At 69.0% G+C, this 57,237-nt stretch carries 49 protein-coding genes and 2 tRNA genes (2 of these 51 cut by a window edge); 16 read left to right on the top strand and 35 right to left on the bottom strand.

Features of this window, described 5'->3' with window-relative positions; genetic code table 11:
* The 3 genes from OV208_RS37225 to OV208_RS37215 all read right to left on the bottom strand — a co-directional run.
* Nucleotides 1–5,088 carry the 5' portion of a DNA repair ATPase gene (locus OV208_RS37225; protein ID WP_267578708.1) on the bottom strand. 453 nt of this gene lie to the left of the window's left edge, so only the first 5,088 of its 5,541 coding nucleotides appear in the window; the start codon lies at nt 5,086–5,088; the stop codon falls past the left edge of the window.
* A gap of 58 nt (nt 5,089–5,146) precedes the next feature.
* The gene (locus OV208_RS37220) at nt 5,147–7,306 is read right to left on the bottom strand and encodes a flotillin family protein (protein WP_267578707.1); all 2,160 of its coding nucleotides are present in this window, start codon (nt 7,304–7,306) and stop codon (nt 5,147–5,149) included.
* A gap of 115 nt (nt 7,307–7,421) precedes the next feature.
* Nucleotides 7,422–8,267 (bottom strand): hypothetical protein, encoded by an 846-nt coding sequence (locus tag OV208_RS37215; protein ID WP_267578706.1) that lies wholly within the window; start codon nt 8,265–8,267, stop codon nt 7,422–7,424.
* A gap of 206 nt (nt 8,268–8,473) precedes the next feature.
* On the opposite strand from OV208_RS37215, the gene OV208_RS37210 reads away from it, so the two are divergent.
* From OV208_RS37210 to OV208_RS37195, 4 genes are all read left to right on the top strand, one after another.
* The gene (locus OV208_RS37210) at nt 8,474–8,959 is read left to right on the top strand and encodes a hypothetical protein (protein WP_267578705.1); all 486 of its coding nucleotides are present in this window, start codon (nt 8,474–8,476) and stop codon (nt 8,957–8,959) included.
* A gap of 98 nt (nt 8,960–9,057) precedes the next feature.
* Nucleotides 9,058–9,792: a 2OG-Fe(II) oxygenase gene (locus OV208_RS37205; RefSeq protein WP_267578704.1), complete on the top strand. Its 735-nt coding sequence runs from the start codon at nt 9,058–9,060 to the stop codon at nt 9,790–9,792.
* A 122-nt stretch (nt 9,793–9,914) separates the two neighbouring features.
* The gene (locus OV208_RS37200) at nt 9,915–10,115 is read left to right on the top strand and encodes a hypothetical protein (RefSeq protein ID WP_267578703.1); all 201 of its coding nucleotides are present in this window, start codon (nt 9,915–9,917) and stop codon (nt 10,113–10,115) included.
* Between the two features lie 36 nt (nt 10,116–10,151).
* Nucleotides 10,152–11,219, top strand: coding sequence for a patatin-like phospholipase family protein (locus OV208_RS37195; RefSeq protein WP_267578702.1), 1,068 nt, complete (start codon nt 10,152–10,154; stop codon nt 11,217–11,219).
* Nucleotides 11,220–11,223: 4 nt separating this feature from the next.
* Here the strand turns inward: OV208_RS37195 and OV208_RS37190 are convergent, their stop codons facing one another.
* The 6 genes from OV208_RS37190 to murJ form a co-directional block, all read right to left on the bottom strand.
* On the bottom strand, nt 11,224–12,438 hold the full coding sequence (locus OV208_RS37190; protein ID WP_267578701.1) for an esterase/lipase family protein: 1,215 nt from the start codon (nt 12,436–12,438) through the stop codon (nt 11,224–11,226).
* Nucleotides 12,439–12,702: 264 nt separating this feature from the next.
* Nucleotides 12,703–12,776, bottom strand: a tRNA-Met gene (locus OV208_RS37185).
* 81 nt (nt 12,777–12,857) lie between these two features.
* Nucleotides 12,858–12,931: transfer RNA gene (locus tag OV208_RS37180), tRNA-Met, on the bottom strand.
* A gap of 102 nt (nt 12,932–13,033) precedes the next feature.
* Complete coding sequence (locus OV208_RS37175; protein WP_267578700.1) at nt 13,034–14,728, bottom strand: S1 RNA-binding domain-containing protein; 1,695 nt, start codon at nt 14,726–14,728, stop codon at nt 13,034–13,036.
* Nucleotides 14,716–14,922: a hypothetical protein gene (locus OV208_RS37170; protein WP_267578699.1), complete on the bottom strand. Its 207-nt coding sequence runs from the start codon at nt 14,920–14,922 to the stop codon at nt 14,716–14,718. Before OV208_RS37170 ends, OV208_RS37175 begins: the two co-directional genes overlap by 13 nt.
* A 354-nt stretch (nt 14,923–15,276) precedes the next feature.
* Complete coding sequence (gene murJ, locus OV208_RS37165) at nt 15,277–16,911, bottom strand: murein biosynthesis integral membrane protein MurJ (protein ID WP_420715086.1); 1,635 nt, start codon at nt 16,909–16,911, stop codon at nt 15,277–15,279.
* Nucleotides 16,912–17,108: 197 nt separating this feature from the next.
* Here murJ and OV208_RS37160 point away from each other — a divergent pair, with 197 nt between their 5' ends.
* From OV208_RS37160 to OV208_RS37140, 5 genes are all read left to right on the top strand, one after another.
* On the top strand, nt 17,109–17,591 hold the full coding sequence (locus OV208_RS37160; protein ID WP_267578697.1) for a ferritin family protein: 483 nt from the start codon (nt 17,109–17,111) through the stop codon (nt 17,589–17,591).
* Nucleotides 17,592–17,648: 57 nt separating this feature from the next.
* A complete protein-coding gene (gene encA / locus OV208_RS37155; RefSeq protein WP_267578696.1) occupies nt 17,649–18,521 on the top strand; it encodes an encapsulin nanocompartment shell protein EncA in 873 nt (290 codons plus the stop codon).
* 20 nt (nt 18,522–18,541) lie between these two features.
* Nucleotides 18,542–19,966 carry a sigma-54-dependent transcriptional regulator gene (locus tag OV208_RS37150; protein WP_267578695.1) on the top strand — a complete coding sequence of 475 codons (1,425 nt, stop codon included), beginning with the start codon at nt 18,542–18,544 and terminating at the stop codon, nt 19,964–19,966.
* Nucleotides 19,967–20,044: 78 nt separating this feature from the next.
* Nucleotides 20,045–21,079, top strand: a complete 1,035-nt coding sequence (locus OV208_RS37145) for a M23 family metallopeptidase (protein ID WP_267578694.1) — start codon at nt 20,045–20,047, stop codon at nt 21,077–21,079.
* Between the two features lie 80 nt (nt 21,080–21,159).
* Nucleotides 21,160–22,437, top strand: coding sequence for a hypothetical protein (locus OV208_RS37140; RefSeq protein WP_267578693.1), 1,278 nt, complete (start codon nt 21,160–21,162; stop codon nt 22,435–22,437).
* A 31-nt stretch (nt 22,438–22,468) separates the two neighbouring features.
* Here the strand turns inward: OV208_RS37140 and rsmI are convergent, their stop codons facing one another.
* From rsmI to OV208_RS37050, 18 genes are all read right to left on the bottom strand, one after another.
* On the bottom strand, nt 22,469–23,302 hold the full coding sequence (gene rsmI, locus OV208_RS37135) for a 16S rRNA (cytidine(1402)-2'-O)-methyltransferase (protein ID WP_324291451.1): 834 nt from the start codon (nt 23,300–23,302) through the stop codon (nt 22,469–22,471).
* An 11-nt stretch (nt 23,303–23,313) separates the two neighbouring features.
* A complete protein-coding gene (locus OV208_RS37130; RefSeq protein WP_267578691.1) occupies nt 23,314–23,679 on the bottom strand; it encodes a YraN family protein in 366 nt (121 codons plus the stop codon).
* A gap of 35 nt (nt 23,680–23,714) precedes the next feature.
* A complete protein-coding gene (locus OV208_RS37125; RefSeq protein ID WP_267578690.1) occupies nt 23,715–25,619 on the bottom strand; it encodes an ATP-binding protein in 1,905 nt (634 codons plus the stop codon).
* 101 nt (nt 25,620–25,720) lie between these two features.
* Nucleotides 25,721–26,125, bottom strand: coding sequence for a 50S ribosomal protein L19 (gene rplS, locus OV208_RS37120; protein ID WP_267578689.1), 405 nt, complete (start codon nt 26,123–26,125; stop codon nt 25,721–25,723).
* A 116-nt stretch (nt 26,126–26,241) separates the two neighbouring features.
* Nucleotides 26,242–26,979: a tRNA (guanosine(37)-N1)-methyltransferase TrmD gene (gene trmD, locus OV208_RS37115; RefSeq protein WP_267578688.1), complete on the bottom strand. Its 738-nt coding sequence runs from the start codon at nt 26,977–26,979 to the stop codon at nt 26,242–26,244.
* Nucleotides 26,976–27,521, bottom strand: coding sequence for a ribosome maturation factor RimM (rimM, locus tag OV208_RS37110; protein WP_267578687.1), 546 nt, complete (start codon nt 27,519–27,521; stop codon nt 26,976–26,978). Before rimM ends, trmD begins: the two co-directional genes overlap by 4 nt.
* The gene (locus OV208_RS37105) at nt 27,518–27,802 is read right to left on the bottom strand and encodes a KH domain-containing protein (protein ID WP_267578686.1); all 285 of its coding nucleotides are present in this window, start codon (nt 27,800–27,802) and stop codon (nt 27,518–27,520) included. The genes rimM and OV208_RS37105 overlap by 4 nt, the downstream gene beginning before the upstream one ends.
* A 23-nt stretch (nt 27,803–27,825) precedes the next feature.
* On the bottom strand, nt 27,826–28,086 hold the full coding sequence (gene rpsP, locus OV208_RS37100) for a 30S ribosomal protein S16 (protein WP_120530934.1): 261 nt from the start codon (nt 28,084–28,086) through the stop codon (nt 27,826–27,828).
* Nucleotides 28,087–28,186: 100 nt separating this feature from the next.
* Nucleotides 28,187–29,317 (bottom strand): 23S rRNA (adenine(2503)-C(2))-methyltransferase RlmN, encoded by a 1,131-nt coding sequence (gene rlmN, locus OV208_RS37095; RefSeq protein WP_267578685.1) that lies wholly within the window; start codon nt 29,315–29,317, stop codon nt 28,187–28,189.
* An 89-nt stretch (nt 29,318–29,406) separates the two neighbouring features.
* Nucleotides 29,407–30,222: a siderophore-interacting protein gene (locus OV208_RS37090; RefSeq protein WP_267578684.1), complete on the bottom strand. Its 816-nt coding sequence runs from the start codon at nt 30,220–30,222 to the stop codon at nt 29,407–29,409.
* Between the two features lie 202 nt (nt 30,223–30,424).
* Nucleotides 30,425–30,850: a nucleoside-diphosphate kinase gene (gene ndk, locus OV208_RS37085; protein ID WP_267578683.1), complete on the bottom strand. Its 426-nt coding sequence runs from the start codon at nt 30,848–30,850 to the stop codon at nt 30,425–30,427.
* Nucleotides 30,851–30,889: 39 nt separating this feature from the next.
* Complete coding sequence (gene sucD, locus OV208_RS37080) at nt 30,890–31,789, bottom strand: succinate--CoA ligase subunit alpha (protein WP_120530930.1); 900 nt, start codon at nt 31,787–31,789, stop codon at nt 30,890–30,892.
* Between the two features lie 32 nt (nt 31,790–31,821).
* Entirely contained in the window at nt 31,822–32,982 is a 1,161-nt protein-coding gene (sucC, locus tag OV208_RS37075) for an ADP-forming succinate--CoA ligase subunit beta (RefSeq protein WP_267578682.1), read from the bottom strand.
* Between the two features lie 328 nt (nt 32,983–33,310).
* Nucleotides 33,311–34,117 (bottom strand): succinate dehydrogenase iron-sulfur subunit, encoded by an 807-nt coding sequence (sdhB, locus tag OV208_RS37070; protein WP_267578681.1) that lies wholly within the window; start codon nt 34,115–34,117, stop codon nt 33,311–33,313.
* 87 nt (nt 34,118–34,204) lie between these two features.
* Complete coding sequence (gene sdhA / locus OV208_RS37065) at nt 34,205–36,082, bottom strand: succinate dehydrogenase flavoprotein subunit (RefSeq protein WP_324291453.1); 1,878 nt, start codon at nt 36,080–36,082, stop codon at nt 34,205–34,207.
* Nucleotides 36,083–36,314: 232 nt separating this feature from the next.
* A complete protein-coding gene (gene mdh, locus OV208_RS37060; protein WP_267578679.1) occupies nt 36,315–37,256 on the bottom strand; it encodes a malate dehydrogenase in 942 nt (313 codons plus the stop codon).
* A 30-nt stretch (nt 37,257–37,286) separates the two neighbouring features.
* Nucleotides 37,287–38,582: an NADP-dependent isocitrate dehydrogenase gene (gene icd / locus OV208_RS37055; RefSeq protein ID WP_267578678.1), complete on the bottom strand. Its 1,296-nt coding sequence runs from the start codon at nt 38,580–38,582 to the stop codon at nt 37,287–37,289.
* A 178-nt stretch (nt 38,583–38,760) separates the two neighbouring features.
* Complete coding sequence (locus tag OV208_RS37050; protein WP_267578677.1) at nt 38,761–39,306, bottom strand: ATP-binding protein; 546 nt, start codon at nt 39,304–39,306, stop codon at nt 38,761–38,763.
* Between the two features lie 425 nt (nt 39,307–39,731).
* Here OV208_RS37050 and OV208_RS37045 point away from each other — a divergent pair, with 425 nt between their 5' ends.
* Together OV208_RS37045 and OV208_RS37040 are read left to right on the top strand one after the other, a co-directional pair.
* The gene (locus OV208_RS37045) at nt 39,732–41,882 is read left to right on the top strand and encodes a hypothetical protein (protein ID WP_267578676.1); all 2,151 of its coding nucleotides are present in this window, start codon (nt 39,732–39,734) and stop codon (nt 41,880–41,882) included.
* 11 nt (nt 41,883–41,893) lie between these two features.
* A complete protein-coding gene (locus tag OV208_RS37040) occupies nt 41,894–42,640 on the top strand; it encodes an iron-containing redox enzyme family protein (protein WP_267578675.1) in 747 nt (248 codons plus the stop codon).
* A gap of 105 nt (nt 42,641–42,745) precedes the next feature.
* Here the strand turns inward: OV208_RS37040 and OV208_RS37035 are convergent, their stop codons facing one another.
* Entirely contained in the window at nt 42,746–44,386 is a 1,641-nt protein-coding gene (locus tag OV208_RS37035) for a bifunctional 3-(3-hydroxy-phenyl)propionate/3-hydroxycinnamic acid hydroxylase (RefSeq protein ID WP_267578674.1), read from the bottom strand.
* Between the two features lie 450 nt (nt 44,387–44,836).
* On the opposite strand from OV208_RS37035, the gene OV208_RS37030 reads away from it, so the two are divergent.
* Together OV208_RS37030 and OV208_RS37025 are read left to right on the top strand one after the other, a co-directional pair.
* Complete coding sequence (locus OV208_RS37030; protein ID WP_120541450.1) at nt 44,837–45,631, top strand: class I SAM-dependent methyltransferase; 795 nt, start codon at nt 44,837–44,839, stop codon at nt 45,629–45,631.
* A 138-nt stretch (nt 45,632–45,769) separates the two neighbouring features.
* A complete protein-coding gene (locus tag OV208_RS37025) occupies nt 45,770–45,970 on the top strand; it encodes a hypothetical protein (RefSeq protein ID WP_267578673.1) in 201 nt (66 codons plus the stop codon).
* 60 nt (nt 45,971–46,030) lie between these two features.
* Here the strand turns inward: OV208_RS37025 and OV208_RS37020 are convergent, their stop codons facing one another.
* The 7 genes from OV208_RS37020 to OV208_RS36990 all read right to left on the bottom strand — a co-directional run bounded on the left by OV208_RS37020 (nt 46,031) and on the right by OV208_RS36990 (nt 55,015).
* Complete coding sequence (locus tag OV208_RS37020; protein ID WP_267578672.1) at nt 46,031–47,269, bottom strand: cytochrome P450; 1,239 nt, start codon at nt 47,267–47,269, stop codon at nt 46,031–46,033.
* 207 nt (nt 47,270–47,476) lie between these two features.
* Nucleotides 47,477–48,928: an o-succinylbenzoate--CoA ligase gene (gene menE, locus OV208_RS37015; protein WP_267578671.1), complete on the bottom strand. Its 1,452-nt coding sequence runs from the start codon at nt 48,926–48,928 to the stop codon at nt 47,477–47,479.
* A gap of 91 nt (nt 48,929–49,019) precedes the next feature.
* Entirely contained in the window at nt 49,020–50,174 is a 1,155-nt protein-coding gene (menC, locus tag OV208_RS37010) for an o-succinylbenzoate synthase (RefSeq protein ID WP_267578670.1), read from the bottom strand.
* 9 nt (nt 50,175–50,183) lie between these two features.
* Nucleotides 50,184–51,104 carry a 1,4-dihydroxy-2-naphthoate polyprenyltransferase gene (locus OV208_RS37005; RefSeq protein WP_267578669.1) on the bottom strand — a complete coding sequence of 307 codons (921 nt, stop codon included), beginning with the start codon at nt 51,102–51,104 and terminating at the stop codon, nt 50,184–50,186.
* Nucleotides 51,101–51,961, bottom strand: coding sequence for a 2-succinyl-6-hydroxy-2,4-cyclohexadiene-1-carboxylate synthase (menH, locus tag OV208_RS37000; protein ID WP_267578668.1), 861 nt, complete (start codon nt 51,959–51,961; stop codon nt 51,101–51,103). Before menH ends, OV208_RS37005 begins: the two co-directional genes overlap by 4 nt.
* The gene (menD, locus tag OV208_RS36995; protein ID WP_267578667.1) at nt 51,952–53,721 is read right to left on the bottom strand and encodes a 2-succinyl-5-enolpyruvyl-6-hydroxy-3-cyclohexene-1-carboxylic-acid synthase; all 1,770 of its coding nucleotides are present in this window, start codon (nt 53,719–53,721) and stop codon (nt 51,952–51,954) included. The genes menH and menD overlap by 10 nt, the downstream gene beginning before the upstream one ends.
* Nucleotides 53,705–55,015: an isochorismate synthase gene (locus tag OV208_RS36990; RefSeq protein ID WP_267578666.1), complete on the bottom strand. Its 1,311-nt coding sequence runs from the start codon at nt 55,013–55,015 to the stop codon at nt 53,705–53,707. The genes menD and OV208_RS36990 overlap by 17 nt, the downstream gene beginning before the upstream one ends.
* A 127-nt stretch (nt 55,016–55,142) precedes the next feature.
* Here OV208_RS36990 and aroF point away from each other — a divergent pair, with 127 nt between their 5' ends.
* The 3 genes in view from aroF to OV208_RS36975 are tightly spaced (each overlapping or abutting the next) and all read left to right on the top strand, a layout consistent with a single transcriptional unit that may run on beyond the window.
* The gene (aroF, locus tag OV208_RS36985) at nt 55,143–56,039 is read left to right on the top strand and encodes a 3-deoxy-7-phosphoheptulonate synthase (RefSeq protein ID WP_267578658.1); all 897 of its coding nucleotides are present in this window, start codon (nt 55,143–55,145) and stop codon (nt 56,037–56,039) included.
* Nucleotides 56,036–56,725 (top strand): bifunctional demethylmenaquinone methyltransferase/2-methoxy-6-polyprenyl-1,4-benzoquinol methylase UbiE, encoded by a 690-nt coding sequence (ubiE, locus tag OV208_RS36980; RefSeq protein ID WP_267578657.1) that lies wholly within the window; start codon nt 56,036–56,038, stop codon nt 56,723–56,725. The genes aroF and ubiE overlap by 4 nt, the downstream gene beginning before the upstream one ends.
* A protein-coding gene (locus OV208_RS36975; protein ID WP_267578656.1) for a shikimate kinase crosses the window boundary here: on the top strand, nt 56,706–57,237 show its 5' portion. 68 nt of this gene lie beyond the right edge of the window; the window shows 532 of its 600 coding nt (coding positions 1–532); it begins with the start codon at nt 56,706–56,708; its stop codon lies beyond the right edge, outside the window. The genes ubiE and OV208_RS36975 overlap by 20 nt, the downstream gene beginning before the upstream one ends.

The raw sequence follows: 57,237 nt of genomic DNA, 5'->3' as shown, positions 1-57,237 counted from the left end.
AGGAAGCGGAGGCGGCTTCGCGGCCCTCTCGCGTCCGACGCGAGCCACCTCCAGCACGGCCTCGCGCAGGGCCTCCAGGTGCGGGGCCACCTCCACCATGGGGTCCACGTCCGGAGCGCTGCCCGCCTGCGCGGCGGCCTGGACCACGGCGTCGCGCACCGCGCCCAACTGCTCCTCGATGGCGCCCAGCTGGCCGGTGACGCGCGCCACGGGGTCATCCTCCTTGCCCCCCATGCGCTTCACGCGGGCGAAGCCCTGCTTGATCTCCTCCCAGCGCTTCGCCTTCTCCGGCGTCAGGCGCCCTCGCATCTCCGCCAGCTTGAGCAGGTTCTGCTCCGCGGCGGTGGTGAGCGTCTGCGATTCGCCCTGGTAGTGGTCGTCGATGCGGCGCTCCAGCTCGTCGTCCGTCATCGCGGAGACGACCTTCTCCGCCATCTTGCCCATGTTGCGGTAGCTGCCCTGCAACTTGAACGGCGGCTCCGTGCGGTAGCGCTCGTCCTGCGCGGCGGAGGCGATGTACTGGAGGTTCACCTTGAGCAGCACCTGCTGCACCCGGAACAGCCGCTGGAGGACGGCGATGATCTCCTGGAGCTCCGCCGCCGCGTAGCCGTGCTTCAGCTCGCCGGAAGGGACGTCCTCCCCCTTCGCCATCCGGATGAGGCGGTGCACGTCCTGCGGGTCGCGCGTGGCCAGCGGCGCCAGCACCGGGTTGGAGGTGAGCGAGTTCTCCAGGTAGCTGAGCGCGAACAGGTCCTCCTTGCCGTCCAGGATGTCGCCCAGGTTGTACGTGTCCGCGCGGTTGGCGAGCATGTCCGGGATGCGGAAGCGCTCACCCGTCTCCGTGTACGGGTTGCCCGCCATCACCACGCAGAACTTCTTGCCGCGCAGGTCGTACGTGCGCGTCTGGCCATTCCAGACACCCTCCACGCGGCGCTGGCCATCGCAGAGGGAGATGAACTTCTGGAGCAGCTCCGGATCCGTGTGCTGGATGTCGTCGAGGTAGAGCATCACGTTGTTGCCCATCTCGAAGGACAGGTTGATGCGCTCCACCTCCTGCCGCGAGGTGGCGTTGGGCGCCTCCGCCGGATCCAACGACTTCACCGAATGGCCCAGCGCGGGACCGTTCACCTTCACGAAGGTGAGGCCCAGGCGGCTGGCCACGTACTCCATCAGCGTCGTCTTGCCGTAGCCGGGCGGCGACATGAGCAGCAGCATGCCCATGCGGTCCGTGCGCTTGCCCTCGCCCGCCGCGCCCAACTGCTTGGCCAGGTTGGCGCCGATGAGCGGCAGGTACACCTCGTCGATGAGCCGGTTGCGCACGAAGCTCGTGAGCACCTTGGGCGTCAGCTCCTCCAGCCGCAGCTTGCGCCGCTCCTTGTCCAGCAGGTCGCGCAGGTACGCGCGGTAGGCCGCATACGCGGGCACGCGCACCTGACGGAACTCGCCCAGCCGGGACAGGAACTCATCCAGGCGCAGCGGCAGCTTGCGGTCCTGCACGCGCGGGTGGCTGCCCAGGAGGCCCGTGGCCTCCGAGGACGTGATGGCGCCCGCCGTCTCGCGGTCCAGCTTGCGCTCGGTGATGAGCACCACCGCCGTCTCCAGCGACACGTAGGCCGCGTCGCCCGCGCCCCCCTCGCGCTTCGCGAGGAACGCGTCCACCCAGGCCCGCGCGATGCGCAGACGCTCCGGCAGGTTCTTCTCCAGGCCGCGCAGGTCCTCGTCGAACGCGGTGCGCGAACCGTGCCGGTCCAGGTGCGCGAGGAAGGCCTCCTGCACCGCCAGCGCCTCGCGGCTGGTGGTGAAGCGGGGGTTCGCCACCGCCAGCTCCTCCACGAGGTAGCGGCCCGCCTGACGTCCTTCCGCGGGCGACGCCGTGAGCCCGTGCCCCTTGAGGAACGCGAGCACCTGTTCGCCCAGCTCATCGCCCAGCGCCACCAGGTCCGACGACGTGTCGAACGCCTGGCGCAGCCGCGCGAGGCTCTGCGCGCGACGGTGGAACACGCCCCGGAGCGTGTCGTCCGTGTCGAACGCCCAGTAGAGCGCGGCCCAGGCGCGGGGCACCGGGGCGAAGCGCAGCAGGCCCGCGCCCTGGTGCAGCGCGAGCAGCTTCTCCAGGAGGCTCACCGCGTCCGCGTCATGCACGCCGCGCTCGTAGCCCTCATCGAAGCGGTCCGCTGAGTACGCCCGGACGCGCTCCAGCAGGTGGCCCTGCGCGCCGGCCTCGTACAGCGCCGCGAGCGTCAGGCCGCCCCTGCCCTCCTCCGCGTCCATCAGCAGGGCCGCTGCCAGGTACTCCGCGCGGTAGACGTCGCGCGTCTCGGAGACGAGGTGCTGCTCCCACAGCTCCCGGTACTTGAGCAGCTCCGGGTCCTCCAGCTTCTGCGTGTAGTCGGAGCCGGTGAGCTGGAGGTACAGCGCGCCGTCGCGCGGCACCAGCGTCAGGTCCAGGGGCTGCGTGTTGACGTGGAAGCGGTAGGGCCCCAGTTTGATCAGCCCCTCGCCGCCCTCGAACAGGTCCTGCCGGTCGCGCAGCGCGCGCAGGGCGTCCTGCTTCGCGGACTTCACCCGCGACATCACCTCGTCCGAGCGCACGCTGTCCTGCAGCGCCAGGAGCTGTTCGGCCAGCTGCCGCAGCTTGAGGATCATCGCGTCGGACGCGAAGTAGGCGTTGAGTTCGTCGTCCGCCTTGAATGCCTTCGCCCGGCGCTGCACACCCTGGAGGATGCGCTCCGCGGCGCTGAAGAGGCCGGAGGCGCGGCGCTGGCGTTCGTCCACCAGCGACTGCTTGCGCGCGCCAAAGGCCTCCAGCAGCTCCTCGCGCTTCTGGGTGATCTGTCCCAGGAACTCGTCGAACTCGCCGAAGCGGCCCTCCAGCTCCTCCAGCATCACCGTGAGCCGCGACAGCGCCTCGTCGCACTTCTCCGGCGCATCCGACTGCGACAGCGCGTTCTCGATGCTCTGGCCCAGCAGCTTGAACTGCGCGCCAAACTCCGCGCGCTTCTCCCGGCTGCTCAGCTCCTTGCGCCGCGCCTGGAGTCCCGCGCGGACGCGGTTCAGGCGGCTGAACAGTTCGGAGATGCCCTCCAGGATGCGGGCGCGCGCCAGCGGGTCGCCCACCTGGAGGCCGCCCACCACCTCGCCCAGCACCTCCAGGCCCTGGCCGGTGCGCTCCACATCCTCCACCAGCGGCGCCAGCTCCGCCGTCGTGGTGACGGGCTCCAGCCGCTCCAGCAGGCCGTCCAGTCGGGTGGCCAGCGGTTGCAGGGCCTCGCCCTTCTGGAGGAAGTCCACGCACGCGGTGCTCACTGCGTCGGACGCGGCCACCACCGCCTGCTCCAGGGCGTCCACGCGCCCCAGGTCCATGTAGCGGATGTCCTTCAGGGTGATGAGGTGCCCGCGGTGCCGGCGCAGCTCCGCCAGCGCCCGCATGAAACCCTCCGCGTCGGTGAGCCCCTCCGGCTGAGACTGGAGCAGGAGCGTGTCCTGCGCCGTCACCGCCTGCGCGAGCGCCTCCTCCGCGCGCTTGCGCATCGCGAGGACCTTCTCGAACTCATCGATGATGAGCTCGGAGGTGCGCCGCAAGAGCTCAATGGGCTCCTGGAGCCCGACCTCCGCGTGGTTCAGCCAGTAGTACGCATCCAGCGCTCGCGTGGCCGCGGACACCAGGTCCTCGTAGGTGCGGCGCGTGGGCTTGTCCGTCTTCGCCACGCGCGGCAGCGTCAGCGCATCGCTGATGCCGCGCACCAATTCCGCGTTGCCTACCTTGCCCAGGTAGCCCGGCGCGGGGGGCAGTTGCGCCGCGTGCTCGTCGGAGACGAACGGCGTCTGCCACACCTGCATGGGGTGCACGCGCGTGGGCTCCTGCGAGGTGGCGCGAAATACCACCAGCCCACCGTCCGCGAAGATGCTCATGCCGTTGGCCAGCAGCGGCGTCTGCACCTCCTTGCGCACCAGGTTGTACGGGAACAGCACGTAGTTGCCCTCGTCCCGGCGGTGGAAGACGTAGAGCACGTCCTCCCCGTTGGGCGAGCGCACCGCGTGGTGGAACTCCATCTGCTCCGACGCGCCGTCGAAGACCTTGTAGTCGCCCGTCTGGAGGTAGTAGCCGCCCGGGAAGACGATGCCCTGGTCCTCCGGCAGCCGCACGCAGGACTGCCCGATGGCGTCGATGCGCACCACGTGCTGGGTGCGCGCGTTGAAGACCAGGTAGCGGTGCGCCTTCTCCCGGAAAGGGAGCACGCGCAGCAGGATGAGGCCGCCCACCTGCGTCCAGGCGAACTCCGCGTCGTCCAGCGACTGATCCGGGTCATCCACCGGCTCGCTGTAGATGCCCAGGCCCGTGGAGGTGTTGTCCTCGACCTTGATGGTGAGGTCGCCCTTCACCGTCTCCACGAAGACCTGATCCAGCACGTTGACGTGCGGGTGCTGGCCCAGCACGTATTGCTCGCGCGTGGCCACCGTCCACTCGAAGTCGTGCGACGCCGGATAGACGTGGTCGCGCTCGCCCTGGTTGTCGACGTAGGTGGCGCGGCCCTCCACGTCCACGTTGAAGCGGAAGACCTTGAGGTCGCGCGCGGACTGGCCCGTCTGGAACACCGCCAGCAGGCGCGAGTCCCGCCGGCGCAACTGCAACAGCTTCGCGTCCTTGTAGTACTTGTACAGCTCTCCGAAGTCCTTCACGAACCGGGGGTCCGCGAGGAAGCCGCCGGCCTCCGTGGGAGGCACGGCGGACAAGTCAAAGCCCTCGGCCGTCTTCTCGAAGCGGTGCAGCGAGAAGACGTCCGAGACGACCGTCTCCTTCTTCAGGCCGATGAAGACGTTGTAGCCGAAGAGGAGGTACTTCCCGACGCTGACGATGTCGCGCGGGACGCAGTTGTTCTCCGTGCGCACCCGCTCGTTGCCAATGACGGTGAGTTCCGTGCCACCGAACAGCGCCTTGCGCCGCCCGTTGAGGTCGTTCGCCTGGGTCGCCAGCGCGTCCGCCTGGGAGTGGAGGCGCGCACGGATGACCTCGTAGCTGCCGCCCTCCAGCGTCGCCTCGCCCCCGGGCACAGGGGTGCCCGGGGTCTTGCCGCTGTCAGTTGCCATGGATGTTCACCGAAAAGGGATGCGGTTCGCGGATGCGCCGGAGGACGACCCCTGCGCCTTAGCCCTGCTTCTCGAGGAGGGCCGAGGCCTCCGTCTGCACGAGCGCCTTGATGCCGGCGGCCGTGGAGGCGGTGGGGCTCAAGGACATCCGGTTGAGCAGCGCGGCGACGGCCAGGTTCTGCGCGTCGTTGCTGAGGCCCGGCTTGGAGAGGATCTCCTTCAGGTCCGCCGGCAGGTCCTTCTCACCGTTGAGGTAGCCGCCGAGCGTCTTCTTCAAGGTCTCGCTGTGGTCCAGCGCGCCGTCCACGGAGCTGCCGAAGGAGATGGCCTTGATGAAGTTCTCGAAGAACTTCCCGTCGCCGCCGACGATCTGGAACTTCGCGTTGCCGAAGGCCTGACCCAGCACCTGGGCCTGCGCCTGGGCAATGTCCTTGCGCACGTTGATGGCCGCCAGCTCCACGTCGCGCTCCTTGTTGAGGCGCAGGCGGTACTCCTCGTGCTCGCGACCCACGCCGTCCAGGGCCTTCATCGCGGTGGCCTTCTCCGACAGGCCCCGCGCCTCGGCCATCAGCTTCTCCTGGATGGCGGAAGCCTCGGCGAGCAGCTTCTCGCGCATGGCGAACGCCTCGGCCTCGCCGCGCTTGTGGATGGCGCCGGCTTCCGCCTCCTGCACGCGGGCGTGGGCCATGCCCTTCTCTTCCAGACCGGAGGCCTCGGCGAGCAGCTTCTCGCGCGTGGCGGAGGCCTGCGCCTGGCCCTGCTTCTGGATGACGGAGGCCTCGGCCTCCTTCACGCGCACCTGCGCCATGCCCAGCTTCTCCGTGGCGACGGCGTCGGCTTCACGCACGCGCACGCTGGCGAGGCCCGCGGCGGCGGACTCGGCCTGGATGCCTTCGGCCAGCCGGATCTTCGCCTTGGCCGACTTGTCCGCGGCCTCCAGGTCCGCCTCGGCCAGGGTCAGCTTCTCCTTGGCGAGGAAGACGGCGATCTTCGCGCTCGCGTCAGCGGCCTGGATGTCCTTGACGGACGCCTCTTCCGCGTGGCCCTGGGCGGCGATGATCAGCGCGTCCTTGTTGCGCTTCGCCTCCGACGTCACGCGCAGGTCCTTGATGTTCTCCTCTTCCTGGGCGACGGTCTTCTCCACCGCGATGCGGGCGCGCACCACGTCGGCGATGGCCTTCTTCTCGCCTTCGAGCGCCTTCTCCTTGGAGATGCGCTGCAGCTCCGTCTCGCGCTCGCGGTTGATGGCTTCCAGGGCGCGGTCCTTCTCCACGCGCTCGGTCTCCACGCCCACCACGCGCTCGCGGTTCTTCTGCGCCACCTGCACCTGGCGCATCTTGTTCTCTTCGTTGATGGCGATCTCTTCTTCCGCCTTGATGCGCGCGAGCTGCGCCTTGGCGAACTCCTCGCTCTTCACGCGGTCGGCCTCGGCCGTCTCACGCGCCTGGATGCTGTCGATCTCCCGGCGCTGCTTGGCGGCGGCCTCTTCGCGCTGACGCTGCAGGGCGAAGATGGCCTCGTCGGCTTCCACGTCGCGCTTCGTCACGGCCATGCGCTCGGACTGGCGCAGCTCGTTGGTGAAGACGTTCTGCTCGGTGGTGAGCTGGGTGATCTTCCGGATGCCCTGGGCGTCCAGGATGTTGTCCTTGTCGAGCATCTCCACCGGGGTCTGCTCGAGGAAGTCGATGGCGCAGTCCTCCAGCATGTAGCCGTTGAGGTCGCGACCGATGGTGCCGACCACCTTGTCCTTGATCTCATCGCGCTTGGTGTAGAGCTCCTCGAAGTCGAAGCTCTTGCCGACCGTCTTGAGGGCTTCGGAGAACTTGGCCTCGAAGAGGTTCTCCAGCGTCTCCTGATCACTGGCGCGCACACAGCCGATGGACTGGGCGACCTTGAGCACGTCCTCGCGGGTCTTGTTCACGCGCACGAAGAAGGTGACCTTGATGTCCGCCCGGATGTTGTCCTGGCAGATGAGGCCTTCCTTGCCACGGCGATCGATTTCGACCGTCTTCAGCGAGATGTCCATCACCTCCGCCCGGTGGACGATGGGGAGGACGACGGCGCCGGTGAACGTCACCGTGGGCTCCGTCTTCATCGTGTTGACGATGAGCACCTTGCCCTGATCCACCTGGCGGTAGAACTTCGCCACGCTGACGAAGATGCCGAAGAGGATGATGATGCCGCCGCCGATGATTGCTGCCAGGCTGATGGGATCCATGGCCTTCCTGTGAAGTCGATTGGGCGGGCCTTGTTCCAAGCACTCGGGGTCCCCCGCGAAAGCCACCCGGTGCCGATTGTCGCGCCCGTCCGGAAGGCCCGGAGGACGCCAATGTTCATCGCTGCGAGCGGGCCCTCGCGACGGCCGCTGCCTTGAGCGGATCGCGAAGCTGCTCCATTTCCTGGGGCAGCAGCCAGTCCACCGGCTCCACCTCGTACACGCCGCGCTCGGCGTCGTAGCCGAGGATCAACGCCGGCTCACCGCGCCGGAGCTGGTTGGGCTTTTCACAGACGACGTTGAGGATGAGGCCCGCGGCCCCGTCGTTGAAGGTCGCGTGGCCGTCGCGCGCCGTCACGCTGCCACTGGAGATGTTGCACACGCGGCCCATGAGAGCCTCGCGGCCCGGGGCTCGCTTGGCGATGAAGATGGGCCGCAGGGGACGCACCGCGAGTCCGGCCACGACCGTACCCACCGCGAAGCAGCCCAGGCCCAGGCCGGTGCTGATGAGCCACGAGGGCAGTATGGAGAGCGCACCGTGCGCCATCTGGCCAGTCAGCAGCGACAGCGACCAGGACAGGAAGACCACCAGGCTCACGGACACCGTGAGGGGGATGCCGCCGAAGCCCAGCGCCGCGAGCAATCCGGTGGCGGCCTCCGCGTCGTGCAGGTGCGAGTGCCCGGCGTGGCCATGCCCCGCGACGGCCTTCGCGCCACCCTCCAGCAGCCCCGAGGTGGCCTTGGCCCCACCCTCGAACGCGCCGCTCACCGCCTTCGCGCCGCCCTCGAACGCGCCACTCACCGCCTTGGCGCCGCTCTCCAGGTCGAAGTGGGCATCGCCGTCCAGCATGTCGATGCCCGCCGCGCCGATGATCACGCAGAGCCAATAAGCCAGCACCACCCCGAGCAGGGCGGTGAAGATCGCGGTCGGAAACGCCACCAGGGCGTCGAGGAAGGTCGTCATGCCTCGGAAAAACGTTGGAGTTTGGAGTCGCAACGGAGTGTAAGCGACTGCACCCCCATCCGAAAATGCCACCTGGGGCTTTTCGACCTGTCTGGTGAGCATGCAGCCAGGAGGCACTCGGGATTGCCGGTCCGCGGCAGGCTGCGCACTACAGGGTGAGCCCGAGCCTCCAGGCGTCCTGGACCTCCGGCCCCTGGATGGTCGCGATGCGCTCCAACCTCGCAGTCTTGGAAACAGAGCGGAACCGTCGTGCCTCCCAAGGCCTGACGCAGTTGGAGCTGCTGCGCCGCGAGGGGCTGCGCCGGTTGGGGACGATGACGCGTGGCTTCCGCTACGTGGACGCGAACGGCCGCGTGGTGTCCCAGAAGGAGCGTGAGCGCATCGAGGCCCGAGAGCACGTGAAGCGTGAAGGCGACACGGGGCTCGTGAAGAAGCACGTCATCAAGAAGAGCATGGTGGCCGCGGTGCGTGAGGCGTCCGAACACCTGGGCAACACGCCCGCCGTGGCTCGGGCGTCGTACATCTACCCGTCGGTGCTCGCGCTCTTCGAGCGCGGCCATGTGGTGGATCGCTACTTCAAGTCCGTGGACGAGCTGGCGGCGCACGCGGGCGGGGGCATGCACTGTTCGGAGAAGGCGCTGCTCCACATGCTGGGACGGTCGAAGGAACTCGTGAAGCAGGGGGCCCTGTAGCGGCGGGGAGCGGGCTCAGAAGCCGGGGCCCGCCCGGAAGGGAGGCGACCCGGAAGTGGCCATTCTCGTGGACCCGCGAAGGCGTTAGCGTTGCGCCCGTGCCCGAGTACGTCACCCACCGCGACGCCCTGCCCCGCGCCGAACTGGAGTCCCTGGGCGACGCCCTGCTGGGCTCACGCTTCGTCGCGCGCAGTCCGCTGATGGGCACCTTCCGCGCGAGCCGGGGCTTCTCGTTCATCTTCACGCAGGCCGGCCGCGCGACGTTGGAAGAGCGCTTCCCGTTCCTGTCCGCGTACCTGCGCTGCATCCTCGATGGCGACAGCGCCCGGGAGCTGGCGCCGCGGAAGCGGTGGCGCTGGTTCGGCTCCCGCACCGCTGGGCTCCGTCCCAATGCCTTCTACCTGAACCTGTTGCTGCTGGACGCGGGGACGCCCGTGGGACGCCACATCGACGCGACGTTGCAGGAGCCCAGTGGCTTGCGGCACGCGACGCCCGCGCACGTGAGCGTGCTCTACCTGCGCGTGCCCCCCGAAGCACGCGGCGGAGCGCTGCGGCTGTTTCGCGACAACGAGCCGCGGGGTGACGTGGCGCCCGAGCCGGGCATGTTGGTCCACTTCCGGGGCGACCTCGCGCACGAGGTGCAACCCTTCACGGGGGGCCCGGAAGGCGCGCTGCGGGCGAGCCTCGTATGTGAGCAGTACACGTTCACGAACAGGGTCCTCGCGCGCATCCCCGAGTTCCGCATCCAGTCCAAGGCGGGCTTCTCTGCCTACCTGTCGGCCCAGCGGGAGCGCGAAGGGGCCTCCCCTTCCGTGGGGACGTTGGAGGAGTAAGGGGGCGCGGCGGGCCCGGAGCCCCGTCCCGGGGGCATCCAAGCATTCAGGCAGGGCTCCGCTTGCGCCCGCCACGTGCCGTAACGACTGTTCCTGTTCACCCCTTGCGAGGGAGCACGGACATGGCTGGAAAGAAGCTGCAGGAGGGCTACGGCGGCACCAGCGAGCAGCGCCAGCGTCACCTCGAGAACGACAACTTTTCCGAACGCGCACCCCGGAGTCCGAAGGAATTGGAAGAGGTCCGCAGCGAACCGGAAGAAGACGGCCACCGGTTGGTGACGCTCAACCCACTGGAGTCGGAGCCGCCTGACGGGAAGCAATAGTCCCCGGGCACGGGCCTGCTAGGTTCCGCGCCCGCGATGAGCCAAAGCCTCACCCTGCTGGCCGGTCCCGACGCCTTGCGCATCCTTCGTGAACGCGGTCTGCGCGCGGAGGATGTGGACATCCTTCCCGGTGCTTCGGGAGGACCGAAGTGGTTGGCGCTGGAGGGCATCGACCAGGTGCTGTTTGGAGAACTCCTCCAGCAGCCGCGCACCCGGCCGCTGCACCTCATTGGCAGCTCCATCGGGAGCTGGCGGCTGGCGTGCCTGGCGCAGAAGAATCCGGTGGCCGCGCTGAAGCGGTTCGCGGACGCCTATCTGGATCAGCGCTATCCACCCAAGCCCCCGCCGTCGCTCGTCAGTCAGACGAGCGCCCAGGTCCTTGAAGCGCTCCTGGGTCCAGACGGCGCGGAGGAGATCCTCACGCACCCGTGGGCCCGGCTCCATGTGGTGACGACACGGTGCAAGGGATTGCTGGCGGTGGAACAGGCAGGGGCGCAGCTCACGGGCTTCGTGCTCGGGGCCCTGGCGAACGCGGTGAGCCGCCGGACGCTCGGGCTCCAGATGCAGCGCGTGTTGTTCCACACCGCTGGGGATACCAGCCCGTTCGCGGGGCTCAAGGACCTGCCGTCCGTGCACTGCGCGCTGACACGAGACAACCTGCGCCCTGCCCTGCTGGCCTCCGGCTCCATCCCCCTGGTGATCGCGGGGGTCCACGACATCCCGGGGGCGCCTCCGGGGACGTACCGGGATGGGGGCGTCGTCGACTACCACCTGGACGTGGACTACGGCGCGGGCGACGGGCTGGTGCTCTACCCGCACTTCTATCCGTACGTGGTGCCCGGCTGGTTCGACAAGTCACTGAAGTGGCGCCGCGCGGGGCCGCTCAACTTCCGTCGTGCGTTGATCATCGCCCCGTCGCCCGCGCACCTGGAGCGACTGCCCGGCAAGCGCATCCCCGACCGCGTCGACTTCACCCGCCTGAAGGACGATGAACGCATCCGCGCATGGAAGCAGGTGCTGACGGAAGGCGAGCGCATGGGCGATGAGCTGCGCGAGCTCATCGCCACCGGTCGCATCGCGGATCACATCCAGCCGCTGGTGTAGGCGCTCAGGACGACAGCCACGTGCGGAGCGTGTCATAGACCTCCGGGTGGTTGAGCAGGTCCAGGTGGTTCGCGCGCAGGATGATCCGCTGATTCGCGTCGGGGAACCGCAGCGTCAGCTCCGGCTGGAGGTGCCGTCCGAGCGCACTGGCCACCGGAACCAGCCCGTCGCCGGGAAGCCGCTCCGCCCAAGCCTGCGCGGAGGTCGCGGCGACCGCGTAGCAGTCCACTCCGTCAGGCAGGGCAAGCTTGCGACGGACATCACCGCCCCATCCGAAGCGCTCCCGCCCCTCCCAGTGTTCGTCCAGCACGTTGCCGAAGCGCAGGTCCGTGACACCCGCCCCCCGGATCCGCCCGAGCCGCGCGAACGGCGCGCTGTAGGGACTGATGCCGAGCAGTACATCGATCCAGCTCCCACCGCGCTCCAGCGGCGAGCCATGGTGCGGGGTGCCAAGACAGATGAGCTTGCGCAGCCGGTGCCGCCAGCCATGCCCCCGCGCTTCCGCGTCAAGGCACGCACTCCGCGACACAAGGCCCCCCATGCTGTGGCCGATGAGCGTCAGCTCCTCCAGCGGCACGGGCCACGCGGCCACGAGCTGCTCCAGCAACTCCGAGAACGCCCGGCCGTTGCGGGAGACGTGCAGCCCGCTGTTGTAGTGGAGGTAGAGCAGCGTGTACCCGAGGTCACGCGCCAGCGCCGCGCCATGGTCGTGCCCGAGCCGGTTCCACTGCAGATCGTTCATCGACGAGCCGTGCACCAACACGAGCACCCGGCTCGCGGCTCCCGGAAGCGCGGCACGCAAGGCGGCGGGCTCCAGGGACAGCGGCTGCCCGTGGATCCGGAACGCCATCGGGATGGCGAGCGGATTGCCCCCCTCGTCGAGCGCATCCCCCAGCACCCCATTCAGCGCGGCGACCACCGCCTCCCGCTGCGGCCCGGGAAGGCTGTCACCCAGCCAGGGAGCAAGCTGCGCAAGGACCGTGTCGAGGCCCGCTCCGACCTGCTGCGTGACGCCCTCAAGCGTCCCGTAGACCAGCCCCGTCAGGGCGCGCACGGGCCGTGCCAGGGGGCTGCCAAGAATCGCGGGGCCACTGGCGATGGTGCAGTGCATCTCCCGCACGATTCCGATCACACCCTGGGTGGCCTGCACCGCGAGCCGGCTGGCACCGCGCAAGGCATCCGCGTTCTTCCACGCACCGCGAAGGGACTGGCTCGTCATGGCTTCACACCCCACGGAATACGGGCCATCAACAACCTACCCGACCGTAACCTACTGATGAGTAGGTCGCACGTCAACGCAAGTCCCGGCGTGCAAGCGCCCACAAGCGGACGCATGGCCGTGCCCACGAAGGTTCGCGGATCCGTGAGGTGAGGGAATCGCGGCCAGGAACCCGAAGGCTCACCGGCAAGCGGGCGCACGCATGAAACCCAGACGCTGAAAACAGAAAGGGCCCCAGTCTTTCGACTGGGGCCCTTTCCAGAGTTGCGGGGGCAGGATTTGAACCTGCGACCTTCGGGTTATGAGCCCGACGAGCTACCAGGCTGCTCCACCCCGCGTCACCGTGCTGCGCTTTTGCTTCTGAGACAGAACACCAGGGGTCTGGTCTTTCATTTCAACCAGACCCCTGGTTTTTCAAGTTGCGGGGGCAGGATTTGAACCTGCGACCTTCGGGTTATGAGCCCGACGAGCTACCAGGCTGCTCCACCCCGCGGCGAGAACGAGAGGGTAAGTACATCCGCCTCTCGCGACCGTCAACTCTATTCTCGGCGCCCCTCCGCATTGTCGCGAGAGAGCGCCGAGAACGAGTGACGCACTACTTGCCCATCTTGCTCAGCAGATCCGCGAAGGTGCCGAAGCCCTTCTTGCCCGAGCCCACCGGCTTCTGCGTCTTCTGCCACGCCTCGACCTCGGCGCGCTCCTCGGCGCGGATGGCGCCAGGGATGGACAGGCGGATCTTCCCGGCGGGATCCATGTCGATGATCGCCACCTTCAGCTCCTGCCCGATGGAGAAGTGCTTGCGCATGTCCGTGCCGCGGTCGGTGCCCGTCTCGCTGGCCGGGATGAGGCCCTTGCCGCCCGGGAACGCGAGGAACACGCCGTAGGGCTCCAGCCGATCCACCTTGCCGGTGACGACGTCGCCCACCTTGGGGCGCGGCGCCGCGGCCTGCGCGGGCTTGGCTTCCGAAGCCGCCTTCGCCGGACGCTCCTCGGGAGGACGCTGCGCCTCCTCCTCGGAGATGCGACGCAGGCCGATGCGCTTGTCGTTGGGGTCGATCTTCTCGATGGACACCCAGATGACTTCGCCTTCCTTCACCGCGTCACGCGGGTGCGCGATGCGACGGTCGCTCAGCGCGGAGATGTGCACGAGGCCATCCACGCCCGGGCGCAGCTCCACGAACGCACCGAACGGCTGCAGCCGGACGACCTTGCCCTGCAGGCGGTCGCCTTCGTGCAGCTCCTCCAGCGCCTTCTTGAACGGATCCTCCTGGCTGGAGCGAAGCGAGAGCGTGATGCGCTCCTTCTGCTTCGCCTTGTCGGAGGAGTTCGGCTGGCCCTCCTCCATGCGGAGGATCTCCACCTCCACGTCGTCGCCCTGCTTCACGACTTCGCTGGGGTGACCCACGCGCGTGTAGGACAGCTCGGAGACGGGGATCATGCCCTCCACGCCGCCCAGGTCCACGAACACGCCGAAGTCGCGCACGCCGGAGACCTTGCCCTTGACCGTCTTGCCCACGGCCAGGCTCTTGCGCGTCTCCGTCGCCAGCTTGCGCTGCTCGTCTTCCAGCAGCGACCGGCGCGACAGCACCACGTTGCGGTCCCGGACCTCGGTGACGCGGAACTGGAGCTTCTCGCCGATGAACTGATCCGGCTTCTCCACGAAGCGGATGTCCAACTGGCTGATCGGGCAGAAGGCGCGCATGTCGCCGATGGCGACTTCCACGCCGCCCTTGTTGACGCTGAGCACCATGCCCTCGACGGGCATGCCGGAGGCACGCGCCTCGGCCAGCATCGCCATGGACGCGTTGCCCTTGGCGAGCGCGCGGCTGAGCAGGATGCCGCGGGCACCCATCTCCACCACGTGCGCGTCCAGACGGTCACCCACGCCGAAGCGCAGGATGCCCTCGTCGTCCTTGAGCTCGCGCAGCTCGATCATCGCCTCGGACTTGCCGGAGCCGTCCAGCGACACGAACGCGGTGTCCGCGCCCAACTGGAAGATGGTGCCGGAGACCTTCTCGCCCAGGCGAACGCCACGGCGGCCAGGAGCGCCACCGTCCTTGACCTGCGCCTCGAACATGTCGGCGAAGGACTCGTTCTCCTGGACCTCCTCGTAGAGGGGGCTGGAGGGCGTCGGAGCCACCGGACGCGGCGTCGGGGTGGGCGTCGGCGTGGCCGCGGAGGCCTGCGCTTCAGCACCCGTCTGCTCCGCCGTCGCGGTCGCGTCGGTGGGCTTGTCACCCTCCAGCGCGCGCGTCTCGATGGAGCCGGAGGCCCGCTTCACGACCACCATGGGGCCGGACGGACGGCGCTCACCGCCGCCACCTCCCCGTCCCGCACCGCCGCCGCCACCACCGCCGGGGCGTCCACCACGAGGTGCACCCGCATCGCCGCCCTGGGGACGAGGCTGCGGCGACTGTGCATCGCGCGCCCCACGCTCCCGTCCCGGACCGCGCTGCTCGTCACGGCCTCCGCCGCCACGGCCACCGCCGCGCTCGTTGCCCTGGCCCCCCGAAGGGATGCCCAGCATCACGTCGCCAAACGTGGCCTTCGGCTTCTTGGGACCGAAACCGCCAGGACCGCCCGAATTACCGCCGCTCTTCTCGTCGCTCACTGCCGAGACCTTCCGTTGACGATTTCGACCCCGGACTCCCGTGAAGTCAGGGCCTTTTGAAAAAGGCGGCGCACATTACACGTGCGCCATGTCGGGAGGAAGCCGCATACCGACTTCCCCCTCACAATCGGCCTCCTATCGCAACCGAAAGGGGCCTGTCCTGCATTCCGTTGGCTTTCCCGGGCATCGCCTGGAGGGCAGCCGTCCCACCGGGCGCCGCGCCGCGTCTAGCGGATGATCTTCAGCCTCCGACCCACCTTGCGGAAGACCGCGCCCGCCTCGGGGACGCCCAGCGCGGCGGACACCGCGAAGTAGACGAGTCCGAAGGGAACCGCCACCGCCACCAGCCCTAAGACGGGGTGCAGGTGCGGCGGCACGAGCACCGTGCCTCCCCACTGCGCGCCCACCCCGGGCATGGGGCCCAGGAGGGAGGTCAGGCCCTGTTTGACGCCCAGCGCCACGAGCCCGCCGACGGCCGCCGCGCCCCACAACCGGCCCAGCAGCCCCCCCGGCAGGCCCACCGGCCCCACGCGCTGCTTCAGCTTGCGGCGCAGGAGCGTGGTCTCCACCCAGGCCACGATGCCGCTCGACAGGGTGAGGAAGGCCGCGCCCAGCTCCCGGGGCAGGCCCAGCCGCTCCGGCAGCCACAGCGCCAGGAAGTACGCCTTCACAGTGCCCAGGCTCACGCGCACCACGGCGTAGCGCAGGGGCGTCTTCGGATCCTTCAACGCGTAGAAGGCGGAGGCGTAGAGGCGGCCCACGGTGGAGGCCACCAGCCCCACCGCCGCGCCCATCAGCAGGTACCAGAGGTAGCGCGAGTCCGCCGCGCCGAAGCGGCCCGTCTGGAGCAGCGCGCCGCTCACGAGGTCGCCCAGGAAGAGCAGCGCCGCCGCGGACGGCACCACCCAGAAGGCGATCCGCCGCGAGCCCGCGTCGATGCGACTTCGCAGCTTCGCGTGCGCGTCCGCCTCCCCTTCCCCCGTGGCGCGCGCCATCTCCGGCAGTTCAGCAGCCGACACCGCCATGCCGAAGAGGCTCACCGGGATGAGGTAGAGGGTCTGCGCGTAGAGGAGCGAGGACAGCGCGCGGCTGGAGATGAGGGATGCGAACGCGGTGTCCACCCACGCGCTGAACTGCACCACGCCGCGCCCCAGCACCACCGGACCGAAGCTCTTCAGCACCTGGCGCACGGAGGCGCTCGCCAGCGACAGCGCCGGACGGAAGCGCCCCAGCAGACGCAGCACCGTGGGCACCTGCACCGCGAACTGGAAGAAACTGCCCGCCACCACGCCGTAGGCCAGCCACTCCGTCAGCGCCTCTTCCGCGACGCGGCCCCCTTGCGTGTACCGGCCGCCCACCGCCAGCAGCGTGGCGATGATGACGACGTTCCACACCACCGGCGCCAGGTACGACAGGAGGAAGCGCCGGTGGCTGTTGAGGATGCCCAGGCACCACGCGCTCAGCACCAGGAAGCCCGTGCCGGGGAACAGGATGCGGACCAGCCGCACCGCCAGGTCGCGATCGCCGCCCTCGAAGCCCGGGGCGATGAGGTCCACGAACAGGGGGGTGGCGAGCATGCCCAGCGCCACCATCACGCAGGTCGCCAGCGCCAGCAGGCCGAACACCGCGCCCGCCACCCGATCCGACTCCTCGGCGTCCTTCTTGCCCAGCAACTGGGCGTACACGGGGATGAAGGAGCCCGACAGCACCCCTTCTCCAAAGAGGTTCTGCAGGAAGTTGGGGATGCGCAGCGCGGCCTTGAAGACGGCGGCGGCATCCGCGTTGCCCAGGTAGTGCGCGAAGACCCGCTCCCGCACGAGCCCCATCAGCCTCGACGCCAGGATGCCAATGCCCACCAGCATCGCGCCCCGCCCTCCCGGACGCTCGGGGGCGGCGGGTGGCGTGACGGCCGGGGAGGCAGGATTCGGAGGCGACGCGGGAGCAGGGGCGGTCACGAAGGGGCGGACTCTATGTCCAGCGTCTTGGGCCATGCAGCAGGAAACCCTTCGACCGCTGTTTCACTTGACGGTGTCCCCACGGGTTGCGAGGGTCCGCCCCAATGGCCGGAAAGTCCGACACCGAGCGGTCCGACGTCGCGCGCATCCGCGCCGTGCTGGCACGCGAACTCGAAACCATCAACGAGTACGAAGCCTTCGCGGAGGACTCCTCCAACCCGGAGGTCCGCGCGTTCTTCCTGCACCTGGCGGCCGAGGAGAAGGAGCACGTCTCCGAGGCCACCCACATGCTCCGGCTGCTCGACAAGGGCCAGGACGCGCACTTCACCAAGCCGTTCATCGCCGGCCACTTCCAGCAGGCCGTGGGAGAGGTCCCCGCTGAAGCGGAGCCCACGCCCGCGATGGTACGGGCGCCACCTGCGCCCGCCGTGGGACGCCTGACGGCCGAGCCGCTCACGTCCCTGCCGCCCCAGCGCCTCATCTATGGCGTTCCCGCGCCACCGCCGTCCGCCAACGGCCATCCCCTCACCGTGGGCACCCTGCGCCGCGGCGGTGGGGGCGGCGGTGGCTCCGGCAGTGGTCGCTGAAGTCCCTTGAACCTTTCGCATTCCCCCTCCTCTCCCGCTCCCGTCACGGAGACACCGATGCCTGACTTCCTTGGACATGCCGAGAACCCACTGCGCGAAGAGGAGTGGGCGCGCCTCAACGAGACGGTGATCCAGGTGGCGCGTCGGTCCCTGGTGGGCCGTCGCATCCTGGACATCTACGGGCCGCTGGGCGCCGGCGTGCAGACGGTGGCCTACGACGAGTTCCAGGGCGTGTCCCCGGGCGCGGTGGACATCGTCGGTGAGCAGGAGACCGCGATGGTCTTCACCGACGTGCGCAAGTTCAAGACGATCCCGATCATCTACAAGGACTTCCTGCTGCACTGGCGGGACATCGAGGCGGCGCGCACGCACAACATGCCGCTGGACGTGTCCGCCGCCGCCGGGGCCGCCGCCCTGTGCGCGCAGCAGGAAGACGAGCTCATCTTCTACGGCGATCAGCGCCTGGGCTACGAAGGCCTGATGACGGCCAACGGCCGCCTCACCGCCACGCTGGGCGACTGGACGGCGCCGGGCGGCGGCTTCCAGACCATCGTGGAGGCCACGCGCAAGCTCAACGAGGCCGGCCACTTCGGGCCCTACGCCGTGGTGCTGTCGCCCCGGCTGTACTCGCAGCTGCACCGCATCTACGAGAAGACGGGCGTGTTGGAGATTGAAACCATCAAGCAGCTCGCCTCCGACGGCGTCTACCAGTCCAACCGCCTGCGCGGCGAGTCGGGTGTGGTGGTCTCCACGGGCCGCGAGAACATGGACCTGGCCGTGGCGATGGACATGGTCGCCGCCTACCTGGGCGCCACCAAGATGAACCACCCCTTCCGCGTGCTGGAATCGCTGCTGCTGCGCATCAAGCACCCGGACGCCATCTGCACGCTCGAAGGCGCCCTCCCCGCTGCCCCCCCGGCGCGCCGATAGCCCTCCCAGCGCGGGTCCCCATGGCGAAGGTCCTGGTCATCGATGACGAGACGAACCTGCGCAAGGTGCTGGCTGCCCTGCTGCGCCGCGACGGGTTCGACGTCACCGTCGCGGAGAACGGGGAGCAGGGCCTCGCCGAGTTCCACAAGAACGGCGCGGACATCGTCGTCACCGATTTGGTGATGCCCAAGCTGGGTGGCATGGAGGTGCTCGCCGCCGTGCGCACCGCCAACCCGGACGTGCCGGTGATCATCATCACCGCGCACGGCACCGTGGACTCCGCGGTGGAGGCCATCAAGGCGGGCGCGTTCGACTACATCACCAAGCCCTTCGACCAGGCGGAGCTGTCCTCCGTCGTGGCCAAGGCCGCGAAGACGAACGAGAGCGCCAAGCGCTCCGTGCGAGCGGATCACAAGGCCCGCTCCGCCATCATCGGCGAGTCGCCGCCGATTCAAGACGTCTACAAGATCATCGACAAGGTCGCGGACACGCCCTCCACGGTGCTGATCACCGGCGAGAGCGGCACGGGCAAGGAGCTCATCGCCACCGCGCTGCACGGGGCCTCCAGCCGCCGCGACAAGCCGTTCATCAAGATCAACTGCGCCGCCATCCCCGCCACGCTCCTGGAGAGCGAGCTGTTCGGCTACGAGAAGGGCGCCTTCACCGGCGCCGTCACGTCCAAGCCGGGCCGCTTCGAGCTGGCCGACGAGGGCACCCTCTTCCTGGACGAGATTGGCGAAATCCCGGTCGAGATGCAGGTGAAGCTGCTGCGCGCGCTCCAGGAGGGCGAGTTCGAGCGCGTGGGCGGCATCAAGACGACGCGCGTGAACGTGCGGCTCGTGGCGGCCACCAACCGCGACCTCCAGGCGGAGATCGAAGCGGGCCGCTTCCGCAAGGACCTGTACTACCGGCTGGCCGTGGTGCCCATCGTGCTGCCCGCCCTGCGCGAGCGTCGCAGCGACATCCCGATGCTCGCCCAGCACTTCGTGGACAAGTACAACCGGCGCCTCAACAAGAAGATCGAAGGCATCGCCGACGACGCGCTGACGCTGCTCCAGGCGTACGCGTGGCCGGGCAACATCCGCGAGTTGGAGAACCTCATCGAACGCGTGCTGCTCTTCGCGGACGGCCCCTCCATCACGGCGAAGGATCTGCCGGAGCCGGTGCGCGGCGGAGCGGGCGTGCAGGCAGGGGCCTCGATGGGCGGCTCGCTGGGCACGCTGGACGTCCCGGTGGGCGAGGTGGGCCTCAAGGACATCGTGCGCATGAAGGCCGCGGAGCTGGAGCGGGACCTCATCGTGAAGAAGCTGGATGAGACGGGCGGCAACGTCACCCGCGCCGCGCGCCTGCTGCAGATCAGCCGCAAGTCGCTCCAGACGAAGATGAAGGAGTTCGGCCTGCGGGACACCACCCCGGACGGGCAGGACGACGGTCCGGACGAGTAGCAGCCCCGGCGCGCCGAAATATCGCCGTTCCGTCGGCGGTTTCGGGCCCGCGTACCTTCTCACCCTCAGGGAGCTTGAATGCGGCCGAATCTTCCCACCCTCGGTGGACCACCGAAGCGCAATCCCTTCGGACCGGTGGTTGCCGTCTCCGTCATCCTCGGCGCGGCCGCGGGTGGCGTGTGGTGGTGGAAACAGCGCATGCCGGACGTCCCCATGGACGGCGCCTCCTCCCAGTCCGCGACGCCCGTTGACGCGGGCTCGCTCGCGCAGGCTCCCGTGGCGCCCCCCGCCGCCACCGACCCGGTGAAGGCCGCGGGCCTGGAGCGCGCGTCCATCCGCATCGAAGGTCCGCTGGAGACGGCGCTGGTCCAGGCCGCCGGCGCGGAGGTGGGCCCCGCCCTGGCGCAGGTGGTGACACGCACGCTGGTGTGGTGGGTGCGCGTACCCGGTGAAATCCTCCGGGGCGACACGCTGGACGTGCTCTACCAGCGCCGGCCGAATGAGGAGCCGCTGGTGTACGCGGTGCGCTTCATCTCAGGCAAGACGGGCCAGACGCACCGTGCCTACCGCTTCCAGCCCGGCGGTGAGACCAACGCCCGCTACTACGTGCCGAACGGCGACGAGTTGGAGCTGCGGATGGAGCACTCGCCCATCGACAGCTACGAGCAGATCACGTCCCTGCTGCGCGACGGCCGGGGCCACAAGGGCGTGGACTTCCGCGCGCCGGTGGGCACCACCGTCCGAGCGCCCTTCGCGGGCGTCGTCAAGCGCAAGAACTGGAACTTCGGCAGCAACGGCAACTGCATCGAGCTGATTGAGTCCGGGGGCAAGGGCCGCCGCGCCCTCTTCCTGCACCTGGCGGAGCTGCCCAAGTCGGTCCAGGCCGGGATGCGGGTGTCGGCGGGTCAGGTCCTGGCGCAGAGCGGCAACACGGGCCACTCCTTCGCCCCCCACCTGCACTACCAGCTGATGCTGGGGGAAAACCGGGTCCTGGACCCCTTCGACCAGCACAAGACCTTCCGGGCGTCCCTCACGGCCACCCAGAAGGGCGCCTTCGAAGGCGAGGTCCAGCGGCTGGACGGACTGCTTGGCACGCCCGTGGCGGGCAAGTAACGCCCACCCATTTCTTGACACTCCTCCGACGGCACGGCTAGCTGGCAGGCTCCTGGGCCGTGGGTCGTCGGAGGTTGTGGATGCGCAGGTTTCGTACCGTCATCGCCGCGCTGACGCTGGGCGTGCCGCTCGCCGCCAGCGCCGCGGACATCACCCGGATCGCCTCGTCATTCGAGGATGACGATCCGTTCGATCTCTTCCTCGACGTCGGGTTCGAGCGCACGCAGACGCGCGCGAAGATCCTCCGCGAGCAGCTCTCCCCCGAGGGCGGTCTCCAGGAGGTCAACGAGCTCTGGTACAAGGGCGTGGACGCGCGGCTGAACCTGGCGCTCGCGTTCGGCCTCTGGAAGGACCTGGAGTTCTCCTTCAAGCTGCCCATCGTCTTCCAGCAGAACGAGAGCTGGGAGTTCGTGTCGGGGGTGGGCCAGAGCAACTCCACCATCGTCAACAGCTGCTTCAACGCGGACGGCTCGCCGTACTCGTCGGAAGGCTGCGTGGGTCGGCTCTTCAGCGTCCCGCAGGAGAGCTACCGGGGCGGGCTGGGCAACATCCACTTCGGGCTGGCGTACGCCTTCTTCAACCAGGAGAAGGACAGCACCAAGCCCACGTGGATCGTCGGCATCGACTACGAGGCGCCCACCGCGAAGCAGCGCGACCCGAGCGTGGTCACCAGCGATCCGGACGGGGACCGCGGAAACGTGGGCGACCGCGTCCACAAGTACCAGCTCTACACGTCCTTCTCGCGGCGCATGGGCGCGGCGGACCCGTACTTCAAGGCGTACCACACCATCCCGGTGCGCGGTCCCAAGGCCTACTCCAACTGCGAGCAGCAGGGCGCAAACCCGCCCAACCTGGGCGCCCCGGGCAACTGCTTCACCGGCCCGTGGGATCGCAAGGAGACGGGCATCCAGGCCCCCTCGCAGACGGGCATCCTCTTCGGCGTGGAGCTGGTGCCGTTCGAGAGCGCGGCCAAGGCCCAGAAGTTCACCGTGGACGCGCGGCTGATGGGCAACTACGTGGGCCGCGGCCGGTACTACAACGAGCTGAGCTCCGCGCTGCGCAAGCTGCTCACGTCGGAGGACTACGTGCAGGTAGGTGGCCAGGTCGGTGTCACCGCCCGCGCCGCGCAGGCCTTCACCATCCACGCCTCCGGCAACTTCCTCTACAACACGGACCACCTGCTCACGTCGGAGTCCATCGGTCAGGACGTGGACGGCGACGGCACCGTGAACGTCGACCCGGGTTCGCCGGATCTGAACCCCACGTTCGACTGGCGCTATGACCTGGCGTCCCGCCGCTTCCGGGCCATCCAGAGCACCACGTTCCGCTTCGACCTGGGCGCCAGCTTCGCGTTCTAGAAGCCGTGCCCACTGAGGCAGCGGGTGGTCGCTACCGCTGCTTCAGCCCCAGGCCCATCCGGTACACCTCCTGGCCGGGCCACCCCGCGCGGCGGGCCAGCTCGGTGCTCAAGGGCTTGAGCTTCTCACCGCGCTCCAGGCCGGACTCCAGGGCGCGGCGAACCTCGTCCTCGCTCCAGCGCTGCTCGCCAGTGCGGCCCTCCACCAGGATGACCACCTCGCCCCGGGTCTCCTCGGCGGCGTAGCGGGCCACCAGGGCGGACAGCTGCCCCCGGACGAACTCCTCGTGCAGCTTGGTCAGCTCCCGCGCCACGCACGCGCGGCGGTCGCCCCAGGCCTCCTGGAGGTCCGCCAGCGTCTCTCCCAGACGGCGCGGGGACTCGTAGAGCACGCAGGTGGCGGACAGCGGCGCCACCTCGTCCAGCATGGCGCGGCGCTCCGGCCCCTTGCGCGGAAGGAAGCCCAGGAAGTGGAAGCGGCCCGTGGGCAGTCCCGACGCGCTCAGCGCCGCCACCAGGGCCGTCGCCCCGGGGATCGGTTCCACCTTCAGGCCGCGCTCCAGGGCTTCGGCCACCAGCTTCTCGCCCGGGTCGCTGATGCCGGGGCTGCCGGCGTCGGTGATGAGCGCGCAGTCCTCCCCTGCTTCGATGCGGTCCAGGATGCGCCCGGCGCGCTGCCCTTCCGCGAAGGCGGGCAGGCTCACCAAATCCTTCCCGGTGATGCCGAAGTGATCCAACAGGATGCGTGAGTGCCGGGTGTCCTCGCACGCGAGGAAGCCCGCCGTGCGCAGCGTTTCCAGGGCCCGGGCAGTGACATCCCCCAGGTTCCCGATAGGCGTAGCCACGAGGTAGAGCGTTGCAGCCAAAGGACAGGTCCTCACATGCCGGCGTCGAAGGCGGCGGGGATGTGTTCCACCCGGGCGGTCTCGCCCTGGCCCACGACGGAGATGACGTCGAAGCGCACCATGCGCCCGTCGATGCCGTTCTGAAAGAGATAGTGCAGCGCGGCCTTCACCACCCGACGCTGCTTGGCGAAGGACACCGTGTTCGCCGGGTCTCCCCACACCGCCGAGGAGCGCATCCGCACCTCCACGAAGCAGATGACCTCCTCGCGCTCCGCCACGATGTCCAACTCGCCGTAGCGGCACGTCCAGTTGCGCGCCCTCACCCGGAAGCCTTGCGACTCCAGCAGGCGCACGCCCTCTTCTTCCGCCACGTCCCCCGACTCCCGCCGCGTCCCCATCCCGCTCCCCGCTGCCCCAGCACTTCCGGCAGCGGCTACACGTTAACGGTGCCGTCCGACATCTGGGCGAAGCCGGGGTGGGCGGTGACGTGCAGCACCTGCGTCAGCGTGCCCAGGTGTTTGAGCATGCGCGCCACCAGGGGCAGCTTCGCCTCGTCCATGCCGGTGAGCACGTCGTCCAGCAGGAAGGGCCGCTTCACCCGGGCGCACGTCTTCTCCACCACCGTCATGCGCAGCGCCAGGTAGTAGAGGTCCAGGTCCTTGGGGGGCAGCTCTCCCACCGGGATGCGGCTGTTCTGCGTGAGCGCGAAGGCATTGCCCTCGCGGTCCCACTCCACGCCCTGGTAGCGCCGGTCGGTGAGCGCGGTGAGGTACTGCACGCACCGGTCCTTCAGGAGCGCCTGCACCGACAGCAGGTCCGACGTGAGCACGTCCGCGGCCTGCGCCAGCACCACCGGAGAGGGATCCTCCAGCGGATCCACCGGCGTCGGGGCCTGCCCGGGAGCCGTCGCGACCGGCACGGGCGGCGCCTTGGCCAGGGAGATGGACTCCTTCAGGCGGCCCAGCTCGCGCTCCACCTCGCGCAGGTCGCGCACGTAGGTGCCCTTGGCGGTCAGCTCCGCGTTGAGCTCCTCCTGCTGCGCGCGCATCTCCTGCCCCGAGCGCAGGGCGTCCTGGTACTCGGCGGACAGCTCGAACTCCTCCAACTGCGTCTGCAGTTCGCCCAGGCGGATGCCCAGCAGGTCCTTCTTCTCCAACGCGGGGGCGATCTCGTCGAGCGTCTCCACGTCCAGGGCCTTGATGGCCATGCGCACCGGCGCGTCGTCGATCTCGAACTCGTCGAGGATCTTCTTCTCCCGCACGCCCTTGCGGTTGTCCTTGGTGCCCCGGCGGGTGGCCTTCTGCAGGTCGTCCACGTAGCGCAGCGCCATCAACGCGGCCGTGCCGAAGGCCGGGATGTTGAGCAGCGCCAGGTAGCGCCACATGGGCGCGCCCACGGAGGAGAAGCCTAGGCCCACGCTGAGCGCCAGGAAGAATGCGCCCGAACCCAGGCCGCCCCAGAAGTAGCGGTTCTGGGTGAGCGGCGGCACCTTCAACGCCGCGTCTTCCAGATCCGGATCGCGGTCCGTCTCCAGCCGCGCCATCGCCTCGTCCCGCCGCACCACCGCCTTCGGGTGCCGCTTCACGCGCGTGAGGATGTCCTGCGGCAGGCCCAGCGACTCCGGAGACGGAGCCGCGCGCCAGGCCTTCTCCGCCTCCACGATGGCGTCCTTGAGGCCCTCGCCGCCCCGGAGCTTCGAGTCCGCCTCGAAGATGAGCGACGACAGCTCGTCGACCTTGAACTGGAGCTGATCCACCTCGCGGGAGACGACGATCTCCTTCTCCAGCGCCTTCACCTTCGCCTCGGCGGCCTGGAGATCCTCCGCGGGCCGCACCGCGCTGGCAGTCGCCAGGGACGGCGTGCTGCCGGAGGCCTTCGCGGCGGCCACCTGGGCGGACGCCTTGCGAGGCCGACGCGACGGCAGCATCACCAACTGGAGACAGTACACCTGTTCGAACGTGGTGCGCGGCGGCAGGCCCGCCTGGCCCCGCAGGTACTGGTTGATCTCCGCCGTGTCCGACGACATCAGCTCCGGCTGGCTGGTGGTGGGATTGAGCCGGTGCAGCGAACCGGAACCGCCCAGCTCGCGCAGCACCCGGTACGTCATCCCATCCTGGCCCACGAACGTCAGCGCGGCCTTGCCGGAGCGCCCGCCCGAGCCCACGAAGCTGGAGTCACCGCCCCGGCCATCCGAGAACAGCAGCGACAGCGACAGGCCCGCCAGCGGCAACACGTCCGCCGTCGGCGGCTTGAGGATGAGGTACCCGGTCTTCAACGGGAAACGGCCAGCGGGCGAAAACCCGCGGACGTTTTGGATCGCGACCTCGACGAAGTGCATGGCGTGCGCAGTCTAGCCCGAACGAAAAAAGGAGCGTCCAGTGACGGACGCTCCTTCTCGCACGCGGCCGTGAAGGCCGCGAGAGGGTTTCTCAGGACCTACTAGCCCTGGGCAGCGGCGGCGGCGAGCTTGGCGGCCTTCTTCGCGGCGCGCTCCGGATCCACCAGCACGTCGACGCGAGAGGCCTTGCCCTTCAGGTCGCGGAGGTAGAAGAGGCGCTTGCGGTTCACGTCGCCGCGGGTGAGGACTTCGATCTTCTCGTAGCGGGGGCTGTGGAGGGGGAAGATGCGCTCCACGCCGACGCCGAAGGACATCTTGCGCACGGTGAACGTGGCGCGGTTGGTGCCCTTGGTCTTGCGGATGACCACGCCCTCGAAGGCCTGCACGCGCTCCTTCTCGCCTTCCTTGACCTTCCAGTGGACGCGAACGGAATCACCCGTACGGAACTGGGTGAGGTCCTGGCGCAGGAACTTGTTTTCGACGTGCTGAATGAGGCTGCGGCGCATGACGACTCCAAAAAGCGGAACTTGACGCGTAGGACGCGTGGAAAGAGCGGGCGGTACTAGCAGAGACTGCCGTGTCGGACAAGCCCGCTTCGAAGGGTTCCGCGAGGACGGCAGGGTTACAACTCTTCCTCACCCCTGGCGAGCAGTTTCTGATCCGCCTTGCCGAACTCCAGCCGCGAATACAGATCGGGACGCCTCGCCTGGGTGAGCTTGATGGCCTTCCACCGACGCCAGCGCGCGATCCTGGCGTGATCGCCGGACTGGAGGACGGCGGGCACTTCGACCCCCCGGAAGACGGGCGGCCGGGTGTAGTGCGGGTACTCGAGCAGGCCCTCCTCGAAACTCTCCGCCACCGAGGACGCCTCGTTGCCCAGCACGCCCGGCACCAGCCGCGTCACGGCGTCCACCACCGCCATCGCCGCGATCTCACCGCCCGTGAGGACGAAGTCGCCCAGCGACAGCTCGCCATCCAGGAACGGCATCACCCGTTCGTCCACGCCCTCATACCGGCCGCAGACCAGGATCAGCCCGGCCTCGTGCCGCACCAGCTCGCGCGCGGTGGCCTGGGTGAAGACGGGGCCCCGGGGGCTCATGAGCAGCGCCTTCGCCCCGGGCAGGCGGGCACGCGCGGCCTCGATGGCGGCCACCAGCGGTTCGGGCTTCATCACCATGCCGGCGCCCCCGCCATAAGGCGAGTCGTCGGTGACGTGGTGCTTGCCCACGGCGAAGTCCCGCACGTCGGTGAGCGTGACGGAGAAGAGCCCCTTCTCCTGCGCCTTGCCGAGGATGCTCGCGCCCAGATAGCCGGACAGCATCCCCGGAAACAGCGTGAGGATCTCCACGGGGTAGCTCACCCCGCGTCTCCGTCGTCGCGCCCTTCGACCTCCAGGTATTCAAGAGGACGGATCACGATGCGCCCCGCGGCGATGTCCACCGACGGAACGAACTCGTCCGCGAAGGGCACCACCAGTTCGGGACGGCCCTTCGCACGGATCACCAGGTTGGGAACTTCACCCGTGGCCCAGACCTCTTCCACCGTGCCCAGGGAAGCACCCTGCTCGTCCACGGCGGCGAGCCCCACGAGGTCGCCCTGGAAGAACTCACCCTCCTCGGGCGGCTCCAGGTCCTCGCGGTAGACGAACACCTTCGCGCCCACCAGGGCCTCGGCGGCGACGCGCGTCTCCACGCCCTCGAAGCCCAGCAGGTCTTCCTTGTTCGCACCGCGGAAGGTGTCCACCACCATCTCGCGCTCCTCACCGGAGCGCAGACGCAGGCGGACGCGAGCGACGGTGCCGAGCGACTCCGAGGCAGGGTCGAAGCTGCGGACCGCCACCTCGCCCTTCAGCCCATGCGCCCGGGACACGTATCCCAGCTCCAGACAGGTCGAGGCACTCACCGCGCGACGTCCGGATCAGGCGGCACCAGGGGAGAGCCCGGGGCACGCCGATCGTCGAGAATCTCCAGGCGGACCTTCTGGCCCAGCTTCTGGGCGGCGGCATTGAGCAGCGTCCGGAGGGCGTTCACCGTGCGCCCATCACGACCGATGACCTTGCCGACGTCCTCGGGGGCGACCTTCAGCTCAAAGAGCTGGCCGCCATCCGCCTCGGAGATGCGCAGGGTGACCTGGTCCGGTTGATCGACCAGGGCCTTCGCCAGATACGTGAGCAGCGGCTCCACGTCTTGTCCAGACGGGTGCGAGCTCAGGCGGTGGTCGCCGGGGCCTGCTTCTTCGCCGTCTTGATCAGGTCCGCGACCGTCTCCGAGGGCACCGCGCCGCTCTTGATCCAGTAGGCCAGACGCTCCTCGTTGAACTGCACCTTCGCGGGGCTGTGGTTGGGGTCGTAGGAACCGACCTGCTCCAGGAACTTGCCGTCACGCGGGCTGCGCGAGTCGGTGGCAACCACGTGGTAGTACGGCATCTTCTTGGCGCCCGCGCGGGCAAGACGGAGGACAACGGCCATGGAACGCTCCAGCGAACAGGTGACTTCAACAGTAACAGGCGGAGGGGGGCGCTCTTAGCGCCCCTACATCGGGATTGTCAAGGAAGCTCGGGTGCTTATGTCACGTCGGGGCTTCCGCGGCCGCTTCGCCCCGGTTGGCGAGCTGGCCACAGGCGCCGGCGATGTCCCGGCCCCGGTTCCTGCGGATGTAGGCCGCGACGTGGGCCTCGGAGAGGATGGCGCGGAACTCCTCCGCGCGAGCCTCCCCGGTGGTCTGGAACCCCAGGCCGGGGTTCTCGTTGTACGGGATCAGGTTCACCTTCGCCGGGATGTCCCGCAGCAGCTCCCGGAGCCGGTGCGCGTCCTCGTCGGTGTCGTTGAAGCCCTTGAGCAGCACGTACTCGAAGGTGATGCGCCGGCCCTGGCGCAGCGGGAACTTGCGGCAGGCGTCCAGCAGCGCCGCGATGTTCCACTTGCGGTTGACGGGCATCGTCTTGCTGCGCTGCTCATCCGTGCTCGCGTTGAGCGAGATGGCCAGCTTGACGTCCGTCTCCTGACCGAAGCGTTCGATCATGGGCACCAGGCCCACGGTGGAGACGGTGATGTGACGGTGGCTGAAGTTGGGCCCATCCTGGGACTGGAGGATGGCGAGCGCCGTCTTGAGGTTCTCGAAGTTGTGCAGCGGCTCGCCCATGCCCATGAACACCAGGTTCGTGAGCGGGCGAAGCGTCTCCAGGGATTCGTTGCGCCGCACCTCGCGGTTCACCGCGTGCACCTGGGCGACGATCTCCCCGGCCGTGAGGTTGCGCTTGAGCCCCAGCGTGCCCGTCATGCAGAACGTGCACGCCATCGCGCAGCCCACCTGGGTGGACACGCAGAGCGTCTTGCGGTCCTCCGACGGCATGTAGACGGATTCGATGAAGCGCCCGTCGCGCGTCCTGAAGCGGTACTTGATGGTCCCGTCGACGCTGCGCTGCTCCAGGTCCTTCACCAGCGGGACGATCTCCGCCTGGACCTTGAGCTTCTCGCGCAGGCCCTTGGACAGGTCCGTCATCTCGTCGAACGTCGTGGCCCCTCGCTGGTGCAGCCAGCGGTAGAGCTGGGCCGCGCGGAAGGCGCGCTCGCCCAGTTGCTCGCTCAGGAACAGGGCGAGCTTCTCCTTGGACAAGCTGGCCACGTCGACCAGCTTCGCCGGCGTGGGCGCGGGCAGGGGCTCGGTGACGGGAAGGACTGTGGCGGTGGACTCGGACATCGTTCAGTCAGGCCTAACGGAAGGCAGCAGGGCGTGCTTCCCACAACAAGGCACGGCAAGTCAAAGGAGGGGCACGCCCCCTTCCCTGCCTACCCCTTGGAATCGTGATGCTCGGCGGCGCCGCGCTTCCAGTAGCCCGTCACGCGCATCCAATCCTTGTTGAGACCGCGCTCGCCCACCAGGTGTTCCCGGATGGGCTTGAGCGACGTCGCCTCGCCCGCCACGAACACGAAGCCCTCCCCGGGGGGCTGGGTCCACGCCCGCAGCGCCTCTTCCAGGTGCTTCGTCGTGCCCGCGTCCGCGCTTCCCCGGTGCAGCCAGGTGAGCTTCACGTCCGCCCGGCTGTCGATGCGCTGCTCCTCCGACGCGTCGGACACCTCGATGAAGGCGAACGCGCGAGCCCCGGCCGGCAGCTCTTCCAGGCGGCGGGCGATGGCCGGCAGCGCGCTCTGGTCGCCCGCGAGCAGGTACCAGTCGAAGTCGTCCGCCACGTCATGCGTGCTGCGAGGACCGCCAATGCCCAGGAAGTCACCCGGCTTCGTGTTGGCGGCCCACTGGCACGCTGGCCCTTCGCCGTGCAGCACGAAGTCGATGTCCAGCTCGCCCGCCTTCGGATCAAACCGGCGCGGCGTGTAGTCGCGCGACGCGGGCTTCGCGAGCCCCTCCGGCATCGCGAGGCCATGGGGGCCCACCACCGGCATGTTCGGCTTCTTCACCCCGGGCTCCGCGAAGAAGACCTTCACGTGGTCGTCCGCCCCGGGCGTGGTGAAGCCCTCCAGCTCCGGGCCGCCCAGCGTCACCCGCAGCATCTGCGGCGTCAGCTGCGTCACCCGCAGCACTTCCAGCAGCCGCAACTTGACCGGGAACGGCCCCCGACGATTCACGCGCTCTGATCCACCGCTCATGCGTTCTTCCTTGCCGATAGTGACTTGCATTATCGGTAGCAAGGACCGTCCGGGAGGGCAACCGGATACCGCCCGTTGAGGCGTTGTTCAGGCAAGCGACCAGGCGCGGGAAAAGACGACGGCCCGGGCCTGCGCCTTCGAGGGGCGCGGGCTCCGGGCCGCAAGTCCTGTCCAGCGCGGTGGCTGGATGAAGCGTGGGCGACTAGTACTTCTGGATCTCGGTCTCGCGGAAGAAGTACGCGATCTCGTTCTTCGCGTTCTCCAGGCTGTCCGAGCCGTGGACCGTGTTCGCGTCGATGCTGTCCGCGAAGTCCGCGCGGATGGTGCCCTTCTCGGCCTTCTTCGGATCCGTGGCGCCCATGAGGTCGCGGTTGGCGAGGACGGCGTTCTCGCCCTCCAGCGCCATCACGACCACCGGGCCGGAGATCATGAAGGCGACCAGGTCCTTGAAGAAGCCCCGGGCGCTGTGGACCGCGTAGAAGCCTTCCGCTTCCTTCTGCGACAGCTGCTGCAGACGGATGGCGACGGGCGTCAGGCCCTTCGCCTCGAAACGGGAGATGATCTGCCCGATGACGTGCTTCTTCAGCCCGTCCGGCTTGATGATGGACAGCGTACGCTCGATGGCCATGGAATTTGAGTCCTCGTGTGTGTTCGCGGGGATGACTGCTTAGCGGTTCTTCTTGGGGGCGCCGCGCTTGACGACTTCCTGCAGCGTGGTGCCCAGCTCGGCGGGGCTCGCGGCCATCAGGATGCCCGCGGCCTCCATCGCCTTGATCTTCTCACCGGCCGTGCCCTTGCCGCCGGAGATGATGGCGCCCGCGTGGCCCATGCGCTTGCCCGGGGGCGCGGACTGACCGGCGATGAAACCGGCGATCGGCTTGGTGAACTCACGGGCCACGTACTCCGCGCCCGCCTCTTCGGCGCTGCCGCCGATCTCACCAATCATGATCACCGCGTCCGTCTCCGGATCCGCGTTGAAGAGCTTCAGCACGTCCACGAAGTCGGTGCCGTTGACGGGGTCGCCGCCAATGCCCACCGCCGTGGACTGGCCCAGGCCCAGCTGCGTGAGCTGGTGCACGGCCTCATAGGTCAGCGTACCGGAGCGCGACACCACGCCGATGCGGCCCGGCTTGTGGATGTGGCCCGGCATGATGCCGATCTTGCACTTCGCGCCGGGGGTGATGACACCCGGGCAGTTCGGGCCGATGAGGCGCACCGACTTGCCCTGCAGGTACCGCTTGGCGCGGATCATGTCGTTGACGGGGATGCCCTCGGTGATGGTGATGATGAGGGAGATGCCCGCGTCCGCGGCCTCCATGATGGAGTCGGCGGCGAAGGGCGGCGGCACGAAGATGACGGACGTGTTCGCGCCCGACTGCTTCACGGCGTCGGCCACCGAGTTGAACACGGGGACCTTGCCCTCGAAGTCGGTGCCGCCCTTGCCCGGCGTGACACCGCCCACCAGCTTCGTCCCGTACTCCAACATCTGCTTGGCGTGGAACGAGCCCGCCGAGCCGGTGATGCCCTGGACGAGGACCTTCGTGTTCTCGTTGACGAGGATGCTCATGGCGTTCCTTCAGGAAAAGAGTGCGCGACGAACTACTGGATCGCCGCCACGGCCTTCTCAGCCGCCTGGCGCAGGTTGTCCGCGGGAGTGATGGCGAGCCCGGAGTTGCGGAGGAGGTCCTTGCCCTTCTCCACGTTGGTGCCCTCAAGCCGCACGATGAGCGGGATCTTGAGCTGCACTTCCTTGGCCGCCGCGATGATGCCCTCGGCGATGACGTCGCACTTCATGATGCCGCCGAAGATGTTGACGAGCACCGCCTTGACCTGGGGATCCGCGAGGATGAGCTTGAAGGCCGCCGTCACCTTCTCCTTGTTCGCGCCACCGCCCACGTCCAGGAAGTTGGCCGGAGCACCGCCCACCAGCTTGATGGTGTCCATGGTGGCCATGGCCAGGCCCGCGCCGTTCACCATGCAGCCGATGTTGCCGTCCAGCGCGATGTAGGCCAGGTCGAACTCCTTGGCCTGCGTCTCGCGGGGCTCCTCTTCCGCGACGTCGCGGTACTCCAGCAAGTCCTTGTGCCGGTAGAGCGCGTTCTCGTCGAAGGTGACCTTCGCGTCGAGCGCCACCACGCCGCCATCCTTCAGGATGACCAGCGGGTTGACCTCCACGAGCGCCGCGTCCGTCTCCATGAACATCCGGTAGAGCGCGGAGCAGAACTGCACGAACTTGTTCACCGTGGGGCCCGTCAGGCCCAGCCCGAAGGCCAGCTTGCGGCCCTGGAAGTCCAGGAAGCCCACCGCCGGATCCACCGACTCGCGGAGGATTTTCTCCGGGTGGTGCTCGGCCACTTCTTCAATCTCCACGCCGCCCTCGCGGGACGCCATGAAGGTGATGCGGCTGGAAGCGCGGTCGAGCGTCACGCCCAGGTACAGCTCCTGGCCGATGGCGAGCCCTTCCTCGATGTAGACCTTGTGGACCGTCTGCCCTTCCGGGCCGGTCTGGATGGTCTTGAGCTTCATGCCCAGCATCTGCTTGGCGAGCTCCTTGGCCTCCGCGGGGCTCTTGGCCAGCTTCACGCCGCCGCCCTTGCCGCGGCCGCCCGCGTGGATCTGCGACTTCACCACGACGACCGGCGTGGCCAGCGTCTTCGCCGCGGCCTCCGCTTCGTTGGGGGAGAGCGCGAGGATGCCGCGCGGCGTGGGCACGCCATACTTCCGGAAGAGTTCCTTGCCCTGGTACTCGTGGATCTTCATCGAATCTCCGGGTGGGACGAGGGGAGACGGGGACCGCCCCATCGGGGCTGTCAACGCCGGCCCTCATTGCGCAGAAAGCGACGCTTGGCAAGGCCGTTTGGCCCCCAGCGTCGTCGCGGGACACACGCCCCGTCCCCGACATAACCCCCGGTGTCCGGGTGGATGAGCGGGCCTTCAGCCCTCCTGCCCCACGAGCCCCCGCCGGGTGGAAGGCCTACCCGGCAGGCCCCCTGCCCCGGCCGATGAAACGACCGCGGCCCCGCCCAGCGCCCACGAAGGGGACGCTGACACGGGGCCGCGAGGAGACACGAGAAGCGTGCGGGAGGAACTACCCCGGACCGCTCGACGCCTTCTGCTCCTCTTCCTTGAAGAAGATGTCCTTGATCATCAGCTTGCTGACCTCGCGGTTCATCACCGCGATGGAGGTCGTCAGCGGGATCTCCTTCGGGCAGACCTTCACGCAGTTCTGCGCCTTGCCGCAGTCCTGGATGCCGCCGGGGCCCATGAGGGCGCGCGTGCGCTCCTCCGCGTTGAGCTTGCCCGTGGGGTTCATGTTGAACAGACGGGCCTGGCTGATGGCGGCGGCGCCGATGAAGTCGTTGTCCACCGTCACCTGCGGGCACGCCTCCAGGCAGCTGCCGCAGGTGATGCACGTGGACAGCACGTACATCACGGAGTGGTCCTTCTGCGACTGGCGCGGGCCGGGGCCCAGGTTGTACGTGCCGTCGACGGGGATCCAGCCCTTCACGCGCTTGAGCGACTCGAACATGCGCTCGCGGTCCACGGTGAGGTCGCGCACCACCGGGAACTTCTTCATCGGCTCCAGGGTGATGGGCTGCTCCAGCTTGTCCACCAGCGCGGAGCACGCCATGCGCACCCGGCCGTTGATGTTCATCGCGCAGCTGCCACACACCTCTTCGAGGCAGGCGGCGTCCCAGATGACCGGGGCGACCTTCTTGCCGTCCGAGGTGACGGGGTTGCGCTGGATCTCCATCAGACAGGAGATGACGTTGGCGCCCTTGCGATAGGGGACCTTGAACTCGTCGAAGTGGCCCGGCTGGTTCGGATCATCCTGCCGCCAGATGCGGAAGGAGATGGTCTGGGTGCTGACGGCGCTGGCCTGTGCGGTGTCCATGGTGCTCGAGCCCTTCCCTTCACTGCCAAATCAGGTAGCGGAGTCCCGCGCCATGGTGCGCGCGGGTCCGAAAAACAGTCGCCCCGCCTATGCGTACCAGCGCGGCTCGGGAGCCAGCACCGGCGTCGGCAGGTCCTGGTAGGAGATCTCCGGACCCTGCGAGGCGTAGCTGGCGATCGTCGTCTTCGCCCACTTCTCGTGGCGCTTCTGCCACAGCTCCATCCAGCTCGGATCCTGACGCGGATCCTTCGTCTTGGGCTCCGGCAGGGAGAAGTCCGGCTTGTAGTGGGCGCCGCGGCTCTCGTCGCGCATGAGGGCGCTGGTGGCGATGACCTCGCCCAGCTCCAGCATGTTCCACACCTGGTTGGTGTACGACAGCGCCCGGTTGGCGACCACGCCCGTGTCCAGCACGTTGGCGTGGTTCCAGCGGTCCTTCAGGTCGCGGATGCGCTCCACCGTCTTCTTCAGGCGGTCGTTGTAGCGCACCACGGTGCAGTTCTCCGTCATCACATCGCCCAGCTCCTTGGCGATCTGGTACGGGTTCTCCGCGCCGTTCATGGCCTTGATGGTGGCGAAGCGGTCCACCCAGTAGCTCTTCGCGTCGTTGAAGTACTTCTCCGGGCTCGCCGCCGCGCTGACTTCCTGCGACTTGGCGAAGGCCGCCATCGCCGGGCCGCCGATCATGCCCGAGTAGATGCACGACAGGAGCGAGTTCGCGCCCAGGCGGTTCGCGCCGTGGAAGGCGCCGTCCGCCTCGCCCGCCGCGTACAGGCCTGGGATGCGGGTGGTCTGGTTGACCGGGCTTCCGTCCAGCGGCGTGTTCGTCTTCGAATCCGCCTCGAAGGACACGTGCAGGCCGCCCATCGAGTAGTGCATGCCCGGGAAGATGACCATCGGCGTGTGGCGCGGATCATCTCCGACGAACTTCTCGTAGATCTCCATGACGCCCTTGATCTTCGCATCCAGCGTCTTGGCCGGGATGTGCGTCACGTCCAGGTACACGCCGTCGCGCCCGCCCAGGCCCATGCCCAGGTCGCGGCAGACCATGAAGATCTCGCGCGTCGCGACGTCGCGCGGCACCAGGTTCTTGTACTTGGGGTACTTCTCTTCCAGGAAGTACCAGCGCTCCGACTCCGGGATTTCCTTGGGCGCGCGCACGTCGCCCTTCTTGCGCGGCACCCAGACGCGACCGCCCTCGCCGCGCACTGACTCGCTCATCAGGCGCAGCTTGTCCTCGCCCGGGATGGAGGTCGGGTGCACCTGGATGAACTCGCCGTTGGCGTACAGCGCGCCTTCCATGTACGCGCGGCCCGCGGCGGTGCCGGTGTTGATGATGGAGTTGGTGGAGCGTCCGAAGACGATGCCCGGACCGCCCGTGGCGAGGCACACGGCCTCCGCCGGGAAGGTGCGGATCTCCATGGTGCGCAGGTCCATGGCCACGCTGCCGATGCAGCGGCCATTGCCGTCCTTCACCGTGCCCAGCCACTCCCAGTACTCGTACTTGGTGACCTTGCCTTCGGCCTCGTAGCGGCGCACCTGCTCGTCCAGCGCGTACAAGAGCTGCTGGCCGGTGGTGGCGCCCGCGAACGCGGTGCGGTTGTGCAGGGTGCCGCCGAAGCGGCGGAAGTCGAGCAGCCCTTCCGGCGTGCGGTTGAACGTCACGCCCATGCGGTCCAGCAGGTAGATGATGCCGGGCGCCGCGTAGCACATGCCCTTCACGGAGACCTGCTCCGCGAGGAAGTCGCCGCCGCGCAGCGTGTCCATCACGTGGATGTCCGGGTGGTCACCCTCACCCTTCGTGTTGACCGCGCCGTTGATGCCGCCCTGGGCACAGACGGAGTGCGAGCGTTTGACCGGGACGAGCGAGAGCACGTCCACCTGGTGACCCGCCTCCGCCAGCTTGATCGTCGTCATCAGCCCGGCGAGACCGCCGCCCACCACCGTGAATCGCGCTGCTGCCGCCATCATCGTCTCCTTGACTGCCAGACGCCGGGCCTGCCTGCGGTGGGTCGCGCCAACGCACTTCGCGACACCTCCCCGCGCCCGAGCCATCCAGTGCGAGTCCTACACGCTAGTTAACTTGGAAAAATACCGCCGCAACGACGGTGCGCCGGACGATAAGCCCGGATCATTCACGGCATCAGGCGGCGGCCCGCCGGCAGCATTCCGGCGGGCCCAACCGACCGATGCGCAGAGGCTACAGCTTGACGAGCTCGACCGTCTGCTTCACCGACTCGTAGGACTTCTTCATCTCGGCCTTCTCCGCGTCGTTCAGCTCCACGGTGATGACCTTCTCCACGCCGCCCGCGCCGATCTGCACGGGGACGCCGAAGAAGAAGTCGCTGATGCCGTACTGACCCTTGAGCATGGCCGCGGCCGGCAGGATGCGCTTGCGATCGAACAGGAAGCTCTCCGCCATGGCGATGGAGGAAGCGGCCGGCCCGAAGTAGGCGCTGCCCGTCTTGTACAGGCCCACCAGCTCCGCGCCGCCCTTACGGGTGCGGTCGATGATGGCGTCCAGCTTGTCCTTGGCGATGAGCTGGGTGAGCGGCACGCCGCCCACGGTGCTGTGGCGCACGAGCGGGACCATGTCGTCGCCGTGGCCGCCGAGCACCAGCGCCTCCACGTCACGGATGGAGGAGCCCAGGGCCTCCGCCACGAAGCACTTGAAGCGGCTGGTGTCCAGCACGCCCGCCATGCCCACGACCATGTTGTCCGGCAGGCCGGCGATCTTGTGGAGCGCGTACACCATCGCGTCCAGCGGGTTCGCGACGTTGATCACGAAGGCGCCGGGGGCGTGCTGCTTGATGTTGGCCGCCACGTCCCGCATGATCTTCAGGTTGACGTCGAGCAGGTCCTCGCGCGTCATGCCCGGCTTGCGGGGCACGCCGGCCGTGATGATGATCACGTCCGAGCCCGCCACGTCCTTCCAGTCCGTGGAGCCGGTGACGCGACAATCCAGGCCGTCCACCGCTGACAGCTGGTTGATGTCCAGCGCCTTGCCCTTGACCAGACCTTCGGCCACCGGGATGTCGTAGAGCACGACGTCGCCGAGCTGCTTCTGGACGGCCAGCAGCGCCAGGTTGCCGCCAATCTGACCGCCGCCGATGAGGCCGATCTTCTTCTTCTTGTGAGCCATGGTTTCGCCCTCTTGCTTATCGGGTGGGGACTACATGTGCTTGATGATGGCCTGACCGAACTCCGAGCACTTCACCTCGGTCACGGTGCCCTGCGACTCCAGCTTCATCAGGCGCGCGAAGTCGTACGTCACCGTGCGCGCCGCGATGGCGCGGTCCATGCCCTTGATGATCAGGTCCGCGGCCTCGTGCCAGCCCAGGTGGCGCAGCATCATCTCGCCGGAGAGGATGACCGAACCCGGGTTCACCTTGTCCAGGTCCGCGTACTTGGGGGCCGTGCCGTGCGTGGCCTCGAAGATGGCGTGGCCGCTGACGTAGTTGATGTTGCCGCCCGGCGCGATGCCGATGCCGCCCACCTGCGCCGCGAGCGCGTCCGACAGGTAGTCGCCGTTGAGGTTCAGCGTGGCGATGACGTCGAACTCGTCCGGACGGGTCAGCACCTGCTGCAGGGTGATGTCCGCGATGGAGTCCTTGATCAGGATCTTCCCCGCGCCCACGGCCGCCTTCTGCTCCGCGTTGGCGGCGTCCTCACCCTTGGCGGCCTTGGTGGCCTCCCACTGATCCCAGGTGTAGACCTTGTCACCGAACTCCTTCGCCGCGAGGTCATAGCCCCACTTGCGGAAGGCGCCTTCGGTGTACTTCATGATGTTGCCCTTGTGGACGATCGTCACGCTCTTGCGCTTCAGGTCCACCGCGTACTGGATGGCGGCGCGCACGAGGCGCTCCGTGCCTTCCTGGGACACGGGCTTGATGCCGAAGCCGACGTTCTCCTGGAAGCGGATCTTCTTCGCGTCCTTGGGGAACTCCTGCTGCAGCCAGGCCTGGAACTTCTTGGCGGCTTCCGTGCCGGCCTCGAACTCGATGCCCGCGTAGATGTCTTCCGTGTTCTCACGGAAGATGACCATGTCCACCTTCTCCGGCTGCTTCACCGGGCTGGGCACGCCCTTGAAGTAGCGCACCGGCCGCAGGCAGACGTACAGGTCCAGCATCTGGCGCAGCGCCACGTTCAGCGAACGGATGCCGCCGCCCACCGGCGTCGTCAGCGGGCCCTTGATGCCGACCAGGTACGTGCGGAAGGCTTCAATCGTCTCATCCGGCAGCCAGTTGTTGACCTGCTTGAAGGACTTCTCACCGGCGAGGACCTCCAGCCAGGAGATCTTCTTCTTGCCGCCGTACGCCTTCTCCACCGCCGCATCGAACACGGCCTGCGAGGCCTTCCAGATGTCACGGCCGGTGCCGTCGCCCTCGATGTAGGGGATGATCGGGTTCGACGGCACGTTCAGCTTGCCGTTGTGCAGGGTGATCTTCTCGCCAGAGGGAGGCGCCATGAACGCAAACTCCTGAATAGGACCGGGTATTGAGAGGCGGCGGATACTCTGGAACCCGCCCCCGGTCGTCAAGGAGTTTGGCCGCGCGGCGCCGGGTTTGGACGCACCGGTGGTGCGCCGCGCTTATCGCAGCCAATGGCCGAAAAAAGGCTGGGCCGCTTTTCCCAGGATTCGCAGGCTAGAAGCTGGCGAGGCCGGGCGCTGGGAGCTGGATGCTCACGCTCGTTCCCGTCTCCAGCCGCTCCACCGACAGCTCGCCACCCATCGCGTCCACCAGTTCCCGCGCACGCGCGAGCCTCCGGTGGGTGGTGCCCACGCGCAGCGGGGACAGCACCACCGAGCGCACCTCCCGCTCGGACAGGGCCACACCCGGCATCAGCACCTGGAAGCGCGGGCCCACATCCCCGAAGTCGTCCGGGGGATCCACCACCACCCGCACCGTGCTGGCCTCGGGGGTCGCCGTGTCCGCCGCGTGGGCGATCAACAACAGGAACACCTGCTCCAGGCGGCGCCGGCTGACCCGGGCCATGACCGGATCCTCGGGCAGCTCCAGCGCCACCTCCACGCCATGCAGCCGCCGCGTCGCGCCCAGCAGCCCCAGCGCGTCGCGCGCGGAGGCGGCCACGTCCACCTGGAAGACGTCCGGCAGGTCCACCGACTCCAGCCCCCCCGACACGACCGCCCCGTCCCCCGGTGACCCCTTCGTCTCGAGCGCTGCGCTCATACGCGTCTCCCCACCCTTGACCTGGAACGCCGACCATACCGGCCGCCTCTGACAGGCGTCCATTGCACGGCCGTCCGGCATTGTTCGTTTCTCGGTTTCTGTTTGGGGGCCATTACAGTTATGCGCCATCTTGGCGGTGAAGATGTGCCTCCCGGGTACGTACTACTCCTCGGAAACCCCGTATCTCGCTCTGGGATTTCCCGCGCCCTGCCCTGGTCGATTCTGACCCTGGGTGAGTCATCCAAGGGGACGGAAAAACAGCCCAGGTGCATAAATTCGATTTGACTGTTACGGACGAACTCCCCATGATGCGGTCACAGAATCCAGAGCCGTCAGCGTGTTCACTGAATCAGGGAGGGAGTGTTGTGCTCGCAACATCGCCGACCATGACTGGTGACGCTGCCCGGAGAAGGGGTGTCCTGACGATGGATGGAGGGATTCCGGCGTCCGCGAAGTTCCAGCATGCAATCGAGTTCGGCAGTGGCGACGCGCTGCGCAACGTGATTCCGCTTCCCCCCGCGGAAGCCGCCCTGGACGACTCGGGCTACTCGCTGCACGGCACCGGCCCCACGGCCATCACCTGCGCGCTGGGCAGCCCCGACGCGGTGCTGGGTGAAGTGACCCGGTTGAGCCCGACGGTGGTCTGGGTGGCGCCCCGGGTGCCCCAGGTCGACACGTCCGAGGCGCGGACCTTCCCGGTGTACCTGTCCTTCAGTGGCCTCACCATCGGGCCGCTCAATGGCGCCTTCATCCGCACGGACGCGGACGTGCCGCACGCGCCGGTGGGTCTGCAACTGGTGGGTGTGACGGTGGAGCAGGGCCGGGAGATTCTCGCGTTCCTCGCGGACGCACTGCGCCGGGGCGTGGCGGAGCCTGCCGCGTCCGCGCTGCCCGTGCAGGACACCATCGTGGACCCGGAGCGGATCCGCTCCATCTTCTCCGCCATCTGCGCGTCCGGGAACAAGGGCGTGCTGCGCCGCCAGGGCCGCGTGGTGCGCATGGTGCTGGAGCGCTTCCACGCCGCCACCGGCCAGTTGGAGTGGCGCACCGAGGAGTCCACCCCGGACTGGGGTGACCCGGCGTACGACATCGACGTCATCGGCTACAACTCCGCGTACCGCATGCGCGCGGAGACGGGCCGTGGCGAGGGCGACCGCCTCTTCACCACCCTGCCCGCCCAGTTGTTCCGCATCCGTCACCGCTGGCACCGCCGCGTGCCCGCCCCCGAGGGCATCCGCGCCCGCTTCCACCACCCGCTGTGGCGCGAGCAGGGCCTGCTGCGCCGCGAGGTGTTGGATCTGTCCTTCTCCGGCCTGTGCGTGCGCTGCACGCCGCAGGACCTGATGTTCCCCGGCCTGCTGCCGCCCCTCATCGAGTTGGAGCTGGGCGACGGTCAGATGGTCAGCGTGCGCGGGGAGATCCGCTACGTCAGCGGCGTGCGCGCCGACGGCAGCGTGCTGTGCGGCCTGAGCGTGCTGCCCTATTCGTCCGACGAGGCGCGCTGGGTGCGCTTCGTGTCGCAGACGATGTCCCCGGCCACGCGCACCAGCGAAGGCCTGGTGGATCAGCTCTGGGACCTGTTCAACCGCTCCGGCTTCTTCAGCCTGGGCGGCAGCTCCCCGGAGGAGTTCGAGGAGCTGAAGCTCAACTTCGCTTCGCTCGCCAAGCGCGCCGCGGAAGTGCCGCAGCTGTTCTGCCAGGCAGTGTGGCCGTCCGAGCGCGGCATCGAGGCGACGCTGTCCTTCACCAAGCCGTACCGCCACGCGTGGCTGGGCCACCAGGTGGCGAAGCGGCCGGGCAAGCCGCCTCCGGGGGTGCAGGAGGCGGGGCAGATCATGCGCGACATCTACCTGCGCACCTTCGAGCACCCGCAGAGCGACCCGGACTTCCACTGGGTGATTGCCTACGTGGAGGCCCTCAACCCGTGGATCGCCAAGGCGCACGTGCGCTACGCGGAGCGCCAGATGGAGACCGGCGCGGGCCTGGCCTTCACGCGGAAGATCCAGAAGCTGAAGGCGTTCAGCAACGAGCTGAGCGGCCGCGACCACCGCGAGTTCGAGGTGGGCCCCGCCACCGCCGGTGAGCTGAGCCTGCTGGCCGCGACCATCGCCCGCAAGTTCCCCACCTGCTACGTGGAATCGTTGGATCTGACGCGGGACCGGCTGGACATGACGCCCGTCACGCAGAAGTGGAAGAGCTTCGGCATGGAGCGCGAGCGCTCCATCCTCGTGGCCCGCCGCCATGGCATCCCCTACGCCGCCGTCGTGATGGAGCTGGGTCAGCTGGGCGCGAACCTCTTCCGCCTGCTCGACAACACGCGCATGTTCTCGCTGGTCGAGGACGGGACGCGCGCCTATTCGGCCCTGATGGACGCGGCCCGGCACTGGTACCTGGCGCGCCGCCGCCCCTCCTTCCTCTTCCTGCGCGAGGACGAAGGCGGCAGCTACGTGCAGGAGTGCGGCCTCCATGACGGACCGGATCCGTACATGTGGATCATCTCCTCGAAGCTCGTTCCAGACTTCCTGGAGCACATCAGCGAACTCACCATCGGGCGCCGCGGTGCCCACTCCCGTTGAGGACTGTCCCCATGAGCAAGCCCCTCGTCGATACCCAGTACCTCCCCCACGTCTCCGATGTCCGCCACGTGCTCGCGTCCGGCCCCCACGTGACGACGCTGCTGGACGAGAAGGTGGATCCCGCCCTGCTGGAGGGATTCCTCATCCAGCTGTGTGCCCTGGGCGTGTACATGACGGAGCCCGTGGACGGGTGGATCCGCCGCGCCGGTGAGGCCTGTACGAAGGTCGCGGGCCTGGAAGAGGTCGGCCGGCAGCTCATCTCCCACGCCAAGCACGAGGCCGGTCACCACCTGATGATGGTGGCGGACACCAAGAGCCTGGTGGCCGGGTGGAACGCGCGCCGCATGCCCAAGCTGGACGCGGAGCAGCTGCTCGCCCAGGCCCCCACGCCGGCCATGCAGGAGTACCGGCAGATCCACGAGGACACCATCAACGGTGCCATGCCGGGCGCGCAGGTCGCCATCGAGTATGAAATCGAGAACCTGTCGGTGGTGTTCGCGCCCCGCCTCATCGAGCAGTGCAAGCGCGTGCTCGGAGAGGAAGTGATGAACTCGCTGACGTTCATCAAGGAGCACGTGGAGCTCGACGTGGGCCACACCGCCCTCAACGAGGTCATGCTCAACAAGCTGCTCACCAGCAAGCCCGAGCACGCCGTGACGATTGGCAAGACGGGCGCCCGCGCGCTGGACATCTACCTGCGCTTCTACGGCGACTGCATGGAGAAGGCGAAGCGGATGCTCCAGACCCCCACGGCCTGAAGCGCCCGCTGAAGCGCCGATGGGCGCCGGTGCCACGAAGGCCGCCGACGCCCTTCAGGTGTTTCGTGATTCATCACCGGGGCGGACCCGGTCCGGGTTCCACGCTCAGGCGCCGATGGACGCGATGCGACGCGAAACCCGGCTGCCCCGGCGGCTGAAGGGCCGCACGTCCTTCTTCAGCGCGGCGCGGACCTGTTCGACGCCCGCGCGGTTCGTGGCCGCGTAGACGTAGCGGTCCGGCCGCAGGACGACCAGGTCGGACGCGTGCTGCGCGAACCACTCGCCCAGCTTGCCCTCCAGGTCCACCACTTCTCCCGCGCGCCCCGCGCCGGAGCGCGCCGCGGGCGCCACCGACAACCAGACGCCACCGATGTCCTCCGCCAGGGCCTTGGCGGCCTGCTGCACGTCGGCGGGCGCACCCGGCCGCGTCAGCACCGCGAAGCGCTGCCCAATGACGTCGTCGAGCGGGCGCTCCCCCTCCTCACCGTGCTCCACGCGCGGCTGCGGGAAGTAGGCACCCTCCCCGGCCGTCTTGGCCTTGCCGCGCTTGCCGCCGAAGAGGAACCCTTCCGCGTGGAAGAGGTTCGGCTTCATCTTGTACTCGCGGATGAACGGCCCGGTGACGGGCATCCGGTACAGCAGGTTGATGAACACGTTGCGGGCGCGGGCCATGAGCGGGCCACCTGAGGACAGCATCGACCCGAGCGCGTCCGACATCCGCATCATCTCCGCCGCGTGCGGCCGGCGCTCCACCTCGTAGGTGTCCAGCAGCGACGCTTCCGCGGCGCCGTTGAGCACGTGGGCGATCTTCCAGGAGAGGTTCGCCGCGTCGCGCAGACCGGAGCACACGCCCTGGCCCAGGAAGGGCGGCATGAGGTGCGCCGCGTCCCCGAGCAGGAACACCCGGCCCACCCGCCACTTCTCCGCCATGCGGCTGTGGTAGGCGTACAGGTTGACGCTCTTCACCCGCACCGAGTCCGGGTCGATGTACGGGGCGATGATGCCGCGCACGTACTCCGGGCTGCGCACGTGCTCCAGGTCCTGCCCAGGTCGCACCACCGTGTCGAAGCGCATCTCGTCGTGCGCGGTGCGCGTCACGATGCCCACGCGCTGCGGACCGCAGGGGTAGTAGGTGAAGTCCGGCGCCGAGGACTGCGTCTCCACCGTGATGGCCAGCGCGTGCGCCAGCGCCGTGGTGCCTTCCAGCTTGAGGCCCAGCCGTCGGCGGATGCCGCTCTTCGCGCCGTCGCAGGCCAGCAGGTAGCGCGCCCGCACCGTCAGGGTGCGGCCCGTGGCCGCCTCCTTCACGCGCACCGACACGCCGTCCTCGTCCTGCATGAAGGATTCGACTTCGTGGCCGCGCCACAGCGCCACGTTCGGGAAGCGCTCCATGCCGCGCGTCAAGGACGCCTCCAGACGCGGCTGGCTGAAGAGCGAACCGATGGCGTGCCCGTTGGGACGCTCCACCTTGGTGAAGTCGACCTCCGCCAACACCCGCATCTCGTCGTCGACGTAGGTCATCTTCAAGCACGGGTGGAAGCCCGGCCCCAGTTCGCCCGTGAGGCCGGCGGCCTGGAAGATTCGCTGCGCTTCGTCGTCCGCGTTGATCGCTCGCGACTGCGTGTGCGGGACTGTTTCCTTCTCGATGACCACGGTGCGCAGACCGTACTGGCCGAGCAGGTTCGCCGCCATGGCACCCACCGGGCCGCTTCCGACAACGATCACATCAACAGATTCCGGAGCCATTACTCCCCTCCCGTTGTGTGCGAGCTGATCCATTCAACCGTGCGGCCTAGCGACCGAAGCCCCCCTCGGTCGTAGTTAAGGATACCGCTAAACCCTTGCAACCCCACACGGACGTCGATGTTTCAATGCGACCCGGGTGGTTCAACACCCGGCCAGCGGCGCCGGGGACCTCAGTACTTCCACCTATATTTAAAACGCACCCCCCCGAAAACCTTGCATGTCTGTTCATACATCAGCGTGTGCGACCGTTTTTCCCTCGGCGTGCGGGCCTCTTTTTCCTGTGAAGATTGAAAGTTGCGTGGTGGCCGTAGGAATTCTGTGTCTTGTTTTGATTTCGAGGAAGGCAGATGTGCGCTGATACACCCAGACGGCGCCTCTTGTGTGTCGCGCCAGAGTGGGCGACAGTTGCGGGGCCGTCTCCCCCTGAGCCCCTTGGAGCGCCCAGCGATTATGCCCAGACTGCAACTTTTCGAGCTAGAGGATCAGCCCTGGTTCCCCAAGGTCCTGCGCCGCGGCGTGACGGACTTCCTCGCGTACGTGTGGAGTCTTTCGGACGACCGCTACGTGGAGTTCGTGCGGCGGCTCAAGGGCGCGATGGCGGCGATGGGTGAGACGCAGCTCCTGGACATGGCGTCGGGCAGCGCGGGGCCGGTGCCGAAGCTGCTGGAGATGCTGGAGTCGCAGGAAAAATACACTGCGACAGCGCTCCTCACGGACCTGTATCCGGAGGTGTCCGCGTTCGAGAAGGTGAAGGCGGCGCACCCGGGCCGCGTGGATTACGTGTCGACGTCGGTGGATGCGACGGCGGTGCCGGCCACGTACAAGGGCTTCCGCATCATGTGCAATTCGTTCCACCACCTGCCGCCGGAAGCGGCGCGCAAGGTGCTGGCGGATGCCGTGGCCCAGCGCCGGGGCATCGCCATCATGGAACTGGTGGAGCGGCGTGGACCGGCCATCGCGATGACGGCGGCGGCCCTGATCAACGTGCCCCTGACGACGCCCTTCATCCGGCCCGTGCGCATGGACCGGCTGGCGCTCACCTATCTGATGCCCCTCATCCCCATCGCCGCGGCGTTCGACGGCGTCGTGTCCTGCCTGCGGACCTACTCCATCGAGGAGATGCGCGAGCTCACCCAGGGCCTGAGCGACGACTACATCTGGGACATCGACCGGCTCACCAATGAAGGGAACCCCTTCGGCCTGATGATGCTCATCGGCCGACCCGCCAACCCTACCCCCGCCTGAGGGAGCTGTCGGCAGGCCCACGCCAGCCTGGGAGGGCTGTCAGCAGGAGGTCAGTAACGCCCCGGGCCAACGCGGGGCGTCGTGATTTCCGGGTTTGGAGGGCGTTCAATGGCGGCTCCTTCAAGGAGGAGCAGGCCCATGGAATGGCTCGAATTCAAGCGCTGGTCTCCGGAAGTGCAGCACGCGCTGGCACTGCAGGCGGCCCGGTTGGGCCAGACGGCGATGCACGCCGAGCCGCCGCGGCAGTCCGCCGCGATGCACGCCGCGCACCGCCTCTGCACGCTGCTGCGCCAGTACCCGCGCACCAACCCCTGGGGCCACCCCGCCTCGGAGTGCTGAGCACCGGGACGCCCCGGCCCGTCCGTGTCATCCACGGGCGGGACCGGAGCGCCGGGCGGCTCAGCCGTTCCGGGGGGTCCACTCCACCGGCAGGTGCTGGATGGCGCGGATGGCCAGGTTCTGCATCGTCCCGAAGTCCGGGTTCGGCGCGAGCCGCATGTCAGGCAGTTGATCCAACAGCAGATTGGTCGCGATGAGCGCCTCCTGCCGGGCCAGGGGCGCGCCGAGGCAGAAGTGGATGCCCCGGCCGAAGCCCAGGTGTGACGGGTGGTGGCGCGAGATGTCGAAGCGATCCCCGTCCGCCAGCAGCGCCGGATCCCGGCTCCCCGACGCGTAGAGCAGGAGCAGTCGCGAGCCCGCGGGCAGCGTGACGCCGGCCAGTTGCACCTCCTGCGTGGTGGTGCGGATCATCCCGTGCGTCACGGAGTCGAAGCGCAGCGTCTCCTCGATGAGGTGCGGCACCAGCGAGCGGTCCTCGCGCAGCCGCTGCCAGAGGCCGGGCTGGAGCATGGCCTGCTTCCAGCACTGGGCGAGCAACGCGGTGGTCGTCTCATGCCCCGCCGCCAGCAGGCTGCCGGCGATGGCGATGATGAGCTCCGGCAGCGTGAGGGATTCGCCGTCCGCGTCGGTGGTGACGAGGTAGCTGACCAGGTCGTCGCTCGGCTCATTGCGCCGGGCGGCGATGAGGCGGGCGACGTAGTGCTGGAAGGTGACCCAGCTTCGCGCCAGCGGCGGCTGCTCTTCCGCCGGGACGCGCGTGAAGATCATCCGGAAGAAGTCGTCGCACCAGTGCTTGATGTTGGCCATGTCCTCCTTGGGCACGCCCACCATGCCCAGGATGACCCGGACGGGCAGCGGATACGCCAGTTGCGCCACCAGGTCCGCCTTCCCCTGGTGCACGAACGCGTCCACGAGTTCCTGCGCGACGGCGCGGATGGGCTGCTCCTGCGCGGCGATGCGCTGCGAGGAGAAGCCCCGCCCCATCAGCTTGCGCAGACGGGTGTGCGTGGGGGGATCCGAGTTCAACAGGCTGTCCGCCAGGGGGTAGCCCTCGGCGAGCACCGCCTGGGTCTCCGGGGCGATCACCGACCCCACGTTGCCCATGTCCGCCGACGAGTAGCGCGTCGGGTCCTTCAACACCTGACAGATGTGTTCGTAGCGACTGACCAGCCACATCCCCAACGTGGGGTTGAAGCTGACGGGCGCGTCCCGTCTGAGCTCCGCGTAGAACGGATGCGGATCCTCGACGTGAGGCCCCGCGAACGGATTGTACTGGGCGCCCAGATGGGGGCACTTCATCGCGCCGGGGGCCCTGATGCCGTGCGCTTCGGGTCCAACGACTCCAGACTGCCCTGCTGACTTCACTGCTTCCGCCGTGTTGCTCACCGTGAGCTCCCTCCCAGGAGTTCCCCCCACAGCGGATAACTCTATCCCGACCTCACAGGTTCACTTAGCGAGTCTCGCGAACCCCACGTGACTGGTTGTGCGGGTGTTTCATGACCCCGATTAAAACACCGACTGATACATCGCCTGGCGGCGGAGGACGGGGCGCTCCACCTTGCTCATCGCATTGCGAGGCAGTGTTTCGATGGGCACGAAGCGGGTGGGGACCTTGAAGCGCGCGAGCGACTGGCGGCACCACGCGTCCAGGTCGTCGGGCAGTGCGTGGCCGGGGCGCAGGACGACGAAGGCCACGGGGACTTCGCCCCAGTGGGGTTCCGGCACGCCGACGACCGCGGACTCCGCGATGGCCGGGTGGTTGGCGAGCACGGCTTCGATTTCCGCCGGGTAGAGGTTCTCTCCTCCGCGCACGATGAGGTCCGTGCGTCGCGACAGGAGCGTGAGGCGGCCTCGCGCATCGAGGACGCCCACATCCCGGGTTCGCAACCAGCCGTCGTGGAGGGCGTCGTTCGTGGCTTCGGCCTGGTTCCAGTAACCGGCCATGCGCGTGGGGCCCCGCACCTCCACGTCGCCCTCCTGGCCCACGTCGAGCGGCGCGCCGTCCGTTCCGACGATGCGAACCTCCAGGCCCGGCAGCGGCGGGCCCGCGGTGCGGCCATCCGCTTCGTCGGGACGCTCCGTGGTGACCTGGGAGCACGCTTCGGTGAGGCCGTAGGTCTGGAGGGCTTTCAGTCCGGCGGCGCGGGCCCGGGTGAGGAGGGCCGTGGGCACGGGACCGCCTCCAATCAGCGCGCACCGGAAGGTGTCCGGCAGCCTCCGGTCCGCTCGCGCGTCCAGCACCCGCTCCAGCGTGGTGGCGACGAAGCTCGCGTGCGAAGCGCCTTCAGTGTCGATGGCGCGGTTGACGGCTTCCGCGTCGAAGCGCTCGTGCAGGAGCAGGCAGCCACCTTCGTAGGCGGTGCGCGTGAGCATGGCGAGCCCACCGACGTGGAACAGCGGCAGCGTGCCCAGCCAGCGGGGTGAGGGATGCGCGCCCAGGTTCGCGGCGGAGGCCCGACAGGAGGCGCGGAAGGCGCCCTCCGTGAGCACGGCGCCCTTCGGACGGCCCGTCGTGCCGCTGGTGAAGAGGATGACGCGGGGCAGGTCCTCCTCCCAGGTCCGGACGGGCGCGGGCGCAGGGGCGGTGAGCTCGGGGAAGGACTCCAGCGACTCCGCGCCGGGGAGTCGGTCCCGCAGGGGTTCAAGCGCCAGCGTGAGTCGGGGCGCGACGACATCAACCAGGGGTTGCAGCTCCGCGCTCGTGAGCCTTGCGTTGAGTGGCGCGAACACCGCGCCTACGCGGCCCATGGCCCAGAAGAGGAACGTCACCACGGGGTGGCTGGTGGACAGCACCGCCACGCGATCGCCCTGCCCTACCCCCCGAGACTCCAGTGCCGAGGTCCAGCGCGCCACCTCCGCGTCCAGCGCGCGGAAGGTCCAGGAGTGGCCCGCGAAGCGCAGGGCTTCCGCTTCCGGATGCCGCTGCGCGCCTTCGTGAATGGGACAGGTGACTCGCATCGTCAGGTGGCTCCGCAGGTCCAGGTCCGGCCCGCCACCGTTGTCGCGGGCCGCCGCGCGCCTTCACGAAGGCGGCAGCCGAAGCGCATCGTCAGGGAACCCCGAGCAGCTCCGGCGTCAGCCCCAGTCCCGGCACATCGCGCAGGCGGATGAGGCCGTGCTCCGGTCGATAGGGATGGTCGAGCGGCTCGTCCGCGAAGAGCCTCCCCACCGCGAGCCCGGAGGCCAGCTCCCCCGACGGCAGCGCGGAGGCCAGATGCGCCGCACCGGCCCGGGCCACCACGCCGTCGATGGAGCTGGTGACGTAGGCGTGCATGCCCAACCGGGCCGCGCGCAGCGCCACGACCATCGAAGGCAACAGCCCTCCGAGCACCATGGGCTTGATCACCACCGCGCCCACCACCGGCCCGCCCCCCAGGTCCATCGTGAGGAGTGCGCGCACGGCCGCGGGCGTGGCGAGCGTTTCGTCCGCGCCGATGATGCACGGCGCTCGGCGCTGTACCCGCCACAGCGCCTGGAGGTCTTCCGGCGGCGTGGGCTGTTCCACCAGCTCCAGTTCGTACCAGCCCAGGCGATCCAGGGCGCGGTTGGCCTCGGGCTCGGTCCACCCGCCGTTCGCGTCCAGCCGCAGTCGGATCCGGGGACCCACCGCGTCGCGGACCGCTTTGACGCGTGCTTCATCCGCGTCCAGCGGGCGGCCGGCCACCTTCACCTTCAGCGTCTGGAAGCCCTCCGCCACGGCCTCGCGTGCCTCCTGGGCCAGTGCCTTCGGATCCTCCGCGCCCAGCAGCGCGTTCACCAGCACCTCCGGCCGCGCCTCCTCCGCGAGGAGCCAGCACAGGGGCACGCCCTTGCGCTGAGCCAGCAGGTCCAACAGCGCCAGCTCCAGGCCGTGCTGCGCCGCGGGAGCGTGCTCCTCCACCTCTCCCGAACGGATCCGCACACCCAGGGAGCGCAATTCGTCGCTGGGCGAGGGCACGAGGGTCGCCTCGATGCCTTCGATGCTGTCATCCAACGACTGGCCCTGGAGGGCGTCCAGCCAGCCGCGCAGCACCTGGTGCGTGGTGGCCAGGGACTCCGTGCCGAACTCTGGCAGGGGCATCGCCTCGCCCTGCCCCACGTGGCCATCCTCGTCCTTCAGGCGCACGATGAAACCGTCGCGCGTGGCGTAGGTGCCCTTCGCCGTTTTCAGGGGGCGGGCCAGCGTGAGTCGCAGTGGGACGAGCGTCGCTTCGGTGATGCGCATGGCGTTCCTTCAGCGCAGGAACAGGCCCAGCGCGAACAGCAGTCCGAAGACGAGTTGCAACTTCGCCGTGGCCCCCAGCGCGGGGTTGAGCGCGGCCCCTTCCGACTTCAACATCAGCTTCAGGGGCGTCACCACCAGCGGCAAGCTCAGGAGCGGCAGGAACACCCAGGCGCTCGCCAGGCCCTTGGCGAACAACACGAACGGCGTGGCGTACGAGGCCACCAGCAGCAGCACATACTCCGCCCGGCCAAAGCCCGCGCCGAAGCGGACCACCACCGTGCGCTTGCCGGCCTTCACGTCCGTGCTCGCGTCGCGCTGGTTGTTCACCACGATGAGACACGTGCCGATGGCGCCCACCGGCACCGACGCCCACCACGCCGCGGGGCCCACCACGCCGGCCTGCACGTAGTACGTGCCCGTCACCGCGACGATGCCGAAGAAGATCAACACAAACAGGTCGCCCAGCCCGTGGTAGCCCAGCGGGTACGGGCCGCCCGTGTACGCATAGCCGCACAGCAGCGACATGACGCCAATGGCCACGATGGGCCAACCGCCCACCCAGACCAGGTACACGCCCACCAGCGTCGCCAGCGCGAAGCACGTGAGCCCGCCCAGCAGCACCGTGGCCGGAGCGATGAGCCCGCTCTGCGTCACGCGCTTCGGGCCCAGGCGCTCTTCCGTGTCCGCGCCCTTCTTGAAGTCGTAGTAGTCGTTGATGAAGTTGGTGCCGATTTGAATCAGCACCGCGCCCACGAGCGCCGCGAGCGCGGGCAGCCAGCGGCCGACACCTTCACCGTACGCGAGCGCCGTGGCCACCAGCACCGGCACCGCGCCCGCCGTCAGCGTCTTCGGACGCACGGCCATCAGCCACGTCTTCAGCGTGGGCCGGGGTGGAGCCAGGTCGGGTGGACTGGAAGCCAGGGTGCTCACGAGGGGGCCGCCTCTCGCGCCAGGATGGCGGGTTCGAACTGCGGTGCTTCGTACCAGGGCGTCTGGAGGAACGAGAGCACTTCCCGAACGTACTCCTCCGGGGATTCCAGATGAGGGGCATGCGCGCTGCCCGCGAAGGCGTGGCGCCACACCACCGGGAGCTCCGCCGCCATGCGCCGCGCCAGGTTCGTGAACTTCGCGTCCTGGTCTCCGGTGAGCAACAGGGTGGGCAGCCGCTGACGGTGCAGCGACGGCCAGAAGTCCGGCTGCACGCCCAGGCCCAGGCACTCCAGCGCCCCGGCCAGGCCCTCCGCCGTGCACGCCTTGCGGCGCTCCCGCAGCGAGTCCTGCTGCGGCGGGGGCAGGCGGCGCAGTCCGTCGAAGAGCGGCAGGGCTTCCCAGCGCTCCACGAACGCGTCCACGCCCTTCGTCCGGATGAAGCCCGCGAGCTTCGCGTCCGCTTCACGCCGTTCGGAGCGCTCCTGGCGCCGGTGCAGCCCCGGCGAACCGCTCTCCATGATCAGCCGACCGAAGCACTCCGGCGCCTGCACCGACGCGGCCAGCGCCAGCCGCGCGCCCTGCGAATAGCCGAGCAGATCCACCGAGCCCGCGTCTGAGCCCAGTTCGCGCGCCAGCCGGACCACCGCGTCCACCGTCTCCAGGAAGCCGTCGCGCCCCGTCTTGTCGGGCAGCGGCGTGCTCCCGTGGCCGGGCAGGTCCACCGTCACCATGCGCACGGAGCGCCCGATGAGCGGACGCAGGTGATCGAACGAGGCGCCGCTGCCGGTGAAGCCGTGCAGCGCCAGCAGCGTGTGGGGACCTTCGCCCCAGGTGTCATACGAAAGCTTCACACCCATGGTCCTTCTCCCAGTGCGGTGGCCATCCGCGCGAAGAGGTTGCGATGCTCATCCACGTTGGTGGCCCGGTCCACCTGGACCTCCACGAGGTGGAAGCCCCCCTCCAGCCCCGTGCGCACCGCCGTGCGCAGGGCCGAGGGCGTCGTGGGACGATGGAACCGGGCCCCGGCGAGCGCCGCCGCGTGCGACAGGTCCACGCCATGCGGCGTTCCGAAGAGCGTCTCGAATTCGTCCGGCTTCGCGGACTGCGCCAGCGGCAGGAACGAGAAGATGCCGCCCCCGTCGTTGTTCACCACCACGACCGTCAGCGACACCCGCGCCCGCGCGGCCGTCACCAGTCCGCCCACGTCGTGCAGGAGCGCCAGGTCGCCGGACAGCAACACCGCGGGACGTCCCGCCGCCGCGGCGACACCCGCCGCGCTGGACACGATGCCGTCGATGCCGTTGGCCCCGCGGTTCGCCAACACACGCAGCGGCACCCCGCCCCCTTGCGCGAAGGCGTCCACCGCGCGGATGGGCATGCTGCTGGACACGAAGAAGAGCGCTCCGGCCGGCAGCGCCGCCACCACCTCGCGCGCCAGCCGGGGTTCGGTCAGCGCGTCGGGACGCTCCGCGAGCGCGCTCTCCAGCGCGTGACGGGCCACGCGTTCAGCGGACAGGAAGCCCTGGGCCCAGCGGCCCGCTCCCCGCGACAGGCCCTCCGCCAATGCGCGACTCGCGAGCACCGCGGAGCCCTCCACCACCATCGAGGCCCGGTGCGGCGGATCGTACAGCGCGCCCTCGTCGCTGAAGACGATGAGCTCCGCGCTGGAGCCATCCATCCACTGCTGCGGAGACTTGGGCGTCAGCCCACCGCCGAAGCGAAGGATCAGCTCCGGGGCATGGGCCCGCGCGAAGGGCTCATGGCGCAGGAGCGCGTCGTAGAGCGACACCGTCAGGGGGCCGCCGCCGTAGCGCGCCTGGGACGCCGCTTCCGCCAGCACCGGGTAGCCAGTCGCCAGGCTCAACGCGGTGATGGCCTCCGCGAAGCCGTCGTCCTCGTCGCGCGGACCGCAGAGGATCACGCCCCGCTCGGTGGCGGCGATGCGCGCTCGCACGGTGTCCAGCGCCGCCGCATCCGGCATCCGCGACGGCGGCAGGATGCGGGTGAGCGGCGCGTCCGGACGCCCTTCCCTCGCGAGCGTCGTCAGCTTCTCCGCGCCGAAGTCCTGGGCGACGGGCGCCAGGGGTTCACGGAACGGGACGTTGAGCTGCACGGCGCCCCGGGGCGCCCGGCAGGCGGTGTTCACCGCGCGGGCGGCCGTGGCGCGCAGGTGCGCGATGGCGCCGCTGTGCGACTCCGGCAGGCCCACGTCCGCGAACATCCGGGCGAACTCTCCGTAGAAGCGCGCCTGCGGCACCGTCTGCGGCGCACCCCAGCCCTGGAGCTCCAGCGGCCGGTCCGCGGTCAGCACCACCAGCGGTACCTGGGCCATGGCCGCTTCAATGACGGCCGGATAGAGGTGCGCGCCCGCCGAACCGCTCGTCACCACCACCACCACCGGCTGCCGCGAGTGCTTCGCCATGCCCAGCGCGAAGAACCCCGCGCTGCGCTCGTCGATGACCGACCAGGTGCGCAGGCCCGGCGTGTGCGCGCACGCGAGCGCCAGCGCCGACGAACGGGACCCCGGGCACACCACCGCGTGGCGGACGCCGCCGCGCACCAGCTCTTCCAGCAGGGCACGCGCCCACAGCACGTTGAGGTTAGCGTCGGACGACATCGCCGCCCCCGAGCGCGCGCAACATCGCCAGACTCTTCATCTCCGTCTCCCGCCACTCGGACTCCGCGCTGGAGCCCGCGACGATGCCCGCGCCCACGAAGAGCCGGGCATGCGCGCCGCGCACCAGCGCCGAGCGCAACGCCACCACCAGATGCGCACGCCCCGGTCCCACCCAGCCCACCGGCCCCGCGTACCAACCCCTGTCCAAGGCTTCGTGCTCCACCAGGAACGACAGCGCTAGCTCCCTCGGCGTGCCGCCCACCGCCGGCGTGGGGTGCAGCGCGGTGACGACCTGCGCGGTGTCCACACCTTCGCCCAGCCTCGCGCGGATGCCCGTGCGCAGGTGCATCACGTTCTTCAGCGCCAGCACCGACGGCTGCGCGTCCGCGGACACGCTCGCCGCCACCGGCTGGAGCGCCTGGAGGATGTAGCGCACCACCGCCGCGTGCTCGCGCTGATCCTTGTCACTGGCATCCAGCGCCAGTTCGGCCCCCGGCGCCGCCGAGCCCGCGAGCGCCTCCGTCTCCAGCACCCGCCCGTCCACCCGGCACAGCGTCTCCGGGGTCGCGCCCAGGAAGCCCGTCCCGTCTGGCGCGCGGAAGAGGAACGTGGCGCAGCGGGGGTTCTGCTCCCGCAGGCGCGCCAGCACGTCCACCACGTCGAACGGCTCCGGGCCTTCCGCGTCCATCGCCCGCGCCAGCACGACCTTGTGCAGCAACCCCGCGCTGATGGCCTCCACCGCCCGGTCCACCAGCGCCTCGAAGTCCCGCCGCGACGACGACGTGCGCAGCTCCACCGGCGCGCCCACCGCGTGGCGATAGCCTTCCGGGAAGGACGCACGCACGCGCTCCAGCCGCGCGCACACCGTGTCCTCTCCGCCCTGCGCTTCGGTGGCGAACGCCGCGACGTACAGCGCGTTGTCCTCGCGCCACACCAGCACCTCCGGTAGCGTCCAGCGCGCAAGCCCGTGCGAGCGCCAGGCACCGTCCACCTGCCCCGTGGGGCTGAAGCGCATGCCTCCGAACCAGGGCCCTGGCATGCGGGTGGGCACGGGGCCCAACCACCGCATGCTGTCGTGGCCCAACGCCCCCAGCACCGAGGGGAGCTCCGCCGCCACGTGCGCCTCGCGCACTCCCGCCTCACCCCACCCCGCCGCCGCCTCGCGATCCACCGGCCGCTCCCAGTACAGGGACGGAACGCCCAGGCTCCCGGCCCCCGCGAGCGGATCCACCCCCGCCAGTTGCATCATCCCGGCGACCCAATGCGGGCCCTCAGCGGGACTGAGCGGCGTCATCAGCAGTTCTCCTAGGGGCTCCGAGGCTCCGCGAGCCATCACCTTCGATTGTCTTCTAAGCGATCTCGGCTATACATGCACCAAGGAGTTCAAAACCGCTTGAACTCCACCGACCAGAGGAGCCGCCGTGGGAGGCCAGCAGCCAGACGACCCAGCCGCACGGCGTGAGCCGGGCGCACACCGCGTCCTTCGCGCAGCGCATCCAGACGGCACCCGGGTCCAGGTGGGCGGCGTGGAGGTGGGGGGCCGGGGCTTCGTGGTGATGGCGGGGCCGTGTGCCGTGGAAGGCGCGGAACAACTGGAACTGTCGGCGAGGGCGGTGGCCCATGCGGGCGCCCACCTGCTGCGCGGCGGCGTGTTCAAGCCCCGCACCAGCCCGTATGCGTTCCAGGGCATGGGCGAGCCGGGGCTCAAGCTGCTGGTGGACGCCGGCCGCCGTCACGGGCTGCCCATCATCAGCGAGGTGATGGAGACCGAGCAGTTGCCGCTGATGGCGCAGCACGCGGACATCCTCCAGGTGGGCGCGCGCAACATGCAGAACTTCGGGCTCTTGCGCGCGCTGGGCCGGCTGCGCAAGCCGGTGCTGCTCAAGCGCGGGCTGTCCGCCACGGTGCAGGAGTGGCTCAACGCCGCCGAGTACATCCTCGCGGGCGGCAACGAGCAGGTCATCCTGTGCGAGCGCGGCATCCGCACCTTCGAGACCGCGATGCGCAACACGCTGGACCTGGCCGCGGTGGCGTGGGCGAAGGAGAAGTCGCACCTGCCCGTCATCGTGGATCCGTCACATGCGACGGGGCTGCCGTCGCTCATCACGCCCATGTCGCTGGCGGCGGCGGCGGCGGGCGCGGACGGACTGTTGATTGAGGTCCACGCGAAGCCGGAGCAGGCGTTATGTGACGGGCAGCAGGCGATGTCGCCCGAGGATTTTGCTTCGTTGATGCGACGGCTGCCCGGCGTGCTCGCCGCGGTGGACCGTCACCTTTGGACGCCGGAAGGTCCGGCACAGATCGCTGAGGCGCGATGAGCACCGAAGTCCGACAGATGTTCTCCTCCATCGCCCCGCGCTACGACGTGGCGAACGAAGTCCTCTCCTTCGGCGTGCACCGGCTGTGGCGGCGCACGGCGGTGAAGCTGAGCCAGGCGAAGGAAGGCAGCCAGGTGCTCGACTGCGCCACCGGCACGGGCGACCTGGCGCTGGCGTTCAAGCGCAAGGTGGGGAGCACCGGGCGCGTGGTGGGCACCGACTTCTGCCCGGAGATGCTGGAGAGCGCGCCCGCCAAGGCGGCCAAGGCTGGCCTGGAGGTGGAGTTCCAGGTGCAGGACGCCATGGCGCTCACCCTCCCGGACAACAGCTTCGACGTGGCGTCCATCTCGTTCGGCATCCGCAACGTGGATGATCCGGTCAAGTGCCTGCAGGAGATGGCGCGCGTGGTGCGTCCGGGAGGCCGCGTGGTGGTGCTGGAGTTCGGCCAGCCCACCGGTCCCTACGGCGTGCTGTTCCGCTTCTACAGCAAGACCGTCATGCCGACGGTCGGCGGGCTGCTGACGGGCAACCGCGCCGCGTTTCAGTACCTGCCTCGCACCGCCGCGGCCTTCCCCGCGGGCGAGCGCTTCCTTTCCCTGATGGACCAGGCCGGCGCCTATTCTGAGCGCGCCGCCCACCCCCTGCTGTTTGGAACCGCCTACGTCTATGTCGGAACCGTCCGCTGAAAACCGACGCCACCTCGTCGCCCAGGTCGTCGCATCGGTAGACCCCAGACTCCAGCAGGTGCTCCAGGGGGCGCTTTCGTCCCCGGGGCCCTGCCCCCGACCGCGGGTCACCCAGACCGTGGTCATCGCCGGGCATCGCGCCGCCGGCAAGACGCGCCTCCTGCCGCTCGTCTCGAAGCTGCTCGGGCGCACCGGGTTGGATCTGGACTCGGAGCTGGAGCGCCGTCACGGGCGTCCGCTCCGGACCTGGGTCGCGGAATCCCCCTCCACCTTCCGCGCCGCTGAACGCGAGACGCTGGGCCTCTTGCCCGAGGGCAGCGTGGTGTCCGTGGGCGGAGGCTTCCTGTCGCACCACCCGGATGCGCTCCTGGGCCACTTCACGCTCGTCGTCCCTGTCACCTTCGACACGTACCGCGAGCGGCTGACGGCGGACACCACACGCCCCCGTCTGCGCGCGGACGTTTCGCTGGAGGAGGAGTTGCACTCGATGTTCCATGAGCGCGAAGCCCTCC

Source organism: Corallococcus sp. bb12-1, assembly GCF_026626765.1.
GTDB lineage: Bacteria > Myxococcota > Myxococcia > Myxococcales > Myxococcaceae > Corallococcus > Corallococcus terminator.
This window is presented reverse-complemented; position numbering and strand designations above follow the sequence as displayed.

Bases quoted from the DNA above. Each gene is read 5' to 3' on its own strand.
- rplS (WP_267578689.1), bottom strand. From the start codon at position 26,125: ATGCGCCGCAGCCTCATTCAGCACGTCGAAAACAAGTTCCTGCGCCAG.
- menE (WP_267578671.1), bottom strand. From the start codon at position 48,928: ATGCGAGTCACCTGTCCCATTCACGAAGGCGCGCAGCGGCATCCGGAA.
- OV208_RS37195 (WP_267578702.1), top strand. From the start codon at position 10,152: ATGAGCCAAAGCCTCACCCTGCTGGCCGGTCCCGACGCCTTGCGCATC.
- OV208_RS37150 (WP_267578695.1), top strand. From the start codon at position 18,542: ATGGCGAAGGTCCTGGTCATCGATGACGAGACGAACCTGCGCAAGGTG.
- OV208_RS37175 (WP_267578700.1), bottom strand. From the start codon at position 14,728: ATGGTGGTCGTGAAGCGGGCCTCCGGCTCCATCGAGACGCGCGCGCTG.
- sdhA (WP_324291453.1), bottom strand. From the start codon at position 36,082: ATGGCGGCAGCAGCGCGATTCACGGTGGTGGGCGGCGGTCTCGCCGGG.
- menH (WP_267578668.1), bottom strand. From the start codon at position 51,961: ATGGGTGTGAAGCTTTCGTATGACACCTGGGGCGAAGGTCCCCACACG.
- murJ (WP_420715086.1), bottom strand. From the start codon at position 16,911: ATGCTGGTGGGCATTGGCATCCTGGCGTCGAGGCTGATGGGGCTCGTG.
- sucD (WP_120530930.1), bottom strand. From the start codon at position 31,789: ATGAGCATCCTCGTCAACGAGAACACGAAGGTCCTCGTCCAGGGCATC.
- encA (WP_267578696.1), top strand. From the start codon at position 17,649: ATGCCTGACTTCCTTGGACATGCCGAGAACCCACTGCGCGAAGAGGAG.
- OV208_RS37045 (WP_267578676.1), top strand. From the start codon at position 39,732: ATGGATGGAGGGATTCCGGCGTCCGCGAAGTTCCAGCATGCAATCGAG.
- OV208_RS37050 (WP_267578677.1), bottom strand. From the start codon at position 39,306: ATGAGCGCAGCGCTCGAGACGAAGGGGTCACCGGGGGACGGGGCGGTC.
- OV208_RS37160 (WP_267578697.1), top strand. From the start codon at position 17,109: ATGGCCGGAAAGTCCGACACCGAGCGGTCCGACGTCGCGCGCATCCGC.
- OV208_RS36990 (WP_267578666.1), bottom strand. From the start codon at position 55,015: ATGACGCCGCTCAGTCCCGCTGAGGGCCCGCATTGGGTCGCCGGGATG.
- OV208_RS37035 (WP_267578674.1), bottom strand. From the start codon at position 44,386: ATGGCTCCGGAATCTGTTGATGTGATCGTTGTCGGAAGCGGCCCGGTG.
- rlmN (WP_267578685.1), bottom strand. From the start codon at position 29,317: ATGTCCGAGTCCACCGCCACAGTCCTTCCCGTCACCGAGCCCCTGCCC.
- OV208_RS37145 (WP_267578694.1), top strand. From the start codon at position 20,045: ATGCGGCCGAATCTTCCCACCCTCGGTGGACCACCGAAGCGCAATCCC.
- ubiE (WP_267578657.1), top strand. From the start codon at position 56,036: ATGAGCACCGAAGTCCGACAGATGTTCTCCTCCATCGCCCCGCGCTAC.
- OV208_RS37130 (WP_267578691.1), bottom strand. From the start codon at position 23,679: ATGGGGACGCGGCGGGAGTCGGGGGACGTGGCGGAAGAAGAGGGCGTG.
- mdh (WP_267578679.1), bottom strand. From the start codon at position 37,256: ATGGCTCACAAGAAGAAGAAGATCGGCCTCATCGGCGGCGGTCAGATT.
- OV208_RS37020 (WP_267578672.1), bottom strand. From the start codon at position 47,269: ATGAAGTGCCCCCATCTGGGCGCCCAGTACAATCCGTTCGCGGGGCCT.
- OV208_RS37025 (WP_267578673.1), top strand. From the start codon at position 45,770: ATGGAATGGCTCGAATTCAAGCGCTGGTCTCCGGAAGTGCAGCACGCG.
- OV208_RS37215 (WP_267578706.1), bottom strand. From the start codon at position 8,267: ATGACGACCTTCCTCGACGCCCTGGTGGCGTTTCCGACCGCGATCTTC.
- OV208_RS37210 (WP_267578705.1), top strand. From the start codon at position 8,474: ATGCGCTCCAACCTCGCAGTCTTGGAAACAGAGCGGAACCGTCGTGCC.
- sdhB (WP_267578681.1), bottom strand. From the start codon at position 34,117: ATGGACACCGCACAGGCCAGCGCCGTCAGCACCCAGACCATCTCCTTC.
- OV208_RS37190 (WP_267578701.1), bottom strand. From the start codon at position 12,438: ATGACGAGCCAGTCCCTTCGCGGTGCGTGGAAGAACGCGGATGCCTTG.
- OV208_RS37030 (WP_120541450.1), top strand. From the start codon at position 44,837: ATGCCCAGACTGCAACTTTTCGAGCTAGAGGATCAGCCCTGGTTCCCC.
- ndk (WP_267578683.1), bottom strand. From the start codon at position 30,850: ATGGCCATCGAGCGTACGCTGTCCATCATCAAGCCGGACGGGCTGAAG.
- OV208_RS37040 (WP_267578675.1), top strand. From the start codon at position 41,894: ATGAGCAAGCCCCTCGTCGATACCCAGTACCTCCCCCACGTCTCCGAT.
- menC (WP_267578670.1), bottom strand. From the start codon at position 50,174: ATGCGCATCACCGAAGCGACGCTCGTCCCACTGCGACTCACGCTGGCC.
- rpsP (WP_120530934.1), bottom strand. From the start codon at position 28,086: ATGGCCGTTGTCCTCCGTCTTGCCCGCGCGGGCGCCAAGAAGATGCCG.
- menD (WP_267578667.1), bottom strand. From the start codon at position 53,721: ATGTCGTCCGACGCTAACCTCAACGTGCTGTGGGCGCGTGCCCTGCTG.
- sucC (WP_267578682.1), bottom strand. From the start codon at position 32,982: ATGAAGATCCACGAGTACCAGGGCAAGGAACTCTTCCGGAAGTATGGC.
- icd (WP_267578678.1), bottom strand. From the start codon at position 38,582: ATGGCGCCTCCCTCTGGCGAGAAGATCACCCTGCACAACGGCAAGCTG.
- OV208_RS37125 (WP_267578690.1), bottom strand. From the start codon at position 25,619: ATGCACTTCGTCGAGGTCGCGATCCAAAACGTCCGCGGGTTTTCGCCC.
- OV208_RS37200 (WP_267578703.1), top strand. From the start codon at position 9,915: ATGGCTGGAAAGAAGCTGCAGGAGGGCTACGGCGGCACCAGCGAGCAG.
- OV208_RS37220 (WP_267578707.1), bottom strand. From the start codon at position 7,306: ATGGATCCCATCAGCCTGGCAGCAATCATCGGCGGCGGCATCATCATC.
- OV208_RS37140 (WP_267578693.1), top strand. From the start codon at position 21,160: ATGCGCAGGTTTCGTACCGTCATCGCCGCGCTGACGCTGGGCGTGCCG.
- OV208_RS37090 (WP_267578684.1), bottom strand. From the start codon at position 30,222: ATGAGCGGTGGATCAGAGCGCGTGAATCGTCGGGGGCCGTTCCCGGTC.